This window comes from Arthrobacter sp. KKT183 (assembly GCF_055657625.1).
Map to the genome: position 1 here is coordinate 3,480,525 of NZ_CM145770.1, position 55,854 is coordinate 3,536,378.

Annotated in this window: 57 protein-coding genes, 2 pseudogenes and 2 riboswitches (2 of these 61 running past the window's edge); of the genes and pseudogenes, 39 read left to right on the forward strand and 20 right to left on the reverse strand. The window is 62.8% G+C overall.

The window, feature by feature from the left end:
* The 3 genes from ACZ2GY_RS16415 to ACZ2GY_RS16425 all read left to right on the forward strand — a co-directional run.
* Positions 1–529: the 3' end of an MBL fold metallo-hydrolase gene (locus tag ACZ2GY_RS16415; protein WP_471672515.1), read on the forward strand. Its footprint begins 878 nt before the window's first position; only the last 529 of its 1,407 coding nucleotides appear in the window; its start codon lies off the left edge, out of view; the stop codon is at positions 527–529.
* A gap of 84 nt (positions 530–613) precedes the next feature.
* Positions 614–886: an SHOCT domain-containing protein gene (locus ACZ2GY_RS16420; protein ID WP_171586608.1), complete on the forward strand. Its 273-nt coding sequence runs from the start codon at positions 614–616 to the stop codon at positions 884–886.
* Positions 883–2,397, forward strand: coding sequence for a multicopper oxidase family protein (locus ACZ2GY_RS16425; protein ID WP_471672516.1), 1,515 nt, complete (start codon positions 883–885; stop codon positions 2,395–2,397). Before ACZ2GY_RS16420 ends, ACZ2GY_RS16425 begins: the two co-directional genes overlap by 4 nt.
* Positions 2,398–2,482: 85 nt before the next feature.
* Here the strand turns inward: ACZ2GY_RS16425 and ACZ2GY_RS16430 are convergent, their stop codons facing one another.
* Positions 2,483–2,752: a hypothetical protein gene (locus tag ACZ2GY_RS16430; protein ID WP_471673617.1), complete on the reverse strand. Its 270-nt coding sequence runs from the start codon at positions 2,750–2,752 to the stop codon at positions 2,483–2,485.
* On the opposite strand from ACZ2GY_RS16430, the pseudogene ACZ2GY_RS16435 reads away from it, so the two are divergent.
* A pseudogene (locus ACZ2GY_RS16435) lies at positions 2,663–3,870 on the forward strand (MFS transporter). The gene ACZ2GY_RS16430 and the pseudogene ACZ2GY_RS16435 sit on opposite strands and share 90 nt — an antisense overlap.
* Positions 3,871–3,970: 100 nt before the next feature.
* On the opposite strand, the gene ACZ2GY_RS16440 reads toward ACZ2GY_RS16435, so the two are convergent.
* Positions 3,971–4,582 (reverse strand): recombinase family protein, encoded by a 612-nt coding sequence (locus tag ACZ2GY_RS16440; RefSeq protein WP_169997921.1) that lies wholly within the window; start codon positions 4,580–4,582, stop codon positions 3,971–3,973.
* A gap of 30 nt (positions 4,583–4,612) precedes the next feature.
* Positions 4,613–5,602 carry a DUF4158 domain-containing protein gene (locus tag ACZ2GY_RS16445; protein ID WP_471672518.1) on the reverse strand — a complete coding sequence of 330 codons (990 nt, stop codon included), beginning with the start codon at positions 5,600–5,602 and terminating at the stop codon, positions 4,613–4,615.
* 211 nt (positions 5,603–5,813) lie between these two features.
* Here ACZ2GY_RS16445 and ACZ2GY_RS16450 point away from each other — a divergent pair, with 211 nt between their 5' ends.
* The 14 genes from ACZ2GY_RS16450 (at position 5,814) to ACZ2GY_RS16515 (ending at position 17,980) form a co-directional block, all read left to right on the forward strand.
* Positions 5,814–6,671 (forward strand): cytochrome c biogenesis CcdA family protein, encoded by an 858-nt coding sequence (locus tag ACZ2GY_RS16450; RefSeq protein WP_471672519.1) that lies wholly within the window; start codon positions 5,814–5,816, stop codon positions 6,669–6,671.
* A gap of 1 nt (position 6,672) precedes the next feature.
* Positions 6,673–7,332 (forward strand): redoxin domain-containing protein, encoded by a 660-nt coding sequence (locus ACZ2GY_RS16455; protein ID WP_471672520.1) that lies wholly within the window; start codon positions 6,673–6,675, stop codon positions 7,330–7,332.
* Positions 7,332–7,577 carry a glutaredoxin family protein gene (locus tag ACZ2GY_RS16460; protein WP_471672521.1) on the forward strand — a complete coding sequence of 82 codons (246 nt, stop codon included), beginning with the start codon at positions 7,332–7,334 and terminating at the stop codon, positions 7,575–7,577. The genes ACZ2GY_RS16455 and ACZ2GY_RS16460 overlap by 1 nt, the downstream gene beginning before the upstream one ends.
* 82 nt (positions 7,578–7,659) lie before the next feature.
* A complete protein-coding gene (locus ACZ2GY_RS16465; protein ID WP_090588469.1) occupies positions 7,660–8,037 on the forward strand; it encodes a BlaI/MecI/CopY family transcriptional regulator in 378 nt (125 codons plus the stop codon).
* A complete protein-coding gene (locus ACZ2GY_RS16470) occupies positions 8,034–8,996 on the forward strand; it encodes a M56 family metallopeptidase (RefSeq protein WP_471672522.1) in 963 nt (320 codons plus the stop codon). Before ACZ2GY_RS16465 ends, ACZ2GY_RS16470 begins: the two co-directional genes overlap by 4 nt.
* A gap of 138 nt (positions 8,997–9,134) precedes the next feature.
* Positions 9,135–9,383: an SHOCT domain-containing protein gene (locus ACZ2GY_RS16475; protein WP_471672523.1), complete on the forward strand. Its 249-nt coding sequence runs from the start codon at positions 9,135–9,137 to the stop codon at positions 9,381–9,383.
* Positions 9,384–9,707: 324 nt separating this feature from the next.
* Positions 9,708–10,061, forward strand: a complete 354-nt coding sequence (locus ACZ2GY_RS16480) for an NADH-quinone oxidoreductase subunit A (RefSeq protein ID WP_471672524.1) — start codon at positions 9,708–9,710, stop codon at positions 10,059–10,061.
* Positions 10,052–11,335: a hypothetical protein gene (locus ACZ2GY_RS16485; RefSeq protein WP_471672525.1), complete on the forward strand. Its 1,284-nt coding sequence runs from the start codon at positions 10,052–10,054 to the stop codon at positions 11,333–11,335. Before ACZ2GY_RS16480 ends, ACZ2GY_RS16485 begins: the two co-directional genes overlap by 10 nt.
* Positions 11,328–12,269: an NADH-quinone oxidoreductase subunit H gene (locus ACZ2GY_RS16490; RefSeq protein WP_471672526.1), complete on the forward strand. Its 942-nt coding sequence runs from the start codon at positions 11,328–11,330 to the stop codon at positions 12,267–12,269. Before ACZ2GY_RS16485 ends, ACZ2GY_RS16490 begins: the two co-directional genes overlap by 8 nt.
* A complete protein-coding gene (locus tag ACZ2GY_RS16495) occupies positions 12,266–12,826 on the forward strand; it encodes an NADH-quinone oxidoreductase subunit J family protein (protein ID WP_471672527.1) in 561 nt (186 codons plus the stop codon). The genes ACZ2GY_RS16490 and ACZ2GY_RS16495 overlap by 4 nt, the downstream gene beginning before the upstream one ends.
* On the forward strand, positions 12,823–13,125 hold the full coding sequence (locus ACZ2GY_RS16500) for an NADH-quinone oxidoreductase subunit NuoK (RefSeq protein ID WP_471672528.1): 303 nt from the start codon (positions 12,823–12,825) through the stop codon (positions 13,123–13,125). Before ACZ2GY_RS16495 ends, ACZ2GY_RS16500 begins: the two co-directional genes overlap by 4 nt.
* On the forward strand, positions 13,122–15,056 hold the full coding sequence (locus ACZ2GY_RS16505; protein ID WP_471672529.1) for a proton-conducting transporter transmembrane domain-containing protein: 1,935 nt from the start codon (positions 13,122–13,124) through the stop codon (positions 15,054–15,056). Before ACZ2GY_RS16500 ends, ACZ2GY_RS16505 begins: the two co-directional genes overlap by 4 nt.
* Before the next feature lie 2 nt (positions 15,057–15,058).
* The gene (locus ACZ2GY_RS16510) at positions 15,059–16,543 is read left to right on the forward strand and encodes a complex I subunit 4 family protein (protein WP_471672530.1); all 1,485 of its coding nucleotides are present in this window, start codon (positions 15,059–15,061) and stop codon (positions 16,541–16,543) included.
* Positions 16,544–16,546: 3 nt separating this feature from the next.
* Positions 16,547–17,980 carry an NADH-quinone oxidoreductase subunit N gene (locus ACZ2GY_RS16515; protein WP_471672531.1) on the forward strand — a complete coding sequence of 478 codons (1,434 nt, stop codon included), beginning with the start codon at positions 16,547–16,549 and terminating at the stop codon, positions 17,978–17,980.
* Between the two features lie 107 nt (positions 17,981–18,087).
* Here the strand turns inward: ACZ2GY_RS16515 and ACZ2GY_RS16520 are convergent, their stop codons facing one another.
* The gene (locus ACZ2GY_RS16520; protein WP_471672532.1) at positions 18,088–19,440 is read right to left on the reverse strand and encodes an MBL fold metallo-hydrolase; all 1,353 of its coding nucleotides are present in this window, start codon (positions 19,438–19,440) and stop codon (positions 18,088–18,090) included.
* A gap of 350 nt (positions 19,441–19,790) precedes the next feature.
* On the opposite strand from ACZ2GY_RS16520, the gene ACZ2GY_RS16525 reads away from it, so the two are divergent.
* Positions 19,791–20,063, forward strand: coding sequence for an SHOCT domain-containing protein (locus ACZ2GY_RS16525; RefSeq protein WP_471672533.1), 273 nt, complete (start codon positions 19,791–19,793; stop codon positions 20,061–20,063).
* Between the two features lie 637 nt (positions 20,064–20,700).
* Here ACZ2GY_RS16525 and ACZ2GY_RS16530 read toward each other — a convergent pair.
* Positions 20,701–21,018 (reverse strand): hypothetical protein, encoded by a 318-nt coding sequence (locus tag ACZ2GY_RS16530; RefSeq protein ID WP_471672534.1) that lies wholly within the window; start codon positions 21,016–21,018, stop codon positions 20,701–20,703.
* A gap of 262 nt (positions 21,019–21,280) precedes the next feature.
* Positions 21,281–22,324 (reverse strand): annotated as a pseudogene (locus ACZ2GY_RS16535) (IS110 family RNA-guided transposase); the annotation flags it as partial.
* A gap of 447 nt (positions 22,325–22,771) precedes the next feature.
* On the opposite strand from ACZ2GY_RS16535, the gene ACZ2GY_RS16540 reads away from it, so the two are divergent.
* Complete coding sequence (locus tag ACZ2GY_RS16540; protein WP_471672535.1) at positions 22,772–23,056, forward strand: hypothetical protein; 285 nt, start codon at positions 22,772–22,774, stop codon at positions 23,054–23,056.
* 186 nt (positions 23,057–23,242) lie between these two features.
* Here ACZ2GY_RS16540 and ACZ2GY_RS16545 read toward each other — a convergent pair whose 3' ends face one another.
* The gene (locus ACZ2GY_RS16545; RefSeq protein ID WP_471672536.1) at positions 23,243–24,139 is read right to left on the reverse strand and encodes a LysM peptidoglycan-binding domain-containing protein; all 897 of its coding nucleotides are present in this window, start codon (positions 24,137–24,139) and stop codon (positions 23,243–23,245) included.
* Between the two features lie 3 nt (positions 24,140–24,142).
* A riboswitch (cyclic di-AMP (ydaO/yuaA leader) is annotated at positions 24,143–24,344 on the reverse strand.
* 932 nt (positions 24,345–25,276) lie between these two features.
* On the opposite strand from ACZ2GY_RS16545, the gene ACZ2GY_RS16550 reads away from it, so the two are divergent.
* From ACZ2GY_RS16550 to ACZ2GY_RS16560, 3 genes are all read left to right on the forward strand, one after another.
* Positions 25,277–25,687, forward strand: a complete 411-nt coding sequence (locus ACZ2GY_RS16550) for a four-helix bundle copper-binding protein (RefSeq protein ID WP_471672537.1) — start codon at positions 25,277–25,279, stop codon at positions 25,685–25,687.
* Between the two features lie 202 nt (positions 25,688–25,889).
* Entirely contained in the window at positions 25,890–26,273 is a 384-nt protein-coding gene (locus tag ACZ2GY_RS16555) for a DUF305 domain-containing protein (RefSeq protein ID WP_471672538.1), read from the forward strand.
* A gap of 43 nt (positions 26,274–26,316) precedes the next feature.
* The gene (locus ACZ2GY_RS16560; RefSeq protein WP_471672539.1) at positions 26,317–26,919 is read left to right on the forward strand and encodes a DUF305 domain-containing protein; all 603 of its coding nucleotides are present in this window, start codon (positions 26,317–26,319) and stop codon (positions 26,917–26,919) included.
* A gap of 72 nt (positions 26,920–26,991) precedes the next feature.
* Here ACZ2GY_RS16560 and ACZ2GY_RS16565 read toward each other — a convergent pair whose 3' ends face one another.
* Both ACZ2GY_RS16565 and ACZ2GY_RS16570 read right to left on the reverse strand, forming a co-directional pair.
* The gene (locus tag ACZ2GY_RS16565) at positions 26,992–27,843 is read right to left on the reverse strand and encodes a M23 family metallopeptidase (protein ID WP_471672541.1); all 852 of its coding nucleotides are present in this window, start codon (positions 27,841–27,843) and stop codon (positions 26,992–26,994) included.
* A 148-nt stretch (positions 27,844–27,991) separates the two neighbouring features.
* Entirely contained in the window at positions 27,992–28,807 is an 816-nt protein-coding gene (locus tag ACZ2GY_RS16570) for an NlpC/P60 family protein (RefSeq protein ID WP_471672542.1), read from the reverse strand.
* Positions 28,808–28,813: 6 nt separating this feature from the next.
* Positions 28,814–28,993, reverse strand: a riboswitch (cyclic di-AMP (ydaO/yuaA leader).
* A gap of 296 nt (positions 28,994–29,289) precedes the next feature.
* On the opposite strand from ACZ2GY_RS16570, the gene ACZ2GY_RS16575 reads away from it, so the two are divergent.
* The 13 genes from ACZ2GY_RS16575 to ACZ2GY_RS16635 all read left to right on the forward strand — a co-directional run bounded on the left by ACZ2GY_RS16575 (position 29,290) and on the right by ACZ2GY_RS16635 (position 39,613).
* Positions 29,290–29,616 (forward strand): heavy-metal-associated domain-containing protein, encoded by a 327-nt coding sequence (locus tag ACZ2GY_RS16575; protein ID WP_471672543.1) that lies wholly within the window; start codon positions 29,290–29,292, stop codon positions 29,614–29,616.
* A gap of 39 nt (positions 29,617–29,655) precedes the next feature.
* Positions 29,656–31,797, forward strand: coding sequence for a copper-translocating P-type ATPase (locus tag ACZ2GY_RS16580; protein WP_471672544.1), 2,142 nt, complete (start codon positions 29,656–29,658; stop codon positions 31,795–31,797).
* 82 nt (positions 31,798–31,879) lie between these two features.
* The gene (locus tag ACZ2GY_RS16585) at positions 31,880–32,332 is read left to right on the forward strand and encodes a hypothetical protein (protein WP_471672545.1); all 453 of its coding nucleotides are present in this window, start codon (positions 31,880–31,882) and stop codon (positions 32,330–32,332) included.
* 99 nt (positions 32,333–32,431) lie between these two features.
* Positions 32,432–33,073: a DUF305 domain-containing protein gene (locus ACZ2GY_RS16590; protein WP_471672546.1), complete on the forward strand. Its 642-nt coding sequence runs from the start codon at positions 32,432–32,434 to the stop codon at positions 33,071–33,073.
* 248 nt (positions 33,074–33,321) lie between these two features.
* Positions 33,322–34,032: a F510_1955 family glycosylhydrolase gene (locus tag ACZ2GY_RS16595; protein ID WP_471672547.1), complete on the forward strand. Its 711-nt coding sequence runs from the start codon at positions 33,322–33,324 to the stop codon at positions 34,030–34,032.
* A gap of 32 nt (positions 34,033–34,064) precedes the next feature.
* Positions 34,065–34,244, forward strand: coding sequence for a hypothetical protein (locus ACZ2GY_RS16600; protein ID WP_471672548.1), 180 nt, complete (start codon positions 34,065–34,067; stop codon positions 34,242–34,244).
* Positions 34,241–34,891: a TlpA family protein disulfide reductase gene (locus ACZ2GY_RS16605; RefSeq protein ID WP_471672549.1), complete on the forward strand. Its 651-nt coding sequence runs from the start codon at positions 34,241–34,243 to the stop codon at positions 34,889–34,891. The genes ACZ2GY_RS16600 and ACZ2GY_RS16605 overlap by 4 nt, the downstream gene beginning before the upstream one ends.
* Positions 34,888–35,685 carry a cytochrome c biogenesis CcdA family protein gene (locus ACZ2GY_RS16610; protein WP_471672550.1) on the forward strand — a complete coding sequence of 266 codons (798 nt, stop codon included), beginning with the start codon at positions 34,888–34,890 and terminating at the stop codon, positions 35,683–35,685. The genes ACZ2GY_RS16605 and ACZ2GY_RS16610 overlap by 4 nt, the downstream gene beginning before the upstream one ends.
* A gap of 160 nt (positions 35,686–35,845) precedes the next feature.
* On the forward strand, positions 35,846–36,730 hold the full coding sequence (lgt, locus tag ACZ2GY_RS16615; protein ID WP_471672552.1) for a prolipoprotein diacylglyceryl transferase: 885 nt from the start codon (positions 35,846–35,848) through the stop codon (positions 36,728–36,730).
* Positions 36,730–37,425, forward strand: a complete 696-nt coding sequence (locus ACZ2GY_RS16620) for a hypothetical protein (protein WP_471672553.1) — start codon at positions 36,730–36,732, stop codon at positions 37,423–37,425. The genes lgt and ACZ2GY_RS16620 overlap by 1 nt, the downstream gene beginning before the upstream one ends.
* Positions 37,426–37,572: 147 nt before the next feature.
* On the forward strand, positions 37,573–37,764 hold the full coding sequence (locus ACZ2GY_RS16625; RefSeq protein ID WP_471672555.1) for a hypothetical protein: 192 nt from the start codon (positions 37,573–37,575) through the stop codon (positions 37,762–37,764).
* Positions 37,765–37,866: 102 nt separating this feature from the next.
* The gene (locus ACZ2GY_RS16630) at positions 37,867–38,370 is read left to right on the forward strand and encodes a DUF3093 domain-containing protein (protein WP_471672556.1); all 504 of its coding nucleotides are present in this window, start codon (positions 37,867–37,869) and stop codon (positions 38,368–38,370) included.
* Between the two features lie 157 nt (positions 38,371–38,527).
* The gene (locus ACZ2GY_RS16635) at positions 38,528–39,613 is read left to right on the forward strand and encodes an ATP-binding protein (protein WP_471672557.1); all 1,086 of its coding nucleotides are present in this window, start codon (positions 38,528–38,530) and stop codon (positions 39,611–39,613) included.
* Positions 39,614–39,829: 216 nt separating this feature from the next.
* Here ACZ2GY_RS16635 and ACZ2GY_RS16640 read toward each other — a convergent pair whose 3' ends face one another.
* From ACZ2GY_RS16640 to ACZ2GY_RS16650, 3 genes are all read right to left on the reverse strand, one after another.
* Positions 39,830–41,779, reverse strand: coding sequence for a bifunctional copper resistance protein CopD/cytochrome c oxidase assembly protein (locus ACZ2GY_RS16640; RefSeq protein WP_471672558.1), 1,950 nt, complete (start codon positions 41,777–41,779; stop codon positions 39,830–39,832).
* A 553-nt stretch (positions 41,780–42,332) separates the two neighbouring features.
* Positions 42,333–43,685, reverse strand: coding sequence for a dihydrolipoyl dehydrogenase family protein (locus tag ACZ2GY_RS16645; protein WP_471672559.1), 1,353 nt, complete (start codon positions 43,683–43,685; stop codon positions 42,333–42,335).
* Between the two features lie 132 nt (positions 43,686–43,817).
* On the reverse strand, positions 43,818–44,111 hold the full coding sequence (locus ACZ2GY_RS16650) for a thioredoxin family protein (protein WP_471672560.1): 294 nt from the start codon (positions 44,109–44,111) through the stop codon (positions 43,818–43,820).
* Positions 44,112–44,166: 55 nt separating this feature from the next.
* Between ACZ2GY_RS16650 and ACZ2GY_RS16655 the strand changes: the two genes are divergently transcribed.
* Entirely contained in the window at positions 44,167–44,565 is a 399-nt protein-coding gene (locus tag ACZ2GY_RS16655) for a heavy metal-responsive transcriptional regulator (RefSeq protein WP_471672561.1), read from the forward strand.
* A 187-nt stretch (positions 44,566–44,752) separates the two neighbouring features.
* Positions 44,753–45,900 (forward strand): IS3 family transposase gene (locus ACZ2GY_RS16660; RefSeq protein WP_471672562.1). Its coding sequence is split into 2 segments (ribosomal slippage): positions 44,753–45,032 and positions 45,032–45,900, totalling 1,149 coding nucleotides; the frame shifts between segments, so codons are not numbered across the junction.
* 636 nt (positions 45,901–46,536) lie between these two features.
* Here ACZ2GY_RS16660 and ACZ2GY_RS16665 read toward each other — a convergent pair.
* The 8 genes from ACZ2GY_RS16665 to ACZ2GY_RS16700 form a co-directional block, all read right to left on the reverse strand.
* Positions 46,537–47,622 carry a hypothetical protein gene (locus tag ACZ2GY_RS16665; protein ID WP_471672563.1) on the reverse strand — a complete coding sequence of 362 codons (1,086 nt, stop codon included), beginning with the start codon at positions 47,620–47,622 and terminating at the stop codon, positions 46,537–46,539.
* A gap of 401 nt (positions 47,623–48,023) precedes the next feature.
* Positions 48,024–48,359, reverse strand: a complete 336-nt coding sequence (locus tag ACZ2GY_RS16670) for a helix-turn-helix domain-containing protein (protein ID WP_471672473.1) — start codon at positions 48,357–48,359, stop codon at positions 48,024–48,026.
* The gene (locus ACZ2GY_RS16675) at positions 48,356–49,483 is read right to left on the reverse strand and encodes a tyrosine-type recombinase/integrase (RefSeq protein ID WP_471672474.1); all 1,128 of its coding nucleotides are present in this window, start codon (positions 49,481–49,483) and stop codon (positions 48,356–48,358) included. Before ACZ2GY_RS16675 ends, ACZ2GY_RS16670 begins: the two co-directional genes overlap by 4 nt.
* 363 nt (positions 49,484–49,846) lie before the next feature.
* On the reverse strand, positions 49,847–50,062 hold the full coding sequence (locus tag ACZ2GY_RS16680) for an AsnC family protein (protein ID WP_471672564.1): 216 nt from the start codon (positions 50,060–50,062) through the stop codon (positions 49,847–49,849).
* A gap of 72 nt (positions 50,063–50,134) precedes the next feature.
* Positions 50,135–50,947, reverse strand: a complete 813-nt coding sequence (locus tag ACZ2GY_RS16685) for a bifunctional allantoicase/(S)-ureidoglycine aminohydrolase (RefSeq protein WP_277357563.1) — start codon at positions 50,945–50,947, stop codon at positions 50,135–50,137.
* 10 nt (positions 50,948–50,957) lie between these two features.
* On the reverse strand, positions 50,958–52,223 hold the full coding sequence (locus ACZ2GY_RS16690) for a DUF6986 family protein (RefSeq protein WP_346027723.1): 1,266 nt from the start codon (positions 52,221–52,223) through the stop codon (positions 50,958–50,960).
* Positions 52,224–53,822, reverse strand: a complete 1,599-nt coding sequence (gene aceB, locus ACZ2GY_RS16695) for a malate synthase A (protein WP_471672566.1) — start codon at positions 53,820–53,822, stop codon at positions 52,224–52,226.
* Positions 53,823–53,831: 9 nt separating this feature from the next.
* Positions 53,832–55,247 (reverse strand): NAD-dependent malic enzyme, encoded by a 1,416-nt coding sequence (locus tag ACZ2GY_RS16700; RefSeq protein ID WP_471672567.1) that lies wholly within the window; start codon positions 55,245–55,247, stop codon positions 53,832–53,834.
* Positions 55,248–55,517: 270 nt separating this feature from the next.
* Here ACZ2GY_RS16700 and ACZ2GY_RS16705 point away from each other — a divergent pair, with 270 nt between their 5' ends.
* A protein-coding gene (locus tag ACZ2GY_RS16705; protein ID WP_277357567.1) for an IclR family transcriptional regulator crosses the window boundary here: on the forward strand, positions 55,518–55,854 show its start. The gene runs 425 nt beyond the window's last position; 337 of the gene's 762 nt are visible here — the first part of the coding sequence; the start codon lies at positions 55,518–55,520; the stop codon falls past the right edge of the window.

The following is a 55,854-nucleotide window of genomic DNA, read 5'->3' on the forward strand; positions in this document are numbered from 1 at the left end:
AGTCCATAAGGGCACCGTGGTCCGGTCCCTGAACGTACCTGCCGGCAAGTCCGTAGCGAGTTACGGCGCCTGGGTGGTGAACCCGGAAACCGATCAGAACCCCCTGGTACTCCTGGCCAAGGACCAGGAACAGGCGCAGGACATGTGGGACCACCTGGTACGGGTGGGCATCGACAACGTCGCCGGCTACCTTACCGGCATCGACGGGCTGCCCACCTTCACTCCGAAGCTGATCCAGCCCGAGGAACTCGACGGGTTCGACGCCGCCATGGTGCTCGATGTCCGCAACAAGACCGAGCACACCGCCGGGCACGTCCCCGGCTCCCACCAGCTCAGCGGCGGCCGCGCCATGTGGCACCTGGATGAGCTTCCGGCCGAAGGCACTATCGTGAGCTACTGCCAGTCCGGCGTGCGGAACTCCGTCGCGGCCAGCGCCCTGCGCCGGGCCGGGTACGACGTCGTCGAGCTCGAGGGCAGCTACGCTGGCTGGCAAACCTGGCAGAACTCCGGCCAGTCAGCCAAGGCCTAGAACCACCGGCACTGCACGGCCCCTGAAAGTCCACGGTCAGGAACGGCCTGGCCGTGCACGACAAGAGATAAGGAATCCCCTTTGATGATGAACGGCTTTGGTATGGGCGGGATGGGACTTGCCTGGATCTTCTGGCTTCTGCTGATCGCGGGCGTAGTCGTGCTCGCCGTGGTGCTGGTCAAAGCCTTCACCCGCAACGCCGGCGGCAACACCCCCGCCGATCTGCAAGGACCACCGCGCACCGGTGTCGGCCCCGCCCGGGCCCGGGAGATCCTTCAGGAGCGCTACGCCCGCGGCGAGATCAGCGCCGAGGAATACCAGGAACGGCGGCGGATCCTGGAGGAGAACGGCCCGTGAGGCAGCTGACACGCCGCCAGCTGCTGGCACTGGGTGCGGTCGGAGCCGGCGCTACCGCTGCCGGCGGCGCCGGGCTGTGGCTGACCACCGGCACCGGCTCCGGCTCCGGATACGCCGGGGGTGAGGACCTGGCCGAACCCCAGGTGCTGGCCAGCCGCGGCGGCGTACTGGAACTGGACCTGACCGCCGCGCCGGCACGGGTCCGCGTCGGCGGGCGGGAGGCCTCCGTTCAGGCGTTCAACGGCTCCCTGCCCGGCCCGACCCTGCGGGTGCACGCTGGCGACACGATCCGGGTCACGATGCGCAACGGGCTGCAGGCTCCCACGAACCTGCACGTGCACGGACTGCACGTCTCCCCGCAGGGCAACAGCGACAACCCCTTCGTCAGCATTGACCCCGGCGGGTCCTTCGACTACGAGTTCGCCCTGCCCGGGGACCACCCGCCGGGTACCTACTGGTACCACCCCCACCGCCACGGCCACGTCGCCGACCAGGTCGCCGCCGGCCTCTACGGGGCCATCGTGGTGGAAGACCCCGACCCGGTTCCGGTCACCCGGGACCGGGTGCTGGTGGTCTCCGACCTGTCCCTCGACGCCGACGGCAATCTCGCCGAGGTAAACCAGATGCAGCAGATGATGGGACGCGAGGGACAGATCGTCCTGGTCAACGGGCAGGTCCGCCCGCAGCTGCGCGCCGCCCCCGGGGAACGGGAGCGGTGGCGGATCATCAATGCCTGCCCCTCCCGGTACCTGCGCCTGGCACTGGAGGGCCAGGGGGTCCGGCTGCTCAGCCGGGACCTCGGACGCCTGCCGGTCCCCGAGGACGTCACCGAAGTGGTTCTCGCCCCTGGCAACCGCGTTGAGCTGCTCGTGGAAACCCGAGAGGGATCCTCCACCCTCACCGCGGCCCCTGTGGACCGCGGCAGCATGAACGCCATGATGAGCGGGGCCATGAGGGGTGACAACGTACCCGGTGGCGACCCGGTCGAACTGCTCACCCTGGCCGTCTCGGGAAGCGCCGGCACTGACCCAGGGCCCGTGCCCGAGGGACAGCCGCTGCGCGATCTGCGGAACGAACCGGTCACCGCCGCCCGTACCCTGGACTTCGCCATGGGCATGAACGGAAACACGGGCATGAACGAAAACATGGGCGGGGGAATGGGCATGGGCAGCGGACAGGGCACCATGATGGCCTTCACCATCAACGGACGGAAGTTCGACCCCGAACGGCTCGACGAGACGGCAGCAGCCGGGACCGTGGAAGAGTGGACCCTGGCCAACTCCAGCCCCATGGACCACCCCGTCCACCTGCACGTGTGGCCCATGCAGGTCGTCCAGGACGGCGGCCGCGACGTGACCAGGCCCACTTGGCAGGACGTGGTCAACGTCCCCGCCCGCAGCCAGGTGAAAGTCCGGGTGGCCTTTGACGACTTTCCCGGCCGCACCGTGTTCCACTGCCACATCCTGGACCACGAAGACCAAGGCATGATGGCCACCGTCCAAGCCCGCTGACCAGCCAGCGACCGCGGGAAAACTCACTGCAACCCATGGCTCTGCAACCTGTGCCCTACGACCCCCGGTGCGGATACGTCCAGAATCAAAACAGACACGGGCGGGTAAACGGCCGGATCCACAGGGACACCGCCGTCGGCTCAGCCGGATACCGCACCGAACACCGACAGGATCCGTCAATGGCCTCAGGCAACACCCCGCCCGCCGGCAGCCCCGAACCCCAGCGGGCATCACGCTGGGCCTGCGGCAGAACCTTGCCCAGTTCATGCTCCTCGTCGCCGTCAACGCCCTGGTCGGCGGCACCCTTGGCCAGGAGCGGACGGTGCTGCCGCTGCTCGCCGGACAGGTCTTCCACCTCGACCAGTACACCTCCGCCCTACCTACATCCTGGCGTTCGGGCTGGCCAAAGCCGCCACCAACTACTTCGCCGGAACCCTCTCGGACCGCCACGGCCGCAAACCCGTCCTGGTCGCCGGCTGGCTCATCGCCCTCCCGGTCCCGGTCCTGCTGATCTACGGGCCGTCCTGGGGCTGGATCGTCGCGGCCAACGTGGTGCTCGGCATCAGCCAGGGCCTGACCTGGTCGACCACGGTGATGATGAAAATGGACCTCGTCGGCCCCGAACGCCGCGGCCTGGCCATGGGGCTGAACGAAGCAGCCGGTTACCTCGGCGTCGCAGGCACCGCACTGGCCACCGGTTACATCGCCTCCACCTACGGGCTGCGTCCAGGGCCGTTCCTGCTCGGCGCCGCCTTCATCGCGGTCGGACTCGGCCTGTCCGTCCTGGCCGTGCCGGAAACCCACCACCACGCCAAGGCCGAAGCCGCCGCCCATGTCCCGGTCCACGCCGGAAGCCAGGCCGGGCTGAGCAACCGTGCCGTCTTCACCCTGACCAGCTTCCGCGACAAATCCCTCTCCTCCGTCAGCCAGGCCGGGATGGTGAACAACCTCAACGACGGCCTCGCCTGGGGACTTTTCCCCGTCCTGTTCGCCGCCGCAGGGCTCAGCATCGAACGCATCGGCATCCTCGCCGCTCTCTACCCGGCCGTCTGGGGCGCCGGGCAGCTGGTCACCTACGCGCTCTCGGACCGGATCGGGCGCAAACCCCTGATCGCCGGCGGCATGTTCGTCCAGGCCGCGGCGCTGGGCATGGTCGCCTTCGGGAATGACTTTGGAATTTGGCTTGCCGCCGTCATCCTGCTCGGTGCCGGCACCGCCATGGTCTACCCGACGCTGCTTGCAGCGATCGGCGACGTCGCCCATCCCGGGTGGCGGGCACGTTCAGTCGGCATCTACCGGCTATGGCGCGATGGCGGATTCGCCGTCGGCGCCCTGCTCTCGGGACTCATCGCCGACGCCTACGGCATCCCGGCAGCCGTATTGACCGTCGCCGGCCTGACTGCGCTCTCCGGCTTCATCGTGGCCATCCGCATGCGCCCCATTGACCACATAAACCCCCGCCCCACAGGCTGACACACAGGGGATTAGGGCGGCGGCGGGGACAAATAGCCGCCCGGCGGCGCTGAACCGTAGGTTTAGGCCGCTTCCCGTTCCCTGTTCACTGCCCGGCAGACTATCTGGAAAAAAGTTTCTCACCGTCCGGACGCAGTTCCCCTGTGGGTGATACGTGCCGGTACAGGGTCTGCCGGGTGATTCCCAGCTCGTCGCAGAGGTCTCCGACCTTGGTGTCGGGCTGGCCCATGGATGCCATGGCGAGCCGGACTTTGGCCGGTGTCATTTTGTAGGGCCGTCCGCCTTTTCGTCCGCGGGCCCGTGCCGAGGCGAGGCCGGCGAGGGTGCGTTCGGAGATGAGCTCGCGTTCGAATTCGGCCAGGGCCGCGAAGATTCCAAAGACCAGTTTCCCGGAGGCGGTGGTGGTGTCGATGGCGGCGCCCTGTCCGGTGAGGACTTTGAGGCCGATGCCCCGTTCGGTGAGGTTATGGACGACGTTGACCAGGTGGCGCAGGTCGCGGCCGAGGCGGTCGAGCTTCCAGACCACCAGGGTGTCGCCGTCCCGGAGGGCTTTGAGGCAGGCGGTCAGGTGCGGGCGGTCGTCGCGTTTGCCGGACGCCTTGTCTTCATACAACTGGCCGGAGTCGACGCCGGCGGCAAGCAGGGCATCGCGCTGCAGGTCGGTGGTCTGTGATCCGTCGGTTTTGGAAACCCGCATATAGCCGACCAGCATCCGGTTGCCCTCCATCATTTATACGTTCGTTTAAGTGACTCGCGGAAGGGACTTCAACCGGGCTGTTGCGGATTCCCGCGCCGCTTTGCGGACCACACGTTCGGTGACGATCGCATCCAGGGCATCACACAAATCATCGGCAACCTCGGCCGTCAACGCCCGCACGGCGCACAGCAGAGTGGCGCCCCTGCGTTGGCCCGACAGCCCCTGAAGCGCCGAGGCCTTGCCTGCCAGCCCATAGCGGGCCAGGGCGTTCATCCGGCCCGCGGGCACCGTCTCCAGGCCAACAGTCTCCGCGCCCAGAGCCCGCAGGCGTGCCAGCCGGTCCAGCTGCCGCAGCAATTCCGGCACCGATACCCTTGAAGGTCCCGTCCTCAGCCTTTCCCACGCGGTCAGCCTCGAACCCTCCTCAACGCGAAGCAGACCCTCCAGCTCATGGATCAAGGAGTGTCCGGCCGCGTCAACCAGCACGGCATAGAGCCGCTCATTCGCGCCGGCGCGAACCTCTGAAACCAGGCGAGTCAACGTGGAGACGCCCGGAAGAAGGACCTTCCGCTCACGCAACCAGACCGCCGCACGTTCAAACAAGCGAACCGGTCCTTCCGACGACGTCCACGCCCGGGCCGATAAAAACAGCTTCAGATCCTGGTAACTGGCCGGATCAGCGAATTCCACGTACCCGTAGACAGCGGAGATCTCCGCAGCATGCTCATAACCGGTCTGTGTCCGCTGCGCGTAAAGCTTGAGAACGGAGGCATCCGCAATCCCAAGTTGTCCAGCCAAGGACTCGACCACCGGCCAGGGAACAGCCAACGGATCCGTCAGGAACCGGCCCAAGACCCGCACCGTAGCCAACTGCACGGCGAATCCCAGACGGTTGTGCATCCCCCGGCGGCGGCCGGCTACCGCCAGATCGGCATCATCCAGCCAGCAAAAGCGTTCCAGGTCCTCCCGCGATACCTCATCAGGGAACCGCCCGAACCCGGCGGCCTGCTCATCACTTAGAAAATCAACCGCCATGGCGCCAATTCAACAGTAACCGGATCCCTTACCGTGAATTTCCGTACCGATCCTCCTCAGACCCCAAGGCGTGGAGGAAATACTCCTGTCCACCACCATCTTGGCGGCATTCTTGGGCGGCATGGTCGCATTGTTTGCCCCATGCTGCGTGTCGGTCATGCTGCCGGCGTTTTTCGCCACGACATTCCGGCGAAAAACCGAGATTCTGGGTATGACCCTGGTTTTTGCGGCGGGTGTGGGAACGATCATCCTGCCAATCGCGTTCGGGGCGGCGGCATTGAGCCGGCTCCTCATCGAGTACCACACACCGATCTTCGCAGTCGGAGGATCGGCGATGATCGTGATGGGTGCGCTGATCCTGGCGGGCAGAAAAATCATGCTTCCCATGCTTGTGCGTGGCGGATCAGGTGGTGGACGCAACATACGGTCCGTCTACACGCTCGGCGCTTTCTCTGGTGCCGCAAGTGCATGTTGCGCCCCGGTGTTAGCAGGAGTAGCAGCAATATCCGGGGCCGCGTCGTCCTTTCCCGCCGCCCTTGCCGTCGGCGTTGCATACGTGTTCGGGATGGTCGCGCCCTTGTGCGCAATGGCGCTGGCTTGGGACCGGCACCGCATCGGGCAACGAAAATTCCTCACCGGGCGCACGCTACCGCTATGGCCTAAAAGTTCCTACCGTGTTCCGGTTGCGACCTTCTTATCCGGGATGCTCATGCTCGTGATGGGCGCGCTAACGATAGCCTTGGCCATTCGCGGACCCGGCATGGCAACCGACGGCTGGGAAGTGCGTTTCTCCGCCGCGCTTACGCATTTCGTCTCGAACGTTCAGGAACTACTGGCCTTCGTCCCGGGCTGGACCACCACCCTGCTGATCTTCGGCGCACTGGTTTCACTGATCGTCCTGGCGATCCGCCGGCGCAATTCAACGATCGTCGCGGAGTCACCGCTCGACGATCCCCCAGCAACCGAACCAGCTGCCGGGCAAAGCGACGCCACCCCAGGCCCAGGTGATGGGAGTGTGCCGCAGGAACCTGGGGCCTACCGTATCGTCACTGGAAAGGAATCCCTCTGATATGGGATCAACGAAAATTTCTACCTCCCAGGCCAAAGGGACCTCACGCCGTTCAGGCCTCTGGTTTGTGGTTGCCGCTGGCGTAATCGCTGCTGTGGTCGGCTTGTTCCTGATCTATCAGGGATCGGTCAACCCCAAACCAACGAACGCTGAAGCGGCGAGCACGGTATACGACGTCGGATCACCGGGGATTGGAGAGGCGGCCCCAGATTTCGCCCTTCCCTCTACCGAGGGAAACACCGTCAATTTGAGCGACTACAGCGGCGAATCCACCTTGCTCTACTTCCATGAGGGGTTGGGATGCCAGCCCTGTTGGGATCAGATCAGAGATCTGGAAATGGCACCCGCAATTCTGCAGAAGGCCGGAATAGATTCCCTGGTAACCATCACCAGCGGGCCTGTGGATCTCATAGCCCAGAAAATGGCTGACGATGGCCTGGGATCGGTTGCCCTGGCCGATACTGACCTGGACGTCTCTCGAGGCTACGAGACGAACAAGTACGGCATGATGGGTGACTCACGTAACGGCCACACCTTCATCCTGGTCGGCCCTGATGGCACCATCCAGTGGCGGGCCGACTACGGTGGCGCCCCGAACTACATGATGTATGTTCCGGTGCAGCAACTGATGAAAAACCTCGAAGCCGGGCGGGTCAGCTGATGCCAACGACCGTCACTGTGCTGACCCAGGACAACTGCGCCTGGTGTGAGCAGGCAAAAGCCATCCTCCAGGACATATCAGCTACCCACCCCTTGTCGATTGAGGAGATTGAACTGACAAGCGAGCATGGCCGGGACCTCGCGATCAGTCACGGCGTCGTCTTCGCTCCCGGCATCCTGCTTGATGGGCAACTCTTCAGCTACGGCCGACCGTCAGAGAAGAAACTCCGACGCAGGCTAAAGTAGCACCGCCGTCACCGGGGCATCTACTATGCGCGGTAGGATTGTCCCTGAACGCGGGTTACACGTACGACAGAAGGGACCTGGCATGCACCGTCTTGGCCAGCTCGAATCGGCGATCATGGAGCGGATGTGGTCTCGCCCCGGGCCGGCGGCCGTACGAGACATACTCGAGGACATCCAGCGAAACCGCGACATCGCGTACATGACCGTCAAGACCGTGATGGACACACTTCACCGCAAAGGCCTGCTTGACCGTGAACCCGACGGGCGTGCATTCCGCTACCGGCCGACGCAAACTCGGGAACAGTACGCCGCGGCCCACATGCAAGAGGTTCTTGCCGGTGGAAGCGATCGCACCGCGACCCTTCTGCACTTTCTTGAGCAAATACCCGCTGACGAGGTCGCACAGCTACGGGCGGTTCTGGATCGTGCCGAGCAGGACAAAACCCAGGCCAGCAAGTGATCGGGGCACTCCTACTCATCGCCTACGCCGTGGCGGCAGCGGGAGCCGCACCGCTCCTACGCAAGGGTACGTGGGCCGAGCGCTCCCCCAAGGTCGGTATCATCGTGTGGCAGTCGTTATCCGTCACTGTCATCGCGAGTGTCGTGCTCGCAGGCGTGATGTTAGCGGTTCCTGCTATGCCGTTCACCATGACTTTGGCGGACTTCCTGAGAGCTTGTGTCACGGTCCTTCAGGAGCAGTACTCCACACCTGGAGGGGCAGCGGTGACAACGGCCGGTGCCTTCATGGCCGCAGCCGTCATGGCGCGCACTGGGTACTGCCTCTTCTCGGAATTCATCTCCGCACGAAAGGCCCACCGGAGTCAGTCGCGGTCCCTGGCACTGCTGGGTCGCAGGGATCCCAGCGGCCGCTTCCTCGTAGTGGAGCATCAAACGGCCGCCGCCTACTGCCTCCCAGGACGTAACAATGAGATCGTCCTGACATCTGCAGCACTCGGCGCCCTGGACGAAGATCAACGAACTGCTGTCATCGCCCACGAAAAGGCGCACCTGCGCGCACGTCACCACATCATCGTGGCGGTGGCAGAAGCAATCCACCGCGCATTCCCCCGGGTTCCAGCGTTCAGCATCGCACACAGCGAAATCGCACGCCTGATCGAGATGGACGCCGATGACCGGGCTGCCCGCAGCAACGCCAGACTCACGGTTGCAACAGCTATGGTGCGCTTGGCTGAAGCAGGGCCCGCCCCTTCCGCAGCATTGGGCGCAGGAGGCACCAGCGCACTGGCCAGAGTCCGCAGGCTTGCCACACCCTCAGCGCCGCTCGGTACACTGCACGCGTTCCTCGCCGTCTCAGCCGCAACCGTGATGCTCGTCCTGCCCCTAGCCGTTGCCGTAGCACCAGCGGCATCAACCGCCTACGCCCAGACCTGCCCGACCGGATTTCCCGCCTCCACCTAGCGAATCCAGCGGAGACGTCCCAAATTGACCTATCTGCGAGCAAGCCGATCGAAGTCCCGTGCCGACTGAACCCCACACTACTAAAATCGTTAGTAGTGTGGGGTTCAGTATTTAACGAGCGGACGAAAGGACGGGCACATGGGCGGAATGATGGGCAGCGGAATGATGGGGTGGGCTGCGATCTGGTCGGTTGTGGTGATTTTACTCCTGGCGGCCGCGGCGACAGCGCTGATCGTTTTCGCGGTGAAACGTGCACGCAACACCCAAACCAAGGGTGGAGGATCCGGTTCTGGTGAGGCGCACGAGATTCTGCGGGCCCGATTCGCCAGAGGAGAAATCGACGACGAGGAATACCGGCGCCGTCTTGGCATGCTGGACCAGCAGTAACCCATCCTCGATGGAGGAACCGAACCGCAGATACTTGCTCCCGGCACTCTAGCCTTCCCGGTAGAACCCTGAGGGACCGCGCGGACCTCTCCTGAAGGAGAGCCGGCGGGGATTCCCTGGGTCGTTTATACGCCTGGTTTCGGTACGTTTGGGCTACCGTAGCTGAGTCGCCTCGGGGTAGAACTGAGACTATTCGATGCTGTTACCGGGTGATGAAGTGTCGGACGGACGGAACGGGCTGAACTGAGCTGAGTGAGAAACGATTGAACCAGCAGCTCTGCCTCGGAACATGAGATTGTAGAGGAAGCCATCAAGGGAGGGAATGTGAGCTCTACCTATCTCAGTGTGTTTGTGATGCTTTTGGTTGCAGCAGCCTTCGTCGGAGGTCTCTATCTGCTCAACAGGGCTACCTCGGTCGAGGCGAAACCCATCGAGAACCTACCGTTCCTGTCCGGCTGGACACCGGAAGAGCACGCGCTTTCCCGCTACCACGCCCGCTTTTACCCGCTGACGATGATCTTTCTGGCCTTTGACGTCGAGATGCTTTTCATGTACCCGTGGGCGGTTGTCGCCGCCGACAGCGGAATTGAAGCTGTGATGGAGATGTTCATCTTTCTTGGCGTACTCATGGCCGGGGTCCTCTGGGCATGGCGTGAAGGAGCGCTCCGTTGGGTTTAGCAGATGCGCTCACCCGTGCGGCCGTGAACCGTCTACATATCCTCATCATCGAAATCCCCGGGTGGGACCGGACCAGGATGCGCGCGGAAACCGTAGTGCGTTCCCGAGGATGGGCGGTCTCCGAATCGCCCGCTGACGCGGACGTCCTGCTCGTCTGCGGAGTACCTGGAGCGGACCTCGCCTCCGTTTGTGACCGGGTATGGGAACAGTTGCCTGGGCCTCGGGTCCGAGTAGAGGCCCTGCACGAAGAGGCTATTTCTGCAGCACTCGATAGAGCCGTCACCATGATCCTTGACAGCGCCGCGCAACGCCGCGACGCCGTCTCCCGGAAACAGAAGGCGTCCGAAGGCGACGGAGAAAAGACCGCGGACCCCTCCTCCGGCCATATGGACCACACGGTCAGTGCCAGCGCCGCCGATACTCCCTCGGCTGCGGGCGAAGGCGCGGAACATGATGGTATGCGTCCCTCCCCCACCGGCCACGAGCATGACGGCACCGGCGGGTGCGAACCCGACGACACTCATGCCGAAGCCGGGGGCCATGCGGATATGGATCATTCAGCCATGGACCACGGCGATATGGACCACGGCGGCATGGAGATGATGATGCCCGGAGGGATCGGATTAGCTGAGGGCGGCCCTGACCGGGATGGGCTGAATCTGGATGTCCTGAATGTTCCTCTGGGGCCTGTACTACTGCATTGGCCAGCCGGTCTGGTGATTCGGTGTGCCCTCCAGGGAGACGTCATCACGGAAGCAGCGGTCGAAATCCTGCCAGCCGGTGGTTCTCATCCCCCGGCTGCGGTAGCCGGGGGAGGTGGCGGTAATGGCGCTGCTCGACGCGATGGGGTTCTTCGACGCTGTGATGGGATTGGGCGGCTACTCGCGGTTGCTGGGTGGTCTCGAGCAGCGACCATGGCGTTCGGCGTCCGTGACAGGTTGTTGGATGGCGTGTCGGTGGAGGAGACGGCCGGCCAGTTGTTCCGGCTTCACCGGAGGGTACGCCGGTCTCGGGCATTGAAGTGGTCCTTGAAGGAGCCAGACGGGGTGCTTGAGGCTTTGTGCCGCAGCCTTGACGAAGTCTGCCGGGCAGCAGGGGCTGAAGAGCAAGGCGGACATGCGGTAGGCGGGACCCTGCACGGGCAGGTGCAGGTACAAGCCCACGATTTGGTGGGGCGGCTAGTCGGGCTCGATGTTGCTGCTGCCCGGCTGGTTGTTGCCGCGTCCGTTCTCAACGCCGCACCGGTCCTTGTGGAAAGAACCGATCATGGTTGAGGGTCTGGTTGAGGTAGCGCCGGGATGGGTAGTGGTTGCTGCCGTTCTGCTTGGGTTGATGGCCTTGGTAGGAGCCTGTGTCGACGGTGCCCTGGCCGCGCATTCCGATAGGCGGCCTCTGCTCGCCGGAGTGGGAAAGCCGATCTGGGAAACGGCGCGTCTTCTGCGCCAACGGCGGCGGGTGCTTGTTGCTTCAGACCCATTACTCTGGCGGGTCGGCGGGGCGGGGCTGCTCGTGGTGGCGCTGCTAATGGTTGTGGTGGTGCCCTTTGGCCGGTGGACGGTCGCTGACCTTTCCGTCGGCGTGGCCTGGTTCAATGCCATGGACGTCATGGTGTGGGCGCTGGTGTGGCTAACCGGGTGGGGCGCAAACAGCGCCCACGGTTTAGTGGGTGGGCACCGGTTCCTTGCCCAGGCGCTGTCCTACGAGCTTCCGTTGATGTTTGCACTGACAGCACCGGCGGTCGCTGCAGGAAGCTTGCGGGTCAGTGATGTCGTTGTGGCCCAACAGGGGCTGTGGTTCGTGGTCTGGATGCCGGTGGCTTTCCTGGTTTTCTGTGCCTCCGTACTCGCGTTCTCTGTCTGGGGTCCCTTTTCAGCCGCGTTTGGTGGCGACATCGCCGGCGGTGTCCTCACCGAGCTCTCCAGCGTCGACAGGTTCCTGGTCCTGGCTGGCAGGTACGCACTTTTGGCGGCGGGCGCGGCTTTTGCGGTTCCGATGTTCCTTGGTGGGGGGTCAGGGCCGTTCGGACCGGAGTGGGTATGGACCTTCCTGAAAACCGTGGTCCTCCTGGCGGCATTCATTTATGTACGCCGGCTGCTCCCGGTGGTCCGCCCTGACCGTCTAGTGGAGGCGGCATGGGTCATCGTGCTTCCGGTGGTGTTGTTGCAGGTGCTCCTCGTCAGTCTCGTCTCACTCGGAGGTGGCCTGTGATCAGCGCTGTGCTCTTCTGGTTCTTGGCCGTTGTCGCGATTGCCGCAGGGATTGCGGTGTTTCGGGTTGATTCGATGGCCAGGGCCACATACGCCTTGGCGGTTTCCTTTGTGGCCGTCGGTGTCATGCTCCTGTTGTTCAACCTCGAATACATCGGTGTGATCACTATCTTGATGATGGTGATGGAAATGGCGATCATGGGCATTTTCATGATCATGTTCATGGGGATGAACCCGGCGCTGATGCCGATGAGCATGGTGCACAACAAACGGGGTTCCGCCATCCTGGCCACCGGGGTGTTCCTGGGACTTCTTACCGCGGCCCTTATGGTGCCCTGGCCTGACCGCAGGGGCACACCGGCGGTTGATCTCACCCAGTCACTTGGTGAAACCATCATGGGCTCCAAGATGCTGGTCATGCTCACTGTGAGCCCCGTATTGTTCGCCACTCTGGTAGCGGCGATCGTACTGGCTAACCCCCGGGGCCGGTACGACCGCTTCGGCGATGACTTACGCCGCAGACCGCCTGGCGGACCAGGGGAAGGTGACCCACGATGACATTGGAGGCTGTGTTGATCGCTTCGGCCGCGTTGTTCTGCGTCGGCCTCTTTGGGGCCCTGTCACAGCAGGTCGTGGTCATGGTGATGATGGGCCTGGAGCTGATGCTCAACGGCGTCATCCTTGCGGCAGCCGGGCTGTGGTGGTTCCTCGCTCCAGCCCCTGATGGTCAGGTGCTCCTGCTCGTGGTGATCACGGCGATGACCGTGGAAATGGCGATGGGCTTCGCGGTGGCCACGCTGCTACATCGCTCACGCAAATCGGATATGACTGACATGGCTACGGATCTGTCAGGATGAGCGTGATCGTGTTCTGGTTCCTGATCGGCCTGCCTGCCGTCGCTGGCGCTGTGCTGTGCGTGGGCGGACGCCGAGTAGACAGGGCGGCTGTGCCTGTATCGCTGGCTGTCTCAACCGTTGTGGCAGCGGTAGCCATCGGTACGGCTTTCACCAGGCCGACACTGTCGGTACCGTTCGTCCAGGGTGCGGATTTCGGTCTTACCGTCGATGCGCTCTCCGCTGTAGTGTTACCGGCGGTTGCATCAGTGGCATTGGTGGTACTGGTCTTCGCATCTGCGAGAGGAGCTGCCAGGGAAATCTCTCCACCTGCCCGGTTCCATGGTTTCATGTTGCTGTTCACGGCAGCGGTGCTCGTGACCGTGACCGCCACCACCCTGGTGACACTGCTGTTTGCCTGGGAACTGATGGGGGCCATGTCCTACGCCCTCATCGGATTCCGCTGGTACGAGCCTCAGCGGGTCAGCGGCGGCATGACAGCTTTCCTGGTCACGCGCACAGCTGACCTTGGCCTGTATGCGGCCGCGGGCGCCGCCCTGGCAGCTGGTACCGGGATGGAGCTGGCGGCTCTTTCCGGCGCACCGCCAGGATGGCGGGACCTTATTGCCGCAGGAATCCTGATCGCCGCTTTAGGGAAGGCGGCACAGCTGCCGTTCAGTTTTTGGCTCTCACGTGCCATGGAGGGCCCGAGCCCGGTCAGTGCTCTACTGCATTCAGCGGCAATGGTGGCTATGGGCGGGTATTTGCTGCTGCGCACTGAACAGCTACTGGAGGTAACCGGCTGGGCTGCCCAGGCAGCGGCCTGGACCGGTGCGCTGACTGCCCTCGGGTTGGGCGCAGTCGCTGTTGCCCAGCGTGACCTCAAGCAGCTCCTGGCCGCCTCAACCGCCGCCCAGCTCGGATTCGTTGTCCTGGCAGCCGGGGTCGGGGCTACCGCAGGCGGAACCGCGCACCTGGTGGCGCACGCGGCGACGAAAGCGGCGCTGTTCCTTGCTGCCGGGGCTTGGCTTACAGCCTTGGGGACCAAGCAACTGAGTGCGCTTCGTGGGGCTGGACGGCGGTGGCCTCTGGTCGGCGTGACCTTCGCGGTGGCCGCCTTGAGTCTGGCCGGAGTGGCACCGTTGTCGCTGTGGGCGACCAAAGACGCGGTCCTCGCGGTTGCGCTGGAAGAGTCGCTCGCCCTATATGGAGTAGGACTGGCCGCCGCACTGGTTTCGGCTGCGTACGCAGGAAAGATACTGATCGTTGTATGGCGGCCGCTGACAGCGAACACCGAGGACCAGTACGACATCGAGGAGCACGGAACCCGGCATATCGGAAGGTGGGAGAAGGCGCCGCTGTTCGTCCTGGCAGTGGCAGCGGCGGTCCTCGGAGCACTGGCCCTGCCACCGGTGAGTGATCTATTACGTAGTGCTCTCAACCGGGAACCGGTCCCGGAATCGGGATGGATAGAACTGGTGGTGTCTACGGTCCTGGCCGTGGTCGTCATTGTTCTCGTGGCCCGGTTCAGGACTCCCGAGCCCCGCTGGGCATCGGACTGGCTCGGACTCGAACGCGCCGCCCACCTCCTGATGGTGCATCCCGTCGTCGGGTTGGCCGGCCTCCTGGCACGCTTCGATGACAATATCCTCGACCGGGGAGTGTGGGCTTTGGCCAAGCTCGCCCCAGCAGCCGCGAAGCGCACTGCCGACGTCGACGACACGGTTCTCGACACGGCAGTGGATCGTATTTCCACCGCCAGTTTGCGTGCTGCAGACGTTAGCGCCCGTACGGACGCTAGAGGGGTCGATGCCGCAGTGGAGGCCACGGCGAGGGCGGCACGGCGCTTCGGCTCTCTCGCCCGTCGTCCGCAAACAGGGCAGCTCCACCACTACTACGCCCAGGCTGTGGTGGTACTTGCCGCGGCCGTCGTCCTATTACTTCTCGTGAGGTGACCGTGCTCAGTCTCGTTGTTTTCCTGCCCCTCTTCGCCGCCGTCGTGCTGGCAGCATTCCCGAAGATTCCCGACAGGACCGCACGGTGTGCGTGGGTGCTGATTACTGCTATCGACGCTGCCCTGGTCGGGGTGATGTGGCTTGGGTACCGGACACCAGCGGCAGGGCAGCTGGGATACGAGGAGCAAGTCGAGTGGATACCGAACGTGGGTAGTAGCTACCACGTGGGCGTGGACGGGCTATCCCTACCCCTGTTGGCGCTGACAGTCGTGGTCTTTCTTGCCTGCGCGGTGTATGCGTTGAAAGAGGATCAACGCCCCCGGATTCAGGCAGCCCTGTTCCTGTTCCTGCAAACCTCCTGCCTGGGCTTGTTCGCCGCCCAGGACCTCATCCTGTTCTTCCTGTTCTTCGACCTATCCATCGTGGGCATGTACTTCGTCATCGCCGGATGGGGACACGGCAACGCCGCCCGGTCAGCGCTGAAGTTCTTCCTCTACACCTTCCTCGGGTCGTTGGCGCTGCTGCTCGGATTCATCGGTCTCTATCTTTACGCCGAGCCTCATACCTTCGACATGGTCGAACTTGCTGCCAGCGCGCCTCTTGATGGCAACCCGGTGGCCGGCGGATGGGTACTTGGAGCGATTCTGCTCGGTCTGGCCGTCAAAACCCCGACGTTCCCCTTCCATACCTGGTTGCCGCCAGCCCACACCGACGCTCCGGCAATCGGGTCTGCTGTGCTCGCCGGGGTCCTGCTGAAGATGGGAACCTACGGTTTCGTGCGCATTGCTATGCCAATGTTGCCCGAAGCGTGGCGGGCCTGGTCTTGGCTCATCATCGCAATAGGAATAATTTCGGTGCTGTACGGAGCGTTAGTGGCCTTAGCTCAAACCGACCTGAAAAGGATGATCGCCTACACTTCGGTGAACCACATGGGATACGTCGTCCTGGCAGTTGGTGCCGCCGGCGTCGCCGGCAGCGGTTCGGCCCGGGAGGTTGCTGTCACAGGAGCTCTCACGCAGATGGTCAGTCACGGATTGATCACCGCTGCGCTCTTCCTGCTCGCCGGTGTGCTTCAGGACCGCGCCGGCACATACGACATGGGCTCCTACGGAGGCCTGGCCGGGCAGGCGCCGAAGTTCGCCGCCCTTTTCGCCGTGGGCGCGTTCGCCTCGCTTGGCCTGCCTGGATTCAGCGGTTTCATCGCCGAATTCCAAATCTTCGCTGGCAGCATTGGAACCGTTCCTCTCACTGCGCTGGCCCTGCCGGGAATTCTCATCACCGCGGCTCTATTCTTGCTCGCCCTCCAGCGCCTGCTCACCGGAAGCGCTGGAAAGAAAACGCATGCCGTCACCGACCTCACGACCCGTGAACTGTTCTCTGTCGGCCCGTTATTGCTGCTGGCCCTGCTGATAGGCGTGTTCCCTCGTCCGTTGCTGGATCTCATCGAACCCGCGGCCAGCACCGTCGTCGTTCTTCTCGGACGGTAATCCATGGAGATGGATAACGGGGCGGGCATGGACTTCCTGGCCGTCGCCCCGGAGATGATCGTGCTCGTCGGCGCAATCGCGGCTCTATTGAGTGGCTCGTTCCTGCGCCGCGACCGGCAGTGGATTAGTCGTGTCATTGCGATTGCCGCCCTCCTGGCCGGTGCTGCATTGGCAGGGTTAGCCTTCGCCCAGCCTGTGCGGACAGTGTTCGAGGGTAGCTTCGCCGTTGACGTTGGAACCAATGCGGCGCGCCTGATCATCTGCCTTGCCACGGTGCTGGTCATCGTCCTTGGCGTGGAGGAACTTACCGCTGGGCCGCAAGAGAGTGAAACCTATGCTTTGATGCTGCTATCAGCTCTGGGGGCCATGGTGATGTCGGGCACCAGCGACTTACTGATCCTGGCTGTCGGATTCCTTCTGGCCAGTATCCCGCTGTACGCCCTGATCGGCATGAACAGGTCCGCCACTGGTGCCGAAGCAGCCATGAAAACCTATTTGCTAGGTGCCTTTTCCGGCATTGCGTTGCTGCTCGGGGTAACCCTCCTCTACGCACTGGCAGGTGGAACAGCATACGCAACGCTCCAGGCCGGGCTGGTTGACATGCCTGCTGGCGTGATCGCGCTGGGTTTGGTGGGCGTCCTGGCCGGTCTGGTATTCAAGGCAGGGGCTGTTCCATCCCATTTCTGGGTTCCTGACGCTGCTGAAGGATCGACCGTTAGCGCTGCCGCGTTCCTCACGACCGTACCCAAAATCGGTGCGCTCGTGGCGATCTACCGTCTCCTGCTGGTAATGCCCCCGTCGGTGAACTGGCCGCTCCTGATAGGGCTACTGGCGGCAATGAGCATGACCCTCGGAAACTTCGCTGCGTTCGCCCAATCGGACGCGCGTCGCCTGCTGGGATGGTCAACCGTCAGCCAGGCAGGCTACCTGCTGTTGCCCGTGGCCGTCGCAGGACGAACTGACCTGGCACTACCGTCATTGCTCCTGTATCTGGGAGGCTACGCTGTCACGAACCTTGGTGCGTTCGCCGTCATTGCGGCTACAGGGCGAACCGCTCTTGAGGACTACAGAGGGTTGGCCCGAAGTAAACCTTGGCTATCAGTCGCCCTGGTCGTGAGCCTATTGAGCTTGGTCGGCACTCCACCGACGGTGGTCTTCTTTGGGAAACTCACGACATTCACAGCCGCCTGGGATGGCGGTCTGGCTTGGCTGGTTGCCATAGCCGCGATCAATACGGTTGCGAGCCTGTTCTACTACCTGCGGTGGATCGTGCCTGCTTTCCACCGCACACCTGCACCAGCGTCAGGGCAGGTGGACAGCCCTCATTCACGCCGTTGGGCTACTCAAACGGCATATGCAGCGGCGGTAGTCATCGTCGTTATGGGCGCTCTCTCAGGCCTGTTATTACCCCTTTTCGACGGGCCACTAGTCCGTTGAACTTGTGTTCCGTCAGACGGGTGCAAGTGATGGTTCCGGAGAGTGCTATCGGTCGGAACCTTGGAACGGTTTTGGTCCACCCAGGGGCCAGACGGTGCCCGGGCCGGTCAGTGGGCTATGGGCAGTCCGGCGTCGGCGGCCTCCTCGAACATCGCGTCGATCTGAACCACGCTCTTGCCTGCCCGTTCCAGCAGGGACGCGGCCACCCCGGAGCGGTAGCCGGAGCCGCAGTGCACCCACAGCTGCCCAGGCGGAAGCTCGTTCATGCGGGTGATCAGCTCGTGCAGCGGGATGTTGACCGCACCGTCGATGTGGGAGGCCTCGTACTCCTCGGCTCGGCGCACGTCCAGGATCTGTTCCTGCGCTGGGCGGCCGGTAAGCACCTCGCCCCAGCCCACGCGCGGGTAGGAGGACACGGTCGCGCCCGGGGCAAGCTTCTCGGGATCTTCCCCTAGAGCGGCGTCAGGGTTATCGATACCAATCCGGGACAAGTCACGGATCGCGTTCTCCACATCCTCACGCGAGCCCACCAGAGTCAATTGGCGATCATAGGGGAAGACCCAGCCCAGGAAGGTCGTGAAGCTTCCACCGGTGCCGTACTCGAAGCTGATCGTGCCCTTGAGATGCTCCGAGGAGTACGCCACTCGGTTGCGCAGGTCCACCACCCACTCCCCGCCCTCCAGGCGGGCTTTCAGCTCATCCTGGTCCAGTGAATCAGGCACCTCGAGGTTGGGCTCGCTGGGACCGGTGGCGTTGGCCGGCGCCATGTGCACGTAGTAGTTCGGGTAGACGGTCAGATTTGCGATCAACTCAGTGACGAAGTGCTCCTCATCCCCGTCGGTGTAGACGTGATTGGTGGTGAGCTGCTCGCCCAGGGTTGACTCCGAGGCTCCGGTGGCCGGGCCCGAGGAGCAGAAGGAACCGAACCCATGGGTCGGGTACAACACTGCTTTCTCCTCAGCCTCCCTCGCCAGGCGGCGAGCGGAAACCCACTGGTCGTGCGTCAGGCCCACCGTGTACTTGGAGCCAAGCAGATCGGTACGGCCCACAGAACCATAGAGCACGCTGCCACCGGAGAACACGGCCTGGTCCTCGCCGTGGGTCACCACGAAGGAAAGGTGGTGGTGGGTGTGGCCGGGGGTCGCCACGGCCTTCACGCTGAGTTCGCCAACCTGCACTGTTTCACCGTCGGAGATCGGTGTGCGTTCGAAGGAAACCTCGTCGGCGGCATTGACCAGGTACGCGGCTCCGTGTTTCTGTGCCAGGACGAGCCCGCCGGTGATGTAGTCGTTATGGATGTGGGTCTCGGCCACGTGGGTGAGCTGCACCGCGGCTTGGTCGAGAAGGACCTCGATACGGTCGATATCACGTTGTGCATCGATGACCAGGGCGACTTGCCCGTCGTGCACGAGGTAGCTGCGGTCACCCAGCTGCGGGGTTTCGATGACAGTGACGTGCATGCTGTTCCTCCTGTGGTGGATAGCACCGTTTTGCGCACCATCCGTATGGGGGTCGAAATAGTGGTGCCTGGTGCCGGTGAATGTAGAGGTGAAACGAACCCCGGGTACGGGCGCCCAGCGTTGCCCGGCAGCCTGGGCTCAGGCGGACCCGTGACCACCGGGAGGCCGAACCGGGCTCCACACTTACCCGGAACCACACTGGAGTGCTCACTACTACTATCGACTATAGTAACTACAAGACGACACTCTATCCCCTGGCCCCGTGCCAGTTCCAACTACATCCCAAGCTGACGCCCAGGCACATACATTTGCTGGGCAGTCAAAGCCGGAACCTATCGGAAGGTGCGACCGTGACAGATGGAATGATGGACGGCGGAATGATGGACGGGGGCATGATGGGCGGCGTCGTGATTTGGTTCATTTTGCTACTGCTTCTCATGGCCGCAGCAACGGTGGCGTTGATCATGCTTTCCATCCGGCTTGGGCAGAAAGACGTGACGAAGGTTGCCGACTCCTCCTCCGCGGCAGAGGAAGCCCAAAGCGTACTACGCACCCGTTTTGCCCGGGGTGAGATCGACGACGAGGAGTACCAGCGCCGCCTCGCCACACTCAGTCAACCGTAGAACCAGCTAGCGACAAATCTTCCCCGACGCTTCTATGTCTGTCAAGCGGCTGGAAATGGGTGCGGGTGCGGACCAAGTTGTTTTGCCGGGCCGGCTTAGGTGACCGGCCGGCTTCTCCTCTCCCCCGTTGTTTTGGCTGCTGGCGAAGCTTGCGGAGCTGTGGCCGACGGAGGCCCGTCTACCTGCAAGGCAAGGGGCGGGAAATTCCCGGAGGAAATCAGCGACGAAGGAGCGCTGCAGGGACATTTCCTGAATTGCAGGCCCCGACGAAGGAGGGGCTAGACCGGCCGGAGCGGGCACGTACAATCCGACAGGACAGCAGCCAAGACGTCGTAGACAGAACAGGGCCAGAGGCGGCGGAGCCCTGCGGAGCCGGCACTGGACCCACAGCCGGCCGCGCCAGCGGACGCCCTTTCTCCTGGTGATCCCTGCGAACCCTCCATCAGCACCCCGCCCACTCGATCGGCTCAGGCGGCCCCTTGGCTACGTGTCTTGAAAAGCCGTACTTTTCTAAGGCATCTGGATGGGCTGCTGGATCGGGCGATGGTAACGCTGCCGATCCTGGTCTGAATGAAGCGCGGCCATTTCCGCCGACATTCCTGACTCCTTCCGCTGGTGTCTCAGAATGAAAGGACCGTTATCGCTCCCATCCTTCGGGCGGATTCGGCCAGTTGCGCGGAAGAGGTTCAACTGGCTTGCGTGGCTTGGGCGTTCGGAATCTGCTGGTTATGTGAGGGATATACGCGCGAGCGAAAACATCGACGTCGTCAGGAGCTGCCCAGAGTATGTCGTGCTGCCGCAGGAAATCGTCCATCTGGTCAAAGTTCAGCGGGTTCTCGGTGTACTCGAAGGACTCGTCGTGATGCTGAGAAGTCCCGATGAAGTCCGCGAAGTACCCTCCGAAATCGTCACCTTCAGTACGTCCAGGAAACAGCAGGAATCGGCGTTTTGGCACGATTCTCCATGTGCCGACGTGAATGAAACAGTCCTCGTACGGGCCGCCAATCACAAGTCCAACAAATGTCCTCTGGCCTGCGTCGTAGGCAGCTCGACCGGGTCTGTACTCGTGAGCCAGTTCGCTCAGTGACACAACAATCTCCGTTCGAGAGCACTTTCTATTGGGCTTCAAAACTACAGCTCGATTGAAATCGGGGTGTTTGGACCGCCTTCACCGGACAGGCAGCGTGGGATGGGGCCGGTTCCGCGGTGGCGTAAAGGGTGTTGAGTTGGCGGTAGAGGGTTCGGGCGATGTAGCGCTTGAGGGATCTGCGGATTTCGCGGTAGCTGCGGCCTTCTTGAGTGCGTTTGGCGACGTAGTCCCGGGTTCCGGGGTCGTGGACCATCCGGGTCATGGTGATGGTGTGCAAGGCTCGGTTGAGGCGCCTATCACCGCCCCGGTTGAGCCTGTGCCGGACAGTGTTACCGCTTGAGGCTGGCAAGGGGTTCACCCCTGCTAGGGAGGCGAAGGCAGCTTCGCTGCGAACCCTTCCTGGATGCGACCAAGCTGTCATGACCGTAGCGACCGTGACAGCCCCGGTGCCCACCATCTCCAACAGCGGCGCAGCGGGGCTTTGCTGGATCAGCTCTGTCATGCGCTTCTGGTTCGCGGTCAGCTGAGTGGTCACTTCGTGAACGCGGCGCGCCAACCGAACTGCTTCCTCGCGCGCGATCGATAGTTCGATCTGCTCCTGTCGTCCCCGCCATCTGGTGATCGTGGCGATCTGGGCGGGAACCAGCGGTTTACGAGCGTCGATTCCCAGATCATGTGCCCGGAGCAAGGCGATGAGTGCATTGACATTCACTGTTCGTTCCCGGGTCAACTGATCCCGGGCTGCGCTCAAGATCCTGAGTCCGGCACGGGTTCCTTCATCCCGGCGCGGGGTTCGAAGCTGTGATTCCTCTAAGCCGATGACTGCGGTTCCGATGGCGGCGGCATCCAGCGGGTCGGATTTGCCGATCGCCCGGCGACCTCGGGCGTTCATCCGTGGAGCTTCGGCGACGTCATAGCCGGCGTCGGCTACTGCCCGGGCCAGACGTGCACCATAAGAGCCGATACCTTCAATGGCCCATAGACAGGCCATATCGCCGTCTGTCCGTCGACCTACCCAGGCAAGTGCGCGGGAAATCCCTGCCGAGGTGGTCGGGAACTGCTCGCACGCGACTTGTCGGTTGGTGCGGGCCTCGATGATGGCGTACGTGTGTGTGCGGGCGTGGCAGTCCACGCCGATGACGAACGGGCGGGTCTGCGCAACGGTAGTCAACGCGGCCACCCTCCTTCCTTTCAAATGGGCAAGACTGGTCGCATCACGACCGGCACTGGACCCGGGAAGAGTCACTTCGAGGCAATACTGTGATGAGCCACAACCGCAGGGGCTGGGCAAGCTTCTAATCAAGCCACCGACGTGGAACAGGTCAACGCCGGCCGCCCCACCCAGCGCGGACAAGTCGGGGGAAATGCACCCGCAAGGGGGCCATTTGTTTTTCGAGTCACGCGCCAGGCAGAACGACCGGCATCAACACTGCCAGCTAGTCCCAGACCAGCCGTCGTAAGACTCACAGTTGTTTTTTGCCTTGCCTGATGGTCAGCCCCCGGACGTACATGAGGGCCCACTCCCCGCGGGACGTCGCCGACCCCCACTCGCGGGTGTCATCATCGTTCATCGGCGCTAGGAATTGAAGCAGCCGGCACGGGACGGCAGTTGCTGGCCGTGTTAGAGGCCTACGCGCTGATCGTCTATGACAGGCCGAGCCACGACGCGTCTGCCCCGGCCCTGCATCGGGCCACTCATATCGATCATGCGCATCAGCACCTTGAGGCCTTCATCGCGGACCTTATCCGTGAAGACGCTCAGGAGAGTGCCGCGGACTTGGCGATGGACCCGGCGGACCTTGCCAGGTACTGCATCGAGGCCCTCAGCTCCGCCCGATCGCTCTCCTCCCGGGACGCCATCCCGAGCCTTGTTGCGGTCACGGTACGAGGAATCTATACCTGAGATCCCTTGGGTGGGCTTCATTTCAGGTGGGCTCGTTTTGATCCCGGAGAAGTTCCAGCCGGTTTGTTGCTGGACATTTGAACGCCGGGCGCAGTACTTCCACGTCCTGGGCAAAAAGAAAGAGCAGCAAGCACCCCCGTTCTAAGGTGCCTGCTGCTCTTCCACACTAGGGAAACGGCTTAGAGATTAGCCGTTGACTCGTACGTAGGACGAGCCTGCGAGGTCGGACAGTGGGTGCTTGATGGTGAGGTTTGCACCGTTCATTCCACTGCTGATTACTTCGCCGTTACCGACGTAGATGCCGATGTGACCGGGCCGGATGACCAGGTCACCGGGGGCTGGGGTCCCGACGACGGTGCCGTACTGGTAGAACTGGGTCGGCCCAAGATCGCCTACGTTGAGGCCGATGGAGCGCAGCGCAACCTCAACGAGGATGGTGCAGTCCTGGATGGAACCAAGCTGGCCGTACGCCGAGGCAACCAGAGCGGCACCGACACCACTTGAGGAAGCAGTCGGAGCTGACTGCTGGGCCGGAGTGATGCTACTTGAGGCCAGGGAGATACGGGCTTCCTGCTGGCTACCCACTGTGTAGGAAACCTGGTTCGCCGGTGCCGCTTCCGGGATGGCGGCAGGGGCTGCGGTTACCGGGGCTGCGGTTACCGGAGCATCGGTCGAGGCGGCTGCTGCGCCCGACACTGTGACCTGCTGTCCGGGGTAGATGATCGACGCGTAGGACAGGTTGTTCTGGGCGAGCAGGGTATTGAGTTCGATGCCGTAGCGGGCTGCGATGCCCCCCATGGTGTCGCCGGAAACCACGGTGTGAACCGATGCCGAGGATGCAGCCGGAACTTCCGCGACTGGGGCGGAGACCGGCGCCTGGGTGGCTGTGGTAGCTGCTTCCTGGGCGTAGGTTCCCGCTTGGGCAGGTGCCCCCACGCCAGCAACGAGACCGCCTGTTGCTGCGACGATAATGGCCGGCCGACCCAGTGCGACGGCACCGGTTTTGGTCGAGTGGGACAGTCCCTTAAGGACGATCGAGTGATTGACGGTGGCGCGGTGGCGCGCCGGAATGTTGCGTGACATGCGTGATTGCCTCTCCCATGCCTGCGGGGTGAGCTGTCGGGTTCGGATGGGAGTCACCCGGTCGTTTCTCGTCTTCCGGGACGGAAGCAGAAACGTCTTAACCCCAAGGACCATGTGATGGCCCGTAAATCTGTGGGTCCCCCGTTCCTGCCGAACGGAATTACGGACGGATCCCGGGCAGCGGCAGGACTCGGCATTCTGCACAGGAATATTCTCGGCTGGTGCCGGGAATACCTCACGAGAATACCCTCTTAGGTATGAAATGTCACGTTCAGGTAACGAATCTGATGTTCGCTCCCCATGCGCTGGCCCTCTGGCTGCAGTGTCGTGCATGATCCTTCTCCAGCGTTTTTCAGACGACGTGCGGTTTTCCAGACGACGTGGGACTGCAGTTACGGGCCCTGGCGCGTTTCGCGGGCATCCTCTTTCGGCTAACCCGACGAGTAGAAACCGGCACTGGTCACCATGCTTAGTATTCATTAGGGTGGTCGGACAGCTAGAGGAGTCGTTCGGGAGGGAACAACCATTTCGCAGCGAGCACGCGTTCGCCTACATGGCACCGTTCGAACGGTGCTGCAGGTGATGCTGGCCTTTTCGCTTTTGGTGGCATTTTCCACCTCGGCTGCTGCGGCCTTGTGCCTGCAGATGAGCCACGGGCCCGGAGGAACCATGGGCATGGCGGTGAACACTTCGCCTGTCGCGGTAGTTGGCGAAGCATCCCCTGTAGAGGCAGCTGATGGTTCCGTGGGGTCTCCGGCTACGGTTCCCTGTTGCCAACAACGTGCAGATACTTCCGAAGCGACGCCTCCTGCACACCGTGCTGTCCTCGGTGACAATCCTGCGAACTTCAGCGTTCCCGTTAGCCAGCTCCCTTTTGCTGCTCTGATGCCTCCTGCCCAGCCTGACCCAACGCTGGAAAAACTGGAGCACTTCACCCCGTCCTTGACCGCGCTATCGATCAGTCGGACATAGACCGGGCGGTCCCCTCGCGCCCCGGTTCAAGCATCCGGGCAGGCGGTAGTTCAACGCATTCTTTTCGCCGACATGTCGGCTGGACGCGGGCTTACACCTTCCCGCGACAACACTTCACCAAACAGGGCTGTATCTGTCAGCCTTCACCAATAATGGGAGAAACCAATGACACATCATGTGACGTCCATGCTCGATACCTACCCGAAGGATCTGGGAGGAGTGGACAAGGAAAAACTCGCCGCGTGCATCGAAGCCTGCTTTGAATGCGCCCAGACCTGTACCGCCTGCGCCGATGCCTGCTTGAGCGAGGACATGGTCGCCGAACTGACCAAATGCATTCGCACCAACCTGGACTGCGCGGATATCTGCGCCACGACCGGGAACGTGCTGTCCCGGCACACCGGCTACGACGCAAACCTGACCAGGGCGATCGTGGAAGCATGCCGCATCGCGTGCAAGGCCTGCGCGGATGAATGTGGGCAGCACTCCGATATGCATGATCACTGCCGGATCTGTGCTGAAGCATGCCGCCGATGCGAGAAGGCCTGTGAGGAACTGCTCGCGACCCTCAACTAGTTCAGTGAAACCGTAGCGGAGGGAGGAATCGGTGAGCAGTTCGCCGCAGAAATCGCGACGCGGGCAGGATGGACCCGAGAAAGAGTCAGACCCGCAGGGGAACCGGCACGACACCGGCCACGGAGGGCACGGAATGGGCAGGATGTACTTAAAATTCGGTGTGATCCTACTCGTCAGCCTGGGTTTGATGTGGGTGTTGTCAATGTCGATGGTCCGATCGATCGACCATTTCTATTTCAATCTGAGCAACTTCTGGATGGCCCTTGTCATGGTGTCCGCGATGGCGGTGGTCATGGTGGTGGGTATGTGGTCGATGTTCAAGAGCACCAAGGTGAACATCGCCCTGCTCGCCGGTTTCGTCCTGCTGTTCGTGGGCACGTTAGCCCTTGGGCGGACCGAGACGTTCGTCGGAAACGAGCAGTTCCTGAAGTCGATGATCCCGCACCACTCGAGGGCCATCCTCGTATGCCAGGAATCAAACATCACTGACCCGGAGATCGTGGAACTTTGCGATGCCATTGTTCAGACCCAGCAGGAGGAGATCAGTCAGATGCAATCAATCCTCGACCGGTACGCAGCTGACTGATCCGTTCCCCCACCCACCAATTCTCAAGGAGTGTAAGAAGCCTATGAAGAACATCAACAAGCGGAACGTTTCAGCCGTAGCAGCATCGGCAGTTTTGGCCGCCGGGGCGTTCACTGGTACTGGCCTGGCAGTGGCCTCACCAGCTCTGGCTGACGCGCCGGCCCAGAGTGAACAGGTCGCCAGTTACGAAGTGGATTTCCTGAAGAACATGATCGATCACCACACCATGGCGATCATGATGGGCCAGACCTGCCTGGAGAAAGCAACCCACGATGAGTTGGTGCAGCTGTGCAGTTCGATCATCGCCTCCCAGTCAGCTCAGGTCGACATGATGCAGGGATGGTTGCAGGACTGGTACGGCATCTCCTACACCCCTCAGCTGAGCACCGGTGACATGCAGTCGATGCTGCGGATGGAGAACTTCACCGGCGCCCAGTACGAAATCCGTTTCATGCAATCGATGATCCGGCACCACTGGGCTGCGGTCCGTGAGAGCGGGACCTGCCTGGAGAACGCCGGCCACGCCGAGCTGCTCTCCCTCTGCGGAACCATCCGCCAGACCCAGTTGGAGGAGATTGGGCAGATGCAGTCCTGGCTGGAGGAATGGTACGACCGGCAGGGCGGCCGTCCCTCCGGTACGGTCTAAGCACCACAACACCGGGAAACAGGCATACGCGAGGGGCCGGGCTTTTTCCCGGCCCCTCGTGCTTGCGCGGGATTATAACCAGGTAGCGGGGTCGACGAGCGCGTCGTTGATCATGACTTCGAAGTGTAAATGGCAGCCGGTGGAATTGCCGGTGGTTCCGACTCCGCCCACAACGTCTCCCCGGGCAGCTGTTTGGCCTACGCTGACGGCAATGGTGGCGAGGTGGTTGTAGGTGGTCTTGAGCCCGTCCCCGTGGTCAATGACGATGCGGTTCCCTCCACCGTAGGGGCTCCATCCGGCTTCGGTGATGACTCCGCTGGCAGCGGCCATGACGGGAGTGGAACATGCGCCGGTGAGGTCGATACCGGTGTGCATTTCCCCTGGCGACCCGGTCAGTGGGTTGGTGCGATATCCGAAGGTCGAGACGGTGGTCATTTGGGCCAGCGGTGTGCCGAGGCCGGACTGCTCAGCGGGTTCGGCCGCAGACACATCCTCCGTATCATCGCCGGAGGTCGTCTCGATGGGACCATCGGCTAGAAGGTGGGATGAATTCACCGACCCAGTCGCCGGCTCAGTGGAGGCAGCACCGGGCACCGCGACACGGCTGAAATCCACTTCGGCCTTCGGATCGGCCTCAACGCTGTGCGCTCGTGGCTGTTGAGCGCTGTCCGCGGCCGAGCTGGTGGTGGATGTTTCCACGGACGATGGAGTCGCTGCGGTGAGGGAAATGCCGGCGAGAAGAGCGGCGCTGAGCACGCCGACGGCCGAGATCGCACCGGCGACCGGGGCAACGGGTGAAGCGCGACGGTTCGTCGCGCTACGGGTCACGGCGCGACGGCCGTGCTCGTGACGTGGGGCGGCCGCTGCTGCGCGGCGGCGTCCTGAGGCGGCGCGGCGCCGACCGTGCGCGTTATGGGAAGACAACGATGATCTCTACTCACTCAAACGGGGTGAGGGCATGCCGGAGTACAGGGGGAAATTACTCCGGCATGCCCAGGTGTGGGTAGGTGAAGAGCTTTGGGGCGGTTCGCAATCGCCCTGTTGACCCTTTCCTGCCCGGCTTAGGTGGCTGTTAGCCGTTGACCCGGACGAAGGATGATCCGGGGAGATCGCTCAGGGGGTGCAGGAGGGTGTCGTTGACACCATTCATGCCGCTGCTGATGACCTGGCCGTTACCTACGTAGATAGCGATGTGGCCGGGCCGGATGACCAGGTCACCTGGGGCTGGTGAGCCGACAACGGTCCCGTACTGGTAAAACTGCTCGGGCCCGAGGTCGCCGACAGACTTGCCGATGGATCGCAGTGCGACCTCGACGAGGATGGTGCAGTCCTGGGTACGGCCGATCTGAGCGTAGGCCGAAGCTACGAGCGCGGCACCAACACTGCTGCTGGCTGCAGGCGCAGGAGCCGGCTTCGGCTCGGGAGCCGGCACAGGAGCCGGAGCGGGCAGTGCCACTTCCTGCACGGCCATTTCCTGCACGGCAGGGGCCTGCTGTACCGGGGCGGTTTCCACCGTCTGCACGGCTGCCAGTGACGCCTCGGCTACGGGGGCCGGGTGCTCGACGACAGGAGCCGGCGCAGCGACAACTGGAGCGGGCGCAGCGGCGACGGCTTCGCGTTCGAAGGAGATATCGGCCGATGTGTCCGCGGACACCGGCTCGGTTTCCACGGTGGCGACCAACGAACTGGTGCTCACCTGACGCTGCGGTGCGTCCAGCGCCTGGGCCGGAAGGCCAGCGCTGAGAATGAGACCGGAAGCTGCGGTGATCACTGCAGCCTGGCGGCCTGCAGATCCCATATTGGAGGAGACAGCCTTGGAGATGACAGCCAACGTATTGGTCTGGGCCGGAACTGCGCGATGGCGCGCGGGGGCATGCCAAGTAGACATAAATCGAGTACCTTCTCCCAACGCCTGCGAGGTTAGCTGTCGGGTTCGGATGGGAGTCACCCGGCCGTGAAAACGGCTTAACCCCAAGGACCCTCAAAGCATGGGCCCGCGTACATGGTTCCCCCGCCTCTGCCAGCGGAAAACGGACGACCCCACCACGGTGACAGAGCTCGGCGATCCGTGTGGGAGTGCCTCCATGGGGGGCAGGCACGAGATTGAGAGTACCTCACCCCGCAGCGATTATCACAATTGGATCACGGCGGGTCTCCCCCTTGCCGCTGGAGGCTCCCGCCCTCATGGGGATCCGCGGAAACTATCTCTTGACATATACCCTGGGGGGGTATAATTTCGGAGGTACTGGATGACATTGTCCGGTTCCTCTGGAGCCGCACGTTCGACCAGTCCCCACATCATGCGCGACGGAAGCGCCCCGACATCCAGCGCTACCTGATCCCGCTCACCACGTAACGCAAGGAGTTCCCATGTGTGGCCCCCCCACCGCTGATCTGCGGCTGACTGAAAAGAACTCGGTCGGCTGCGCCTGCTGCGCCCCGCAGTCAGACGTTCAAGCCGACCCAGTACCTGCAGAAGCAGTTAATACCGAATTCGGTGTGGAGGGGCTGAGTTGCGGTTCCTGTGCCTCCAAGGTTGCGGACGCACTGACGACCCTGGACGGGGTTTCCGGTGTGCGGACCGACCTGGTCCCGGGAGGAACCTCGACCGTGCACGTCACGGGAAACCGTGCTTTGTCCGACGCCGAGGTCGCCCCGGTGATCCAGGACGCCGGATACTCGCTCACGACCGCCTGAGCAAGGAGGTACCACCTCGCACGAGGAAAGGACATGGCCATGAACACCAATCATCACAACCAGCCAGACCACAGCCACGGAACAACCACCCCAGGTGTGATCGATGAGGACACCCATGGACAGGCGATGCCCTCGGATCACCCGCATTCAGCGTTGGACGAGGACCACCGCAGCCATGAACACGGCCAGCACGCCGGACACAGCACAGCAATGTTCAAAAACAGATTCTGGATCAGCCTCGCCCTGACCATCCCGGTAGTCCTGTTCAGCCACATGTTCGCGATGATCCTTGGCTACACAGTCCCGGACTTCCCTGGAGCCTCGTGGATCTCCCCACTGTTGGGCACGGTCATTTTCGTGTACGGCGGCGCACCCTTCCTCAAGGGAGGGTGGACCGAGCTGAAATCCCGCCAACCCGGCATGATGCTGCTGATCGCCATGGCGATCAGCGTGGCATTCATCGCCTCCTGGATCACCACCCTGGGGATTGGGAACTTCAACCTGGACTTCTGGTGGGAACTGGCCCTGCTGGTCGTCATCATGCTCCTGGGACACTGGATGGAGATGCGCGCCCTCGGATCCGCGGCAGGAGCCTTGGACGCACTAGCTGCGCTCCTGCCCGATGAGGCCGACCGCGTTACCGCCTCCGGAATCGAAACCGTACCCGTCAGCTCCCTGGTTACCGGTGACGTCGTCCTCGTCCGCTCCGGTGCCCGCGTACCGGCGGACGGCGCCATCGTCGACGGTTCAGCGGAATTCGACGAATCCATGATCACCGGTGAGTCCCGCACCGTACCCCGCAACGTCGGCGAAACCGTCGTGGCAGGAACGGTCGCCACGGACAACTCCGTCCGGGTCAAAGTCACTGCCGTCGGCTCGGACACCACACTGGCGGGAATCCAACGCCTGGTAGCCGAAGCCCAGGCGTCTTCCTCCAAAGCCCAGGCCCTGGCCGACCGGGCGGCCGCACTGCTGTTCTACTTCGCCCTCGGCGCAGGGATCATCACCTTCATCGCCTGGCTCCTGCTCGGAAGCCCGGACGAAGCGGTCATCCGCACCGTCACGGTCCTTGTCATTGCCTGCCCCCACGCCCTCGGCCTTGCCATTCCCCTGGTGATCGCCATCTCAACCGAACGGGCAGCGAAATCCGGGGTGCTGATCAAGAACAGGATGGCACTCGAACGCATGCGAACCATCGATGTGGTCCTCTTCGACAAGACCGGAACGCTCACCGAAGGCAAACATGCCGTGACCGCCACCGCACCCGCGGCCGGCACCACCACCGCTGAACTTCTGGCCCTCGCGGCCGCCGCCGAGGCCGACAGCGAACACCCCGTCGCACGGGCCATCGTCCGCGCAGCCCAGGAAGACGACAATGCCACCGGTCTCGGATACAAGGGGACCGGATTCGCGTCGATGACCGGGCGGGGAGTGCGCGCCCAGGTAAACGGCGCTGACGTCGCCGTAGGCGGACCGAATATGCTCCGCGAACTCGGACTCACCGTGCCAGAGGAGATCACCAACGAGACTCTGGAATGGATTGATCGTGGAGCGTCAGTGCTGCACGTCATCCGCGCCGGTGAGGTTGTCGGCGCCCTCCGCCTTGAGGACCGCATCAGGGACGAGTCCCGGGCCGCGGTACACGCCCTGCAGCAGCGCGGAGTGAAAGTTGCCATGATCACCGGCGACGCCCGGCAGGTCGCTGACGCGGTGGCCAGGGATCTCGGGATCGACGAGGTCTTCGCCGACGTCCTGCCTCAGGACAAGGACAAAAAGGTCACCGAACTGCAGCAGCGCGGTCTGAAGGTCGCCATGGTCGGGGACGGGGTCAACGACTCCCCTGCCTTGGCTCGCGCCGAGGTAGGTATCGCCATCGGCGCCGGAACCGACGTCGCGATGGAATCCGCCGGAGTCGTCCTGGCAGGCAACGACCCCCGATCGGTGCTGTCCATGATCGATCTGTCCCGGGCCAGCTACCGGAAGATGATCCAAAACCTCGTCTGGGCCACCGGCTACAACGTCCTGGCCGTTCCCCTGGCCGCCGGGGTGCTTGCCTTCGCCGGGATCGTTCTTTCCCCGGCGGCAGGTGCGGTCCTGATGTCGGTATCGACCATTGTGGTCGCGCTGAACGCGCAGCTCCTGCGCCGGATGAACCTGGATCCGGCAGCCCTCACCGGCTGAACACCGATTCGATCCCTCACAGGATCGATCGGTACTCTGATATCAGGACCAAGAACCTAGTAGAGCGGGAAGGGGCAGAGCGATGAACAAGAAGTCGAGAATCGCTTTGCCCCTTCCACGCCGCTTCCCCCGAACAGCTCTTCTTTTCCTTAGCCTGACCGCCGTCATCGTGGGTATCCTTGCGATGCATGTGTGGATGGGCGGGCATGGTGCCTCACACGCCGTCGGTTCGGCTGCCACGGCGGCGCCCGCAACGGCTGTGCATCACCAGGCGATCACGCCGGCATCTGCATCCGACACCGCAGACCCGGGGATGACCCTGAACCTGGACTGTGCTGATACGTGCGGTGAAGAGATCGCCGCGGGTGTGTGCATCCTGGCGTTCCTAGTGGTTTCCTTTGCAACGGCTATCGTCCTCAGGAGCCGCCTGGCCTATGGCCGTGTTCGCTTGCGGGGCCCACCGCCGGTTGTACGGCTTCCCCGCACTTTCGTGCCTTCATTAACACTGGTTCAGCTCTGCATCAGTCGCACGTAAGAGTCGCGTAGTTACCCGACTCCGAAACGGGCCGACGGCAACCCCGTCGTGCCCGCCGCCTGAAATGCAGATAGCTCGACCATCGAAGGACACACCCTCATGACCAAGCGTTACCTTTCCATGTCCGCGCTGGCGATCGCCGCGACCCTCACGCTCGCCGGTTGCGGATCCAGCGACACACCCGGCACTGCTACGGCACCGGAAACCAGTGCCGGCTCAGCCGCACCGGAAACCACGCAGGACACCGCGGCCGAACACAACGATGCCGATGTCATGTTCGCCCAGATGATGATCCCGCACCACCGCCAGGCCGTGGAAATGAGCGAGATCATGCTCGAGAAGGACTCCATCAGCCCGGAAGTACGCGACCTGGCCACCCAGATCAGAGACGCGCAGGCACCCGAAATCGAGACGATGACAGGCTGGCTCGAAACCTGGGGTGAACCGGTCGAACCCGAAGGCGGCATGGAAGGCCACGACATGGGCAACATGGGTGGCTCCGGGGAGATGCAGGGCATGATGACCGAGGACGAGCTCGCTGAACTGGAAGCCGCCGAAGGTGACGAAGCGGCGCGCATGTTCCTTGAGTCCATGACAGCGCACCACAACGGAGCGGTCGAAATGGCGCAGGAAGAGATCGAGAACGGGCAGTACCCGGACGCCATCGCTCTGGCCGAAACCATCGTGGAAACGCAGCAGGCCGAGATCGAGGAGATGGAAGCTCTCCTGGCCGAGCTCTAGGACGGGAGCCCGGTCCGGGGAGGCGATCACAGCCTCCCCGGACCGGGCCCACCCTCTTTCCGCCGCTTCCCCTTGGTTAGAGAGCAACAATGCGCCCTAAAACTTTTCCTATCCTTCTCCGCCGTCGTCATGTCTTACCCACGGTGGCCCTCATCTCGATGGTGTCCCTGGCGGCCTGTTCGGCTCCTTCGGCAGCACCGCAACAAACCAGCACACCGGACAGTTTTCCCACCGGCCATGTGCACGGCATGAGCGTTGACTCTGGCACTGATCGGGTGTTGTTAGCCACCCACAATGGGCTGTACGACGTCTCCTCCTCCCCCGCTCAACGCATTGGAGGCGTGATCGACCTGATGGGATACACCGCCGGTGAGAACAGCACCCTGTACGCATCCGGGCACCCCGGACCGGACACGGATCTACCCAACCCGGTTGGGCTGCTCCGCTCCACCGACCGTGGAAAGAGCTGGGAGCCCATGTCCCGGCAGGGCCAGTCCGACTTTCATGCTCTGACCAGAACCGGAGAATCATTCGTCGGATACGACGGGCAACTGATCACCAGCGGTGATGGTCTGCAATGGGAAGCTGCGGAAACCCAGATCGCTCCCTTCGACCTCTCCGGCACGACAAGCAGCGATTTTGTGTTGGCCACAACCGGGGAAGGGCTCTACCGTTCCACCGACGCCGGGTCCACCTGGAGTCTCGTCGCTGACAGCCCGCTACTGTTGCTGACCGCCCTGGATGGGGAAACGGTAGTCGGTGTCACACCTGAAGGTGACATTCACACCAGCGCAGACGCCGGGGTGACCTGGGCGAAGAAGGGCTCCATCGGGGCCGCACCCACCGCCATAGACACCCATACCGACGACGGAGCCGACCAGGAAATTTGGGTCGCCACCGAAACCGGCGTGAAAGTGTCCGGTGACGGCGGAACCTCATTCAACGATCTGCTGCCCTGATGCACGGACTCCACTATCCGATCTGGAGAGAAATGTCCCAATGGCGCGGATGGCATAAGACCACCTTCCTGCTCCTGGTTGCCGCGATCGGCTACCTCCTGCTCCGGCAAACGTTTCCTTCCTGGGTGTCGGTACTGATCGTCCTACCCGTGGCGATCCTCGCCGCGTACTCAGCTTCCTCCGATGCCCGGCGCGATCGGCGACGAAAATGAGCGGACAACTCTTCCGGCACACACCAACCGGTGCGCCGCGCCGGCAAAACGGCGGGAAACATCGGCCACGGAAGAATCTTCCGGTCCTGTTTCTGACCCTGTCATTGCTGATCTCTGGGTGCGCCGCTACCGATCCGCTGGCGCAACAGGCCAAAGCCGGAGATAACAAGAACTACATCGCCGGTGACGGTTCGGTGAGCGAGTACGCCCCCGAAGCACGGGGAGAACCAGTGGAACTGACCGCCGAGCTCTACGACGGGACGACGATCTCGTCAGCCGACTGGGCCGGGAAGATAACTGTCCTGAACGTGTGGTACGCCGCCTGCGCGCCGTGCCGTGTGGAGGCCCCGGACCTGCAAGCACTCTCGCAGGAACACCAGCAGGACGGTGTTCAGTTCTTCGGGGTGAACATTCGGGACCAACGGCCGACCGCTGAGGCGTTCGAACGGAACTTCGGCATCACCTATCCCAGCTTCAACGACCAGGACGGGACTGTTCAGTTCACCATGGCAGAGTATGTGCCGGCGCAGGCCGTACCAAGCACCCTGGTATTGGACCGTCAGGGCCGTGTTGCCGCCCGCATCATCGGGTTGGCGGAGAAAAGCACCCTGAAGGCTCTGATCACTGATGTGGTGGCCGAACAATGACGCGGCTCATGGAGGTCCCGGCCATGGTCATCTCCACCGTAGCTAATCCATTCGCTGAGACCATCCTGAGCGGTTCGCTTCTGCTGGCGGTTCCCATTGCTGTGCTGGCAGGGTTGGTGTCCTTCGCCTCACCGTGTGTCCTTCCTCTCGTGCCCGGCTACCTCGGTTACGTCACAGGCCTGACCGGGGTCGATCTCGCCCAGCAAAAACGCGGTCGGATGCTCGCGGGTATCGGGTTGTTCGTTCTGGGATTCTCGCTGGTGTTCATGCTGATCGGTGCAGTGTTCGGGCAGCTCGGTGCGTGGCTCCAGGCGCCGGGGCAGGCGTGGATCACCCAGGTGCTCGGTGTCCTGGTGATTCTGATGGGTGTGGTCTTCCTCGGTGGTCTCTCCTGGTTCCAACGGGAAGCGAGAATCCACGCACGCGTACCTACCGGGCTCTGGGGGGCGCCATTGCTTGGTGTCACCTTCGGCCTCGGGTGGGCACCGTGCATCGGCCCGACCCTTTCGGCTGTCCAGCTACTGGCCTTCACCGACGGATCCGGTGCAGCCAAGGGCGCCTTGTTGACCTTCTTCTACTGTCTGGGACTCGGCGTCCCGTTCCTGCTCATAGCACTCGGAGCCCGCCGCGGCATGGGAGCCCTGCGCTTTTTCCGCGCGCACCGACTCGCGCTGCAACGTTTCGGCGGCGGGATCCTGATCACCCTCGGGTTGCTCATGGTCTCCGGCGTCTGGGGGGCCTGGGTCGCAGAACTCCAGAACTGGTTCGCAAACGACATCCGGCTCCCCATCTAAACCCCTAGACCCCCTACCCACGCCTATGTGCGACAGCTCGCACCGCAGCAACCCACCTCCGGCAAGGTCATCAGGCCAGCCTCCCCACTCGATCGAAGCGCCTGTGCAAGATACATCAACGGCTTGCACCACCTTCGACATCACTGCCATTGGACCCACGATGAACACAGCAGAACCCCTCGCCTACCTCCCGTCCCCGTCCATCAGTTCCCTCGCGCTGGGACCGGTTTCCATCAGCTTTTACGCACTGTGCATCATGACCGGCATCGTCGTTGCCGTGTGGCTCACCAACCGCCGGCTGACAGCGCGCGGAGGCACTCCCGGGCAGGCTCTGGACGTGGTGACGTGGGCCGTACCGTTCGGAATTATCGGCGGGAGGCTCTATCACGTCATCACCGACTACCAGCTCTACTTCGCCCCCGGGAAGGACCCCTGGGGTGCCCTACGGATATGGGAAGGCGGGCTCGGTATCTGGGGGGCGATCGCCCTGGGCGCTGTCGGCGCCTACATCGGCTGCCGCAGGAACAAGGTCAACTTCCTGGCCTTCGCTGACGCTGCCGCACCCGGCATCCTCATCGCCCAAGCGATCGGCCGGTGGGGAAACTGGTTCAACAACGAACTCTACGGTGACCCCTCAACCCTGCCCTGGGCCCTCGAAATCCACGACATGGACCTGTCGGCCGGTTCAGCTCGACTCGACGCCGCCGGCAACCCGCTCGTGCTGGGATACTTCGCCCCGACCTTCCTCTACGAATCGCTGTGGTGCCTGGCCGCCGCGGCGCTGATCCTCTTCCTGGATAAGAAGTACGCTTTGGGCGCCGGCGCACCTTTCGCCCTCTACGTCGCCCTGTATACGGGTGGCAGGTTCTTCTTCGAACTGATGCGCTCCGACTACGCCAACACCATCCTTGGGCTGCGCATCAACACCTGGGTCTCCGCCATCCTCTTCCTCGGCGCTCTCACAGTGTTCCTCTCCCGTAGGAACCGGCCACGGTCATCAACCACCGAACCCGAGCACGTGCCATCACATACCGGGGGCCGGTGATGCGCGTCGAGCTCCGGTACACCGACGGCTGTCCGGCGGCGCAACCGTTGCGGGAAACAACCGAGAACATCCTGGAGGACCTCGCTCCGCAGGAGCACATCATTTTCACCAGGATTCCCGCCGGGGAAGGCGCTGCCGCGGCGATATTTCCCGGCAGCCCGATGCTACGGGTAGACGGACGGGAGATCGGGCCGGCCGCGACCGGGCAGGTAGACGGGGTGAGGTCCCTTCCCGGTCCGGCCGTTCCACAGGGACCGGACATCAGGGCAGCACTCGGGCGGGCCGCCATCAACTCACCGGTGCGGCTGCCCCTGCGGCACCGCCGGCTAGTGCTCATCGCCTCATTGCTGATCCTGTTCGGGGCGCTCCTGAGTCAGCTCGTGATCGGGGGTGCAGTGGTGACCTTGACCGGTCTGGCCCTGTTGGCAGTCGGCTTCAGCAGTAACGGCCGCCGGAAGGGCCCTCAGCCGTACATGTGGGCAGCCGGTTTCACCGCCCTGCCCGGGCTGGTGGCGACGGCCGCGATCTGGTCGGAAGTGGTCTTCCGCGCACCAATACCGCTCGGCGCAACGGAAGGAACCTTGTTCTGGGTCGGTCTGACCTCAGCCTTCGGCACTATTTTGAGCGTCATTGCCGGCACAGCGGCGCGCCACCGGTTACGGCGACAGCTGCGCCAGAAGCTCGACCAATCATGACCCGACACCTACCCGCCCACGGATGAAGGAAAAACTCTGATGCTATTAGTCGCGTCGCTACCAGCCTTGGTACCACCACCAGATGAGGGCAAGTTACGGCCCGGCCTGGATCCCACCCAAGTGACCCCCGGGCTCCTGGGATTCCTCATGACCCTCTTCATGGTGATCGCCGTGATCATCCTGATGCGTTCCATGGTGGGCCGGATCCGCAGGGCCCGCTACCGTGAGCAGGCTGCAGAGCAACATCGCAACCACACCGATGCCACCGAAACGCCCGCTATACCCGACACTCCCCTGCCCGCCGATGCACCGCACACAGAAATCAGGTCTGGCAGATGAACCTATTTCCGCATACATGGAAGCGTCTGAGGCACACTGAGATATCCCTCGAGGCCTCCAGCATCGGGCCCCTCCCCCGCAGGTTGTGGCAAGCGGGGGACCATGTCTGAGGCGTCCGCACCGCCAGATGTGGTTCTTTACGACGAACGGTTGTGGCCGACGCCTTTCGTATGGTTGATCATTGCGGGAATTGCGGGAGCATCGATTCTCGTCTTCGCGCCCATCAGCATCGTCACCGGAATGATCGCCTGCATCGTGATCTTTTTCGTCCTTGTCGTTCTCCTGGTTCTGTCCACTCCACGGATTACTGTGACCACAACCTCGCTCAGCGTTGGCCGCGCCCACATCGACCGTGAGTTCCTCGGCCCGGCGCACGCTCATCTGAAACATGAGGCCACCAGAGAGCGCGGCCCCGGGCTGAACGGCCTGGCGTATCTGTGCATACGGGGTTGGATCGACCCCGTGGTGCGAGTCGAGATAGAGGACGAGGACGACCCCACCCCCTACTGGCTCGTGTCGACCAGACGACCGACTGAACTCGTCAACGCGTTACGCCGCGAAGACTCGGGACGCGAAGACACCATGCCACGGCAGAACCAGGATTGAAGTCCAGGTAACCGCGCCTGATCCTCAATGTGACTAGGTATCCGGCGACTACCGAGCACAAATCCGGTACTCTATAAGTGTCTAGTAAGTCTAAAAGAGTCTAAAGACCCGGAGGTATACTGGTTCTATGCCGAACCCTTTCCACCCAAGTTTCGGGGTGAGCCCACCGCTGCTTGTAGGCCGCGACGCCGTCATTGAGGACTTCATGGAGGCACTCGACGACGGACCCGGCTCCTCAGGCCGCGCCACGCTCTACACCGGAGCGCGCGGATCAGGCAAGACAGTGATGCTCAACGCCATCGAGGACCGGACCAAGGAACGCGGCTGGCTGGTCATCAGCGAAACTGCCAGCCCAGGCTTCATCAACCGCATCACGAGGCAGCACCTGCCCCGACTCCTGCGCAGCTTCGACCCCGACGCCGTACGCCAGAAGTTGACCGGGATCACTGGCCCGCTCAATATCGGAGCGGTGACGTGGGAGAGCGTGGAATCGCACGTGGTGGAAGCGGGACTGCGCAACCAGGTTGAGCTGCTCACTGATTTACTTGCCGAACATGAAACAGGGCTGCTAATCACCCTCGATGAGATCCACCAGAACCAAATCAGCGAACTGCGGGAAATCGCCACAACGGTCCAGCACACCTTTCGGGAAGGCCGGGAACTCGCCTTCGTCGGCGCCGGCCTCACTTCAGCCATCAGCGACGTTGTCAACGATGATGTCCTCACTTTCCTTCGTCGGGCCGAGCGCCACACCCTAGGCCCGGTCACCCCCGCCGAAGTGAATCGTGCGCTGCGTGAACCAATCGAAACGTCCGGACGAACCATCGGAAGTCACGCACTGCAGGTGATGGCCGAGGGTACGAGTGGATACCCATTCCTGATCCAGCTCGTGGGCGCCCAAACGTGGAGGATCCATCCACGGGAGACCGAGATCACCGTCGAGGACGCGAAGGAAGGCGTCACCCGAGCTCTGCGACGGCTGGGTGCTCTCGTGCACGAGCCTGCACTGGCAGATGCCTCTGACGTAGACAAGTCATTCCTCCTCGCAATGGCGAAGGACGATCGACCATCGAAGATGTCCGACATTCAGGAACGCCTGAAGGTCAGCGTCAACTATGCCAGCCAGTACCGTCTCCGACTGATCGCCGCCGAGCTGATCCAACCTGTCCGCAGGGGCTACGTTGACTTCGCCCTGCCGTACCTTCGGGAGTACCTGCGTGAACATGTGGCCGCTGAGATCTGAACAGCACCGAGACACAGAACGGAAACGCAAATAAGCTCCGTTGAGGAGTCAGCGGACTCCCCTACTTCCCACCACGGGGTGCCGTCGTGCACCATGCAGCAGGTCGCACGCAGACTTTAGCCGAGGTACGTGGACAAGCGGTGGCGTTGCTTCTGCGATATCACCGCGGCGGACCAGTTCCTCCTGTACGCGGGCAGCCGGCGGCGTTGCAACTCCTCAATCTTGCTGTGTTCCCTGCGCCGTGGCCTGCGGCCCGTCAATCTGGGTTGCCGCGAGGCCACCGGAACTGATCAATGCCCGTCCGTGGGACTGCCTGATGGTTCCCGGTTTGGTTGTGACGTCCTTGATGGTGGGTTTGCGGCGAGTGATGATGGCGGCAAGCGCAATGATTGTTCCGCCGGCGACGGCCCACAGGATCAGACCGGCCGTTTCCGGGGCAATGACCGGCAATGGCCCCCAAGGCCGTACGGATTGGGCCCATGCCCCCTCCAGCGCCTCACCTTGTGTCCATAATCCCCACCCATAGACGCCATACAGGACCGCCGTTCCCGCCAGGGCGGCCAGGTGTTTCTTCAACAGGCGCTGGTCAACCGGCGTTGTGCCTACCAACGCTGCAGTGAAGAAGCAGCCGGAGGCCAACGCCAGTAAGGTCATCAGCGCGTAACCCGGCTGATTGAGGGCGGAAAATTCCAGCAGGGGCGTGTAATACGTTGTGACCAGGGAACCGGCTATGACTAGAACCGGGACGTAGGGTGCTGCGGCGGCCGCAGCTACCGCTGGCCGGACGATGACTTGTATGAACTCAGCACCTCCGGCGCTTCCATCGGATCTGGGGCGGATAGTACGGGTGGCAAGTTCCAGCGGGGCGCCCGGTAGCAGCAGCAGCGGTACTACCGTGCTGAGGAGCATCTGAGTCAGCACATGGAAATTGAGCAAGTATCCCTGGTAGACGTGGATGCCGCCGTTGGTGATGGTGAAGAGGGCGGCGACGCCGACCAACCAAAACATTGTCCGGTGAACCGGCCAGCTCTCACCTGCGCGCCGGATCCTGCGCACTCCCACAAGGTAGACGACGACACCGAACGCGCATACCAGTGCCCACAGCGGGTCGATGGTCCACTCCGACATGAAGCTCCACCCGTCCGGGGCAGGAAGCGGCCCGTCGGTGGGGGCGGACTCCAGCGGTGGTGCCGGTGTCCGGGCCAACGTCGCCGCCAACCCGGACGCGGCGCCCATTACCGCTAACTCAGCCACGACAAGAACCATGAAGCGCCGTGTCTCCTGCCGGGGATCACGCTCCAGCTGCTTCAGAACCCTTTGTCTGTGGACCGCACCGAAAATCCCGAGTACCCCGAACGCGGCGGACTTGGCCACCACAATCACCCCGTAAGTTGTTCCCAGGTCACTCAGTGATCCCAGTTGGTCCCAGGCCGTGAGGGAGCCGGAGAACCCCAGTACGACGAAGGCCGCCAGAGCCAGCGTGGAATACCTTCCCACCACTGCGCCTAACCGCTCGGGCGCCAGGACACGATGGAGCACAGCAACCGACACAAGGCCCCCCAGCCAGACGGCGGCGGCACTCACATGCAGGACCAGGAACATCGTGTTGTCGGCGTGGTCGCCCGCTCCCTCAGCGTGCGAGTTAAGAATCAGTGGCAGGAGACCCGTAAACGCCAGCACGGCGGTTCCTACGACTGCGGATCGACGGTGAATGACGAAGCTCAACGCGCAAACGGACGCCGCTATCACGAAGCTCAGCAGACCGGACCGGCCGACTTCCGCAGTCGTTGAGAACCCTATGAAATCCGGCAAGAACGCGCCGGAGAGCAGGGACGCCCCTCCAACGAGCTGAAAGTTCAGCATGTTCAGCAGGGCCGCAGTGAAAGTCCATACGGTCGCCGAGCCGGCGGCAAAACGTAACCCAACGTTGTAAGCGGGTTCCGCCGAAGACAGCGCGAAACAGACAAGTGTCAGAGCGCCGATCGTGCAGGCAGCGGCGAGGTTGAAGAGGAGCTTCGCAGCCGTGAACATCACCAGCAGCGTTTGCCCGGTCGGGTCCAGGACGCTTACCTCCGCGTCAGTGCCAAGACTGTAGGCCCATAGCATCCCGAGCAGCGCCGCGGCAGCTAACCCAACAATTGCGCCACTACGTACCCCGACCGACATGTCTGACCCTCCCGGCGCCTCCCTTGTGGAACACGCTCCCCGTACCGGTCAGTGTCACCGGCCCGGCTTGGGAAATCCTTAAACATGTCCCGCCGGTAAGCCAGGTCGGCTCGATGCGCCATCACTGACATCCACCAACCTGAGTTCTGTGAGGCTTGCCCCGGAATGATCAGAATTCGGGCAGGGAACCTGTGGGGTACCTGCCCCCTCCCCCAACGGGGGCTTAGCGGTGACAGGCGGTGCGTTGGTGTTTGGTGCATTCGGCGAGTGAGCCGGTGTTCACCAAGATAACCGGGAGCGTTCACTGGTCGACCTCGGTGAAGTCTCCGTGCCACCTCGGCTGTGCACAAGTAAGCCGCTGAAATGCACTCCTCCAGATCCACCCTGCCGATGCGCCACTGCCCGCGGTTATCTTGAGTGCAGTTTATGTTGCTAGTTTCATGAGGATCGATCAGTCCCACCCCCGATTCTCAGTGCCTCCCGTTCGAGTGAGAATCGATGGCGGCCTCAACCGGTCAAACGCGCCGCTGCTAGGTTTTCTTGCCAGAGGCAGTTAGAGCATGGAGCCCAGATCGGAACCTGTTGATGGGTAGACGGCGGTGGTTGATTTCAGTTGTCGGGTTGTCAGGCCGTGTTTCATGGCGACGCTGATGGTGTTTGCTAGCTCGGCATAGCCATGTCCGAAGAGGTGAGCGCCGACGATGAGATCGGTGTCCTTGTCGACCAGGACTTTGGTGGCTCCGGCGGTTTCACCGATCCTGTAGTTGGAGTACCAGCCGCTGGTGTCTGTATAGCGGACGTCGACGTTCAAGCCATTGCTCTCGGCTTCGTGCTCAAGCATGCCTACCCGGACGAGCTCGGGGACGGTGAAGACAGCCGTTGGAGTAGCGGCGTAGTCCGGTACTGTCGTGGCGGATTTCAGCATGTTCGAGGCGGCCACCTTCGCTTCGATGACTGCCACAGGGGTCAGCGGCAGTCCGGCTGTGTCTGCTGCGTCCCCAGCGGCATAGACGGCAGGGTTTGTGGTGCTTTGCAAGTGGCCGGCTACCTCAACGCCATGTTTGCCGTGGGCCACCTGACCCGCATCGAGGTTTAGCCTGGATAGTTCAGCGACTCTTCCGGCACCGTGGACGATGAGGTCCGCCTGGATTGAGTCCGGGGTGCCGGCGGTGTCGGTGTGAATGGTGTATCCACTGCCAGATCTGGTGATAGCCGTGATGCTGGTGCGGCGTCGCACGTCGACTCCCGCTTCTGATCCGCGCTTGACCAGGAGTTCAACGAGGTCGGCGTCGAACGCCTTCAGGGGCCTCGCTCCTCGATCGAGAATGATCGGTGTGCTTCCTGCCCGGGCAGCAATGTGAGCAAATTCGAAGGAGATGAAGCCGCCGCCGAGGAACACAACCCGGGGAGGAAGTCTCTCCAGGTTCAGGAAGTCGCTGCTATCGATCAGATACTCGTGTCCGGGGAAATCAAGCGGCCGCGGAACTGCCCCCGTCGCTATCAGTATTTTGGATGCCTCGTAGTGGGTGTCAGCGATGTCGACCTGCGTAGGCCCTGTGAAAGTTGTCGGACCATGCAGTGTTTCCACGCCATGAGCCCGGAGGTCCTGTTCCATATTGTGTGGAACAGGGTCCGTGAAGCCGTGTTTGTGCTTCATCAGGTCCTCCCAGTTGATGGAGAGCCCACCGCCGTCGATGCCCTTGCCGTCCATGAGCCGTGCAGCGTCGACCACTTCGGCGCCGCGGCGCAGGATCTTCTTGGGATCACAACCACGCAAGGCGCATGTCCCGCCATAGGGAAGTGCGTCGACGATTCCGACCCGCCAGCCATTGGACGCGGTTTTCGTCGCGGCGGCAACCCCGGCCATCCCCGCCCCGATAACCAGCAGGTCATAGGTATCAGTCATCAAGGAACCCCTTCGTAAGACAGTGTGAATACGTTGGTCTCTCAGCTGGTGAAGCGTACTCGCCCACCCATCACGGGCCCTCCTGGCGGCGCGAAGGCGGGCTTTGCCGTGTTTGATGCGCAGAGTGGGTACTCAGCCGGCGGCGTTCCTAAGCTGGGCCAAGCTCGGTGCGCCCGCCGGTCCGTCATCGGTCATATACCTGCGGCAGGCCAGGCCCACCGGCTTGGATGCATCACGAAACGCGTCGACGCCGTTGATAAGGACAGTGGGAGAACCGTGGAAGCGTAGGCGTTCGGCGGCTTCGACCGTATCGATGAGCTGATACCCGAGCACGATGTCCGGGCGTTCTTCAGCAAGGATGCGCAGCCGCTCGTCTGCGACCGTCCAGTTCGGGCAACCATCAAAGTACTGCAGAGTGATGTCCATGAGCCCCACGGTAGACCTTGCAGTCAGGTATAAGGTCAAGGGCTAGGATCGGACCATGCTGATCGGAGAAGTTTCCGCCATCACGGGCGTGGACAATCAAACCATCCGCTTCTACGAGCGTCAGGGCCTACTACCCCCACCCGGCCGGGCTGCTAACGGTTACCGGACGTACGACAGCGCAGCCATTGATCGCTTACGGTTCATCCGCGCAGCACAAAGTGCTGGCCTTGCCCTGGCTGAAATCGCCCAAGTCCTCAACCTTCGCGATGCAGGCCAGACGCCCTGCACCCACGTATCACTCGTCCTCGAACAAAAACTCACCGAGGTCCGGACACGTCAACAAGAACTCGCTAATCTGGCATGCGAGCTCGAGAAACTCATCGAAACAAGCCACACCCTGGACCCAGCCGATTGTGGGCCAGCAGAAATCTGCCACATCCTCACCACCAAGTAAGCGGCCCAAGGCAAGCAGGTACCCGGCACCTCGTGCGCGCTCCTAAACTGGCACATGACCCCAACCAGCAAGACCAGTGGAACTACCGCAACCTGCTCATGCTGCGGACGACACCTTGGGGACTGCTGAAGGTTTGGTTGACTCCTGACCTGTGAGGATGAACCTCGCGGGTGGAAGGATGTTCATCATGCCCAAGGCCTTTCCCGAAGAGTTCCGCCGTGACGTGGTCGCGGTTGCCCGCAGGGGCGAAGCGCCCCTGACCACCATCGCCAAGGACTTCGGCGTTTCACCGGCTGCGCTGCACCGCTGGTTGAAGAAAGCCGACGAGGAAGACGACCCCAAAACCAGGGCGGCAAAGGAAGAATCCGCGGAGCTGCGGGAAGCGAAAAAGCGTATCAAGCTTTTGGAACAGGAAGCCGAAGTCATGCGCCGGGCCGTCGCGTATCTGTCGCGGGATGTCAACCCAAAATGATGTTTCCGCTGGTCCTTGACCTTGCCGCTGACGGTGTTCCCGTCACGGTGACCTGCCGGATACTGAACTTCTCCAAACAGGCCTTCTACAAGTGGAAGGCAAACCCTGTCTCGGCCCGGGATTGGGAGGAAGCGCACCTGATCAACGCCGCGATTGACGTGCACGCCGATGACCCCGCGTTCGGGTACCGGTTCATCGCCGATGAACTCAACGCCGGCACTGCACCGGTGGCCAGCGAACGCAGGATCTGGCGGCTCTGTTCGGCGAACGGGATCCTCTCGGTCATCCACCGTAAACGGGTCGGAGGGCGCCAGGCAGGACCGCCGGTCCACGATGACCTGCTCGAGCGGGACTTCAGCGCCGAGGCACCGGATACGAAGTGGGTCACGGACATCACCGAGCACCCCACCGCGGAGGGCAAGCTCTACCTGTGCGCGATCAAGGACCTGTATTCGAACCGGATTGTGGGCTACTCCATCGACGGGCGGATGAAAGCCTCCCTGGCCGTGGCCGCGTTGGCTCATCCCGTCGCGCTCAGGAGCCCGTCCGGGACCGTGGTGCACTCCGACAGGGGTAGCCAGTTCCGGTCCCGTAAGTTCGTCTCCGCACTGCACGCCAGCGGGCTGAAAGGCTCGATGGGCAGGGTCGGCGCGTGCGGCGATAATGCCGCCATGGAATCGTTCTTCGCCCTGTTGCAGAAGAACGTGCTTAACCGGAAACGGTGGGAAACCCGCCAAGAACTACGCCTGGCCATCATCACCTGGATCGAGAGAACCTACCACCGCCGGCGACGGCAGAAAGCCCTCGGTAAACTAACCCCGATCGAGTTTGAGACAATCAACAACATGGCGCTAGCCGCCTAAAAACTATCAACCCCACGAGTCAACCAAAACGTGGGCAGTCCCTCCGTCGGAGGGCATCCTCGGGCTCTTCCACAACTCTCCTTCGATACTCGCTCGCGTTTGTAGCGGAGAAACTTGCGGTACCTGATGTGTATGGAGTACTTGATGTACTTGTACTTCTTCTTTATATAGGTTCCGCAACAAGCCCTATTTGAATCCGCTTTATACGTAGCGTATGGCCGCAGTGAACCGGATGTAAACCCGCTGTAAGCGTCGGCTTCCCCCGCGCTGGACGTGGGGGGTCAGCCTTTGATAGCAAAACCGCGCGGGGGAGGATGAAGGTACGAAAAAAGACGCTCCTCCCGCCCTGGCCGACAGAAGGAGCGCCCTGAGAGAAAGGAGGTACTCCGAATGAGATACGTCTTTCGTCTAACTGTCCGACTTACTGTAGCCGGTCTCGAGATTACTCTCGAACCTTGGTAGGTGAGGGGAGGGAATGCAACATTCCCTCCCCTTCTCAGTTGTCTCGGATCAGTTGGGATTCGTTATTGCGGATTGGTTCGACTTCTTTGGGTAGCTGTGTGTATCAGCCGAAGTGGGATGGCTATCTTCGTGTGTGTTGTCTTGCTCCTGATGCGTACCGGCAACACGTCGTGTTCATGGATGTCGGGTTCTCGAAACATCGGGCCGCAGCGCTGCGTAGCGGGTGAAGTTGGCGCCGGCTAGCTCTGCGTGGCGGATGGCTGTGGCCGGGCTGAGTCCTAGTAGTTCGGCGAGGACGCTTGGTGGTGCGTCTCTGGCGATGTGTCGCCACGCTGCCGTGCGGCCGAGTTGGGCTGGGATCCCGTATTCCTTGAGTCTTTCCGAGATGAGGGCGGCTGGGAGATGTTGGCCAGGAGCGGTACTTGGGAAGAGCCACCGGCTGTTGGAGTTGTGTGCGGCGGTTTGTAGGTTGGTTCGATTAGCGACCCATGCCCCGAGCAGCGACGCGAACGGCTCGGTGACGGGGACCCATTCGGAGGTGAAGCGGAGCTCAACGCCTGCGCTGGAGATCCGTATCCCGTCCGTGGTTAGACTCGCGATCCGGTTCAGCGGCTGTCCGTAAAGCAGTACGAGCCCGGCGGCGATTCTCAGAGCGGGCGGAAGCTTGTCTTCAGTCAGGATCGTGCGGATGGCGGTGATTCTTTCCCCGTGACCGAATACCTCAGTGCTGGCCGCTTTTCGGCGGGGTAGGTCCACTTTTCTGATGTGTTTGTGGGTCATGGCCCAGTAGAGAAACAGTTCCGCCAGGGCGTTGGTGGATGGGCCGGAAGCGTACCACCGGTCAACGATTCTTTGATCGATGTCGGCAAGGGTCCGGTCCTGTTCGGTCAGGCTATTGAGGAACTTCACGGCCATCGTTGTGCTTTGTTTGACGCTGAGGAACAGGGCGCGGCTGACCGACCCTTTCGTAGCTGCTTCTTTGCGGAGGCGTTTGAGCTGGTGCCAGCGGATGAATCGCTCGGCGACCGACCGGTGAGCCGGGTCGGTTACTGTCGTAAGTTTCGCCGCTGACCAGGTGCGGAACTTTGCCAGATAGATGTCCCGGGGAGGCAGTATCTCGTGTTCGACCAGGAGACCGCGGATGTACTCGGGTGTGCGTGAGTACGGAAGCGAATCCAGCGCTTCATGGGTAAGGTCGATGCGACCGGCGGCAAGGGATTGCAGCAACGTTGAAACATGCTTCTGCCTGATCCAGATCATCCCGCTATTTGGTCGGCGCATGCTAATAAGGGCCTCGGCCAAGGGGACAAGTTTGGTGGGAATTGAACCGTCCGAACCGGCAAGTGTTTGGCGGACTTGATCCTCCAGAGCGCACGCCCAGCACCGTCCGCCGGAATAGAGTTCACCTTCGGCGCCGCAGCGCCGGCAGTCCACGTTCAGGGTAATACCGGCGCAGGACCGGCACAGCGGCCCGGTCGGACTGACCCCCGGCAGGACGCCTTCATGCCCGCACTGCTCGCATGTTCCCCGGGTTCGTTTGGCCGCCATGTAGCAGTAGCCGCAGATTGTTCCATCAGGCCAGTTCGCGGCAGGTTCATAGGCGAGACGGCATCGGGCGCATGGAGGGTAAGTATCCGGTTGCGGGGCTTTACGGGGTCGGCTCACTGCTCATCGTCGATGATCCTGGCACGGCGTGGACGGAGCTGGGCATTGAGCTCAACCACCTTCGCGTTCCCGGTGGCTTCCTTGCGGGGGGCCGCCTCGACATAGGGTTCGATCAGGTCATTGGGTGTGCAGTCGAAGATGTCACACAGCGCGGCCAGTGTCCGCAGGGACAACCGTTCGGGTTCCTCGGCCACGAGGCGATAGATCTGGGCCGGCGAAAGGCTGATGCCCCGCTCTTTCAGGAGTGGCGCCAGATCCGGGGTCTTCCACATGTTGTGGGCGGCCATCAGCTGGCGCAGGTGCCATTTATAACCGATGCGTCGTCTGGTCATTGTGATCCTCGCTTGTTCAGTGCTTCCGCTATCCCGGCATCCAGCACCTTACGCAGGGTGCGTGTCTTGAAATCCGAGGAAACAGATGTGTATATCGCGGTGGTCGAGGCATGGGAGTGCCCAACCTGCTGCTGCACGAACAACGGGTCGAATCCGTCCTCGATCAGATGGGTGACATAGGAATGGCGCAGGCAGTGCAATCCGATCTCCTCAGGCAGCCCCACAGCATCCCGGTAGCGAGTGAACCTCCGGCCAAGCGACTCTGTGGTTACCCGGGCGCCGCGCTCACTGGGCCATAACGCTGAGCTGCGAGGTCCCGTATCAAAGAGCGCACGGTACGTATTGACCCATTCATCCAGAACCCCCACCGACCACGGAAACACCGTCAGGACCGAGCGGCGCCGCGGAGTGCCGCCCTTTGTGGCTTTGCCCCACCGAACGTAGACAACGCCGTGGCCGCCGAACTCGGGCGCGTGTGGATTGGGGCCGAAATCCTCCAGGTCCAGCATGGCCAGCTCCCGGCGTCTGAGCCCGTAGGCGTAGGCGGTCTTGAAAGCCGCCGCGTCCCGAAGCGCCGGCAGCCATCCTTTGCTGCCCGCCTTGCGCAGCCGCACGACTTCATCATCCATATGGTCGAACAGCTCCTGCAGCTCAGACTTGGTCAGAGCGCGGCGCTGCGGTCTGCCTTCGTAATCCGACGTATGCACGGCAGTGTTCCAGTCAAAGCAGATCTGCACCGGATGGGACGCAAACAGCCGTTCGCAGGTGGGCACCCATTGGTAGCGCGGATCGCAGATATAGTCGCAGAACAGCCGGATCGCCGATTGATACGCGCGCAAGGTGCTCATCGCAATCTGATGATCGCGGGTACGCAGCTCGGAGGTGAATTCCTCGACATCCGGTGCGGTCCAAGCCCACGGATAGTCGTTGGTGAACGCCTGGAACCGCGTAACCATACGGATCCGCGGTGCGATAGTGGACTGGTTCAGACCACGCGCCAGCTGTTGATCCCGCCACCCATCAACCATTGCGGTGAAGACCTGCTCCTCCGGCCGAAGAAGCACCGAATCATCGGCCCGCAAGAGCGCCGGAACGAAACCAGAAACAGATCCCCGACTCGACACATGGCTCCTTCACCACCGATTACCAGATGCCCAAATCATTCATTAGATGAATGATCAAATGCAAACGCGCAGGTCAAAGCGCTTCTCTTTCATCCATGAAGCTCGTGACATCGCCGCCCGCCCGGCTCCTTCAAGGCTGATAATCGCCGGAAACCATACACGATCTCAGGCGGTGTCGTGTTCTCGCATCGGATGCAACTCGACATCCTTAAACGCCGATAACGGGGTGATATGTCAATTACCCTTTTGGGGCTGGCTGGTCCCGGCACGGATCCGTTCTAGCGGCCGCCAGCGTCGAGGGATGGGGGTTTGCTCGAGGCGTAGCGACCCTCTCGTCTCTAGCCCATGATCGGTGCCTCGGCGTTAGCGCTTACCGTACTTGCGGTGCACTGCCTGCTTGCTGACGCCGAGACAGAGCGCGATAGCTTCCCAGGACAGGCCGGCCTGCCGCCCCGCGCGAACCAGGGACGCTTCCGTCCGTGAGACTTCCTTTTGCAGCTGCGCGACAGCATGCAGTGCGTCGGCGGGACCTTTTCCATCCATTGACGCCACCAGTGTTTTCATTCGCTCCACCTCCATAACGTCAACATTAGTTGACGCAGGAAGGGCGCGTCAACACTTGTTGACAGGCCCTCCATAAGCCTGAGCCGCTTAGGTCAGCTTGATCTGACGGTTCACGTCCTTGTACAGCAGGTAGCGGAAGTTGGACGGCCCGCCGGCGTAGCAGGCTTGCGGGCAGAATGCGCGCAAGGACATGTAGTCGCCCTCCTGGACCTCCACCCAGTCCTGGTTCAGCCGGTAGACGGCCTTGCCTTCCAACACATAGAGCCCGTGCTCCATGACGTGGGTTTCAGCGAAGGGGATGACGGCACCCGGCTCGAAGGTGACCACATTGATGTGCATGTCATACGCCATGTCATCGGTGGGCAGCATGCGGGTGGTGCGCCACTTGTTGTCGGTGCCGGGCATGGCGCCTGGCTCGATGTCCTTCTCGTTGCCAACGCGGGCCTTCGGCGTGTGCCCGGCCAGCGGCTGGTATGCCTTGCGGATCCACTGGAACTTGGCGAGCTCCGGCGCGGAGTTGGACACTTCCCATTCAGCGCCCGGCGGGATGAAGGCGAAGCCGCCCGGGGTGAGGTCGTGGAGTTCACCCTCGAGCTTGATGGTCAAAGCGCCCTCTAGGAGGAACACGAAGGACTCAACCCCGGCTTCGGGCTCGGGATTGGTAGAGCCGCCTCCCTGCGAGACCTCGAGCAGGTACTGCGCGAAGGTCGTCGCTCCGCCTGCTACCGGCCGGTTCAGGACCCAGGTGCGGGTACCGGTCCATTCAGGGAGTTCGCTCACCACAATGTCGCGGAGGACTCCGCGCGGAATCACCGTATAGGCCTCGGTGACGACTGCGCGTCCGGTCAGCAGATCTGTCTGCGGAGGCAGGACGGTTTCAGGTGCGTAGTAATTGCTCAACGTTCAATCCTTAGATGTTTTCAGCTTTTTCAGGAAGTTTCCGCGGGTGTGCGAGCGCGTCCAGGTCAGGAAGGGAGATGCCGGCCATCTCGTTCACTTCAGCCTCCGTCACGGCGCCGCAAAGCACTCCGCGGTGGACAAAGCGTGCCAGCGCACGGGCCGTTGCGGGCTCGTCGAGGATTGCGCTTTCGATCTGATGCACGTAGTTGCGAAGACGTTGTGCCGCCGCAGGCAGTCCCTCCCGGTAGAACGCATACGTGGCAATGAACCGGCTGGGCAGCTGGGCCGGGTGGAGGTCCCATCCCTGGTAGTAGCCGCGCTCCAGCGAGCGCCGAACCAGCCGGGCATGCAGCGCCCACGCCGCGGATACCTCGGCATCGCTTCCGACGGGCAGGATGTTCGTTGACCCGTCAGACAGCCGAACGCCGGTGCCTGCAACCGCCACCTGCATGACCTGCTTGGCGTAGTCCGCAGCGGGGTGCTCCATGGACTGGTATTCCGCCGCGATCTGCAGCGAATCGCTGTAGTCATACGTCCCGTAGTGCAGTGCAGAGACGCGGCCCTCGGCCCGGTGCAGCAGCTGCGCCACGGGTACGGTGCCATCCGCGGCCAGGATCAGCTGCGGCGTTTCCATCTGCACCTCGAAACGCAGCCTGCCCGGCGCGAGTCCGTGCACCGCTTCAAGCCGCTGGCAGGCGAAGACCATCGCCTCAACCTGCGCCACCGTGGAGACCTTGGGCAGCGTGAGCACCAGCCCCTCCGGCAGCGGACCCTCAGCCAGCAGGCCGCCCACGAAGAGATCCAGCGTGCGCAGCGCGCGTCGGCGGGTGGGCTCCTCGAAGCACTTGAACCGGATGCCGATGAACGGCGGCGCAATCCCGTCGCGCACCGCCCGGGCCACCGCGATTGCCGCGCGGGAAGCGTCGGCGTCCTCCTCGTCGTCGGGCCGGTTGCCGTAACCATCCTCGAAGTCCAGGCGCAGGTCCTCGATTGGCTCAGCGGTGAGCTTCGCGCTCACCAGCGTGCCGACGTCGTCGCTTACGCCCAGAGCAGCGCAGAGCGCATTCATTCCACCGGAGCGCTCGACGGCGGCAGCCGCCTCCCTGCCCCAGTCACCGGGGAGAGAGGGCTGGTACCGGTCCGCCGGCACGTACACCGTATGGACCGGCTGGCGCGAGCCGTTGTCGCCGGGATAGCTGAAGCGCAGGAGTTGGTCGGTGTCCGCGAGCTTCGAATCGATCGCGGCGTAGTCGTCGAAACCGAGAGCGAACTCCACTCAGCTCACCAGCTCGTAGGCGGGAAGAGTCAGGAAGTCCGTGTACTCGTCTGAGACGCAGATGTCCGCGATGAGGCGGCTGGCCGGCTCGTAGAACTTGGTGAAGGCTTCGTCGCCGACTTCGCCGCGCAGCCGCTCGGTTTCCTCTGCGAGGATCGAGTTCACCAGTTCCGGCGTGACCGTGTTGCCGCTGTCCGCGAGCACCACCTTGTTCCGGATCTGCTGCCAGACCTGCGAGCGCGAGATCTCAGCCGTCGCGGCATCCTCCATGAGGTTGTGAATGGCAACAGCTCCATTACCCGAGAGCCATACCGCCACGTACGCGACGGCGACATAGAGGTTGGCACGCAATCCCACCTCGGTGACATCGCCGTCAGCGGATTCGACGTCGAGCAGCTGCTCGGCGGTCACCTCGACCTCAGGCCGCTGCCGGTCGATCTGGTTCGGCTTATCCCCCAGAACGGCGTCGAACACTTCGCGACACACGGGCACGAGGTCGGGGTGCGCAACCCAGGAGCCGTCGAATCCGTCGTTGGCTTCGCGGGTCTTGTCCGCGCGGACCTTGTCGATGGCCTGGGCGGTGATCTCGGGTTCGCGTCGGTTGGGAATGAACGCCGCCATACCGCCCATGGCAAAAGCACCGCGGCGGTGGCAGGTCTTGACGAGCAGCTCGGTGTAAGCCCGCATGAACGGTGCCGTCATCACCACGGACGCGCGGTCCGGCAGGATGAAGGACTCCCCGCCATCGCGGAAGTACTTGATGATGCTGAACAGGTAGTCCCAGCGGCCGGCGTTCAGGCCCGATGCGTGCTCGCGGAGCTCGTAGAGGATCTCGTCCATCTCGAAAGCGGCAGGGATGGTTTCAATGAGCACCGTGGCACGGATAGAGCCCTGCGGAACTCCCACGTAGTCCTGCGCAAACACGAAGACCTCGTTCCACAGCCGGGCCTCGAGGTGGCTCTCCAGTTTGGGCAGGTAGTAGTACGGCCCGCTGCCGTTCTCCAGCAGGTGCTTGGCGTTGTGGAAGAAGTGCAGACCGAAGTCCACGAGCGCGCCAATGGCCGGCTCGCCGTCGATCGTGATGTTCTTTTCCGGCAGGTGCCAGCCGCGCGGACGGGCAACGACGACGGACAGCGGCGCGTCCGTGCGCAGCGCGTACTCCTTGCCTTCCGGCGAGGTGTAGCTGAGCGTTCCGCGGGCGGCACCGTGGAGATTGAGCTGCGAGTCGATGACGTTGTGCCAGGTGGGGGTGCTCGCATCTTCAAGGTCAGCGAGCCAGACTTTGGCACCGGAGTTCAGGGCGTTGATGGCCATCTTGGCGGGCGACGCCGGGCCGGTCATTTCGACGCGGCGGTCCTGAAGCTGGGCAGGCGCTTCCGCAACGGTCCAGTCGCCCGCGCGGATCTCGGCCGTTTCGGGAAGGAAGTCGAGCCGGCCGGTCTGTGCCACTTCCTCGCGGCGCTTGCCGCGCGCGGCCAGGCGCTCATTCCGCGTGTCACGGAACTGCTGGTGCAGCTTCTCGATGAACTGGAGCGCCTCTGTGGTGAGGATGGCCTCCGCGCCGGGTGCCGGCGTCGTATCTGTGACTTCAATCGACATGTCCTGCTCCTACTCTGCTGATTCTGCGGCTGAACCCTGATGAGCGGCGTGCGCCGCTGCGGCAACCGCTGCTGCCACATCACCTGCCACGTGCGGATCGAACACGCTCGGGATGATGAAACTGGCATTAAGCTCATCATCGTCCACCCGGGCGGCGATTGCATCCGCTGCGGCAACCAGCATCTGCGGCGTGATGTCGGATGCCCCTGCGTCGAGCAGCCCCCGGAAGAAGCCCGGGAAGGCGAGGACATTGTTGATCTGGTTGGGGAAATCGCTGCGCCCGGTGGCAACCACGGCGGCGTGCCGGGCAGCGATGATGGGGTCGATTTCCGGGTCAGGGTTGGCCATGGCAAAGACGATCGCTTTGTCAGCCATGGACTTCACCTGTTCCTCACCCAGGAGGTTCGGAGCACTGACGCCGATGAAGACGTCCGCGCCGTTCAGTGCTTCATGCAGCGTCCCGGAGAAAGCATTCTGGTTGGTGTTCTCGGCAATCCAGCGGCGGTGCTCGTCGGTGTGGTTCTGCCCGCTGTGGATGGCGCCCTTGCGGTCACACGCCACGATGTTCTTCGCACCCTGGGCCTGCAGCAGCTGGATGATGGCTGATCCGGCTGCTCCGACGCCGGAAACGACAATCCGCACGTTCTCGATCTTCTTGTCCACAACGCGGAGGGCATTGGTCAGCGCGGCCAGCGTCACAATGGCGGTGCCGTGCTGGTCATCGTGGAAGACGGGAATATCCAGCTCCTCGCGCAGCCGGTTCTCAATCTCGAAGCACCGGGGAGCTGCGATGTCTTCGAGGTTCACTCCGCCGTAGACGGGCGCGAGTGCCTTGACGATGCTGATGATCTCTTCGGTGTCCTGGGTATCGAGGCAGACCGGCCAGGCATCCACGTTGGCGAACTGCTTGAAGAGTGCGGCCTTGCCCTCCATGACGGGCAGTGCGGCGGCGGGGCCGATATTGCCCAGCCCGAGCACCGCTGAGCCGTCCGTCACCACAGCGACGGTGTTGCGCTTGACGGTGAGGCGGCGGGCGTCGTCGGGGTTTTCTGCAATTGCCATACAGACGCGTGCGACGCCGGGAGTGTAAGCACGGGAGAGGTCGTCCCGGTTACGCAGGGGAACCTTGGGGACAACCTCGAGCTTCCCGCCGAGGTGCATCAGGAAGGTGCGGTCGCTCAGCTTCTTCACGTTCACGCCGTCGAGGGCGTTGAGGGCGTCACGGACGCGCTCGCCGTGAGCAGCGTCGGTGGTGTTGCAGCTGACGTCCACCACGATGCTGTCATGGTGCGACTCAGTGACATCGAGCGCAGTGATCGATGCACCGGCGGAGCCGACGGCGGCGGCCAGCTCAGCAGTAGCTGTGAAGCTCGACGGCGCCTGAACGCGCAGGGTGATTGAGTAACCGGGGCTAGGACTCGCCATTGATGATCCTCCAGATAAGTTATTTCGTATTGTGGATATTATTATCTACTAAGTGGAATTGCAAGCGCGGCGCCTTGGGGGACGGAGCACAGAAACGGCCCGGAGGTGCAGGGCTGCCGCTTCGAACCGGCGGGGCCGCACTTGCGGGCAGTTTCTGCGCCGAGGGCCGCACGGGCCCACGGCCCCAACACCAGTTTCCACTCTGCGGAAGTAGGGTATCTTTGGAGAAGTTATTCCGCTGTGCGGATAGTTTCTAGCAAGGAGTGCCAAATGGCCGAGAAGGCTGCAGGTGGCGGCGTCCAGTCGGTGGAGCGCGTGTTTGAACTGCTGGAGTTGATTACCGACGCCGGCGGTGAGGTCACGCTGAGCGAGCTCTCCTCCTCTACGGATCTCCCCCTGCCCACGATCCACCGGCTCCTGCGCACCCTGGTGATGAAGGGCTACGCCCGGCAGCTCCCCAACCGACGCTACGCCCTAGGCCCCCGCTTGATTCGCCTCGGCGAGGGCGCCAACAAGCAGCTCGGCGCGCTGGCGCGTCCCCAGCTGAAAATGCTCGTGGACCGGTTGGGCGAGACCTCGAACATGGCGGTGCTCGACTCCGACATGG

Bases quoted from the DNA above. Each gene is read 5' to 3' on its own strand.
- ACZ2GY_RS16420 (WP_171586608.1), top strand. From the start codon at position 614: ATGATGAACGGCTTTGGTATGGGCGGGATGGGACTTGCCTGGATCTTC.
- ACZ2GY_RS16440 (WP_169997921.1), bottom strand. From the start codon at position 4,582: ATGCTGGTCGGCTATATGCGGGTTTCCAAAACCGACGGATCACAGACC.
- ACZ2GY_RS16445 (WP_471672518.1), bottom strand. From the start codon at position 5,602: ATGGCGGTTGATTTTCTAAGTGATGAGCAGGCCGCCGGGTTCGGGCGG.
- ACZ2GY_RS16450 (WP_471672519.1), top strand. From the start codon at position 5,814: ATGACCCTGGTTTTTGCGGCGGGTGTGGGAACGATCATCCTGCCAATC.
- ACZ2GY_RS16455 (WP_471672520.1), top strand. From the start codon at position 6,673: ATGGGATCAACGAAAATTTCTACCTCCCAGGCCAAAGGGACCTCACGC.
- ACZ2GY_RS16460 (WP_471672521.1), top strand. From the start codon at position 7,332: ATGCCAACGACCGTCACTGTGCTGACCCAGGACAACTGCGCCTGGTGT.
- ACZ2GY_RS16465 (WP_090588469.1), top strand. From the start codon at position 7,660: ATGCACCGTCTTGGCCAGCTCGAATCGGCGATCATGGAGCGGATGTGG.
- ACZ2GY_RS16475 (WP_471672523.1), top strand. From the start codon at position 9,135: ATGGGCGGAATGATGGGCAGCGGAATGATGGGGTGGGCTGCGATCTGG.
- ACZ2GY_RS16490 (WP_471672526.1), top strand. From the start codon at position 11,328: ATGGTTGAGGGTCTGGTTGAGGTAGCGCCGGGATGGGTAGTGGTTGCT.
- ACZ2GY_RS16500 (WP_471672528.1), top strand. From the start codon at position 12,823: ATGACATTGGAGGCTGTGTTGATCGCTTCGGCCGCGTTGTTCTGCGTC.
- ACZ2GY_RS16505 (WP_471672529.1), top strand. From the start codon at position 13,122: ATGAGCGTGATCGTGTTCTGGTTCCTGATCGGCCTGCCTGCCGTCGCT.
- ACZ2GY_RS16515 (WP_471672531.1), top strand. From the start codon at position 16,547: ATGGAGATGGATAACGGGGCGGGCATGGACTTCCTGGCCGTCGCCCCG.
- ACZ2GY_RS16520 (WP_471672532.1), bottom strand. From the start codon at position 19,440: ATGCACGTCACTGTCATCGAAACCCCGCAGCTGGGTGACCGCAGCTAC.
- ACZ2GY_RS16545 (WP_471672536.1), bottom strand. From the start codon at position 24,139: ATGTCACGCAACATTCCGGCGCGCCACCGCGCCACCGTCAATCACTCG.
- ACZ2GY_RS16550 (WP_471672537.1), top strand. From the start codon at position 25,277: ATGACACATCATGTGACGTCCATGCTCGATACCTACCCGAAGGATCTG.
- ACZ2GY_RS16555 (WP_471672538.1), top strand. From the start codon at position 25,890: ATGTCGATGGTCCGATCGATCGACCATTTCTATTTCAATCTGAGCAAC.
- ACZ2GY_RS16560 (WP_471672539.1), top strand. From the start codon at position 26,317: ATGAAGAACATCAACAAGCGGAACGTTTCAGCCGTAGCAGCATCGGCA.
- ACZ2GY_RS16570 (WP_471672542.1), bottom strand. From the start codon at position 28,807: ATGTCTACTTGGCATGCCCCCGCGCGCCATCGCGCAGTTCCGGCCCAG.
- ACZ2GY_RS16575 (WP_471672543.1), top strand. From the start codon at position 29,290: ATGTGTGGCCCCCCCACCGCTGATCTGCGGCTGACTGAAAAGAACTCG.
- ACZ2GY_RS16580 (WP_471672544.1), top strand. From the start codon at position 29,656: ATGAACACCAATCATCACAACCAGCCAGACCACAGCCACGGAACAACC.
- ACZ2GY_RS16585 (WP_471672545.1), top strand. From the start codon at position 31,880: ATGAACAAGAAGTCGAGAATCGCTTTGCCCCTTCCACGCCGCTTCCCC.
- ACZ2GY_RS16590 (WP_471672546.1), top strand. From the start codon at position 32,432: ATGACCAAGCGTTACCTTTCCATGTCCGCGCTGGCGATCGCCGCGACC.
- ACZ2GY_RS16595 (WP_471672547.1), top strand. From the start codon at position 33,322: ATGAGCGTTGACTCTGGCACTGATCGGGTGTTGTTAGCCACCCACAAT.
- ACZ2GY_RS16600 (WP_471672548.1), top strand. From the start codon at position 34,065: ATGTCCCAATGGCGCGGATGGCATAAGACCACCTTCCTGCTCCTGGTT.
- ACZ2GY_RS16605 (WP_471672549.1), top strand. From the start codon at position 34,241: ATGAGCGGACAACTCTTCCGGCACACACCAACCGGTGCGCCGCGCCGG.
- ACZ2GY_RS16610 (WP_471672550.1), top strand. From the start codon at position 34,888: ATGACGCGGCTCATGGAGGTCCCGGCCATGGTCATCTCCACCGTAGCT.
- lgt (WP_471672552.1), top strand. From the start codon at position 35,846: ATGAACACAGCAGAACCCCTCGCCTACCTCCCGTCCCCGTCCATCAGT.
- ACZ2GY_RS16620 (WP_471672553.1), top strand. From the start codon at position 36,730: ATGCGCGTCGAGCTCCGGTACACCGACGGCTGTCCGGCGGCGCAACCG.
- ACZ2GY_RS16625 (WP_471672555.1), top strand. From the start codon at position 37,573: ATGACCCTCTTCATGGTGATCGCCGTGATCATCCTGATGCGTTCCATG.
- ACZ2GY_RS16630 (WP_471672556.1), top strand. From the start codon at position 37,867: ATGTCTGAGGCGTCCGCACCGCCAGATGTGGTTCTTTACGACGAACGG.
- ACZ2GY_RS16640 (WP_471672558.1), bottom strand. From the start codon at position 41,779: ATGTCGGTCGGGGTACGTAGTGGCGCAATTGTTGGGTTAGCTGCCGCG.
- ACZ2GY_RS16645 (WP_471672559.1), bottom strand. From the start codon at position 43,685: ATGACTGATACCTATGACCTGCTGGTTATCGGGGCGGGGATGGCCGGG.
- ACZ2GY_RS16650 (WP_471672560.1), bottom strand. From the start codon at position 44,111: ATGGACATCACTCTGCAGTACTTTGATGGTTGCCCGAACTGGACGGTC.
- ACZ2GY_RS16655 (WP_471672561.1), top strand. From the start codon at position 44,167: ATGCTGATCGGAGAAGTTTCCGCCATCACGGGCGTGGACAATCAAACC.
- ACZ2GY_RS16665 (WP_471672563.1), bottom strand. From the start codon at position 47,622: ATGATCTGGATCAGGCAGAAGCATGTTTCAACGTTGCTGCAATCCCTT.
- ACZ2GY_RS16670 (WP_471672473.1), bottom strand. From the start codon at position 48,359: ATGACCAGACGACGCATCGGTTATAAATGGCACCTGCGCCAGCTGATG.
- ACZ2GY_RS16680 (WP_471672564.1), bottom strand. From the start codon at position 50,062: ATGGAGGTGGAGCGAATGAAAACACTGGTGGCGTCAATGGATGGAAAA.
- aceB (WP_471672566.1), bottom strand. From the start codon at position 53,822: ATGTCGATTGAAGTCACAGATACGACGCCGGCACCCGGCGCGGAGGCC.
- ACZ2GY_RS16700 (WP_471672567.1), bottom strand. From the start codon at position 55,247: ATGGCGAGTCCTAGCCCCGGTTACTCAATCACCCTGCGCGTTCAGGCG.